Raw genomic sequence first — 56,338 nt, 5'->3', positions numbered from 1 at the left:
GCCGCGCCGCACCCGGTGCCGGCACCGCCGCACGCACCCGCGAGATGCGCCGCTCGCTGTTCGTCACCGTGCCGACCTTTTCGCCCCAGGTCGTTGCCGGCAGCAGCAGGTCGGCATAGGCGCAGGTCGCGGTGGTCGCGAAGGCCTCCTGCACCACCACGAAGTCGCAGCGCGCCAGCGCCTGGCGCACCGTCGCCTGGTCGGGCATCGACTGGGCCGGGTTGGTGCAGGCGATCCACAGTGCGCGGATCTCGCCATCGGCCGCCGCCTGGAACATCTCGATGGCGGTCTTGCCCGGTGTGGCGGGCACGCCGTGTCCTTCGCCCAGCTGCCACAGCGCCGCCACCTCGGCGCGGTGCGCTGGGTTCGCCAGGTCGCGGTGCGCGCCCAGCAGGTTGGCCATGCCGCCGACCTCGCGGCCACCCATCGCATTGGGCTGGCCCGTCAGCGAAAAGGGGCCGGCACCCGGCCGGCCGATCTGTGCCGTCGCCAGGTGCAGGTTGATCAGCGAAGCGTTCTTGGCCGTGCCCGACGACGACTGGTTGAGCCCCTGGCAGTAGAGGCTCAGCGTGGCGGCCGAGGTGGCGAAGAGTCGGGCGGCTTCCAGCAGATCGCCGGTGTCGATGCCGCAGACCTGCGCGACGCGGTCGGGCGTGCAGTCGCGCACCGTGGCCTTCAATGCGTCGAAGCCGGCGGTGTGCGCCGCGATGTAGTCGGGCTTCGTCCAGCCTTCCCACAGCATCAGATGCAGCAGGCCGTGGAACAGCATGACGTCGGTGCCGGGCTGGATGGCGAGGTGCAGGTCGGCGATCTCGCAGGTGTCGGTGCGGCGCGGGTCGACCACCACGATCTTCATCGCCGGGTTGGCCCGCTTCGCATCCTCGATGCGCCGGAACAGGATCGGGTGCGCCCAGGCGGTGTTGCTGCCGACGATGAACAGGCACTGCGCATCGTTGAAGTCGTCGTAGCAGGCCGGTGGCGCATCGGCGCCCAGCGTCTTCTTGTAGCCGGCCACGGCGCTGCTCATGCACAAGCGCGAGTTGGTGTCGATGTTGTTGGTGCCGATCAGGCCCTTGGCCAGCTTGTTGAAGACGTAGTAGTCCTCGGTCAGCAGCTGGCCCGAGATGTAGAAGCCCACCGCATCGGGGCCGTGGTCGCTGATGACCTGCGCGAAGGTGTCCGTCGCCGTGTCGAGCGCCTCGTTCCAGCCGACGGCGACAGGCGCGGCGCCGCGTTCGGCACGTCGCATCGGCTGCAGCAGGCGCGTCTGCATCGTCACCTGCGCCGTGGCGGTGAGGTGCAGCGTCGAGCCCTTGGTGCAGAGCCTGCCGAAGTTGGCCGGGTGGTCGGGGTCGCCGCGCACGCCGGTGATCTGCGGGCCCTCGGATTCGATGATCACGCCGCAGCCGACGCCGCAGTAGGGGCAGGTGGACTTCGTCTCTTGCATCGCGGCCGTTCAGGCGCCGTGGGGTGCCTGGACCCCGAAGCTCTCGTCGCCCAGTGCACCCGCGGTGGCTGCGCCAGGCCCCGCGCGCGGCGCCTCGAGGTCGAGTGCGTGGGTCGCCAGTTCCTGCGCATCCAGCATCACCTGTCCATCTTCGACGCGACAGGCGAAGCGCGGTACGCAGCCTTCGTCGGGGGAGCGGGCGCAGCCGTCGTCCAGGCCGATGGTCCAGTTGTGCAACGGGCAGGCCACGCTGTTGCCGAACACGATGCCCTGCGACAGCGGGCCGCCCTTGTGCGGACAACGGTCGAGCAGGGCGAAGACCTCGTTCTGGCTGCTGCGAAACACCGCGACGGCGACACCGGTGGCGCGCGCGATGCGGCGCGCGCCCAGCACCGGGATGTCTTCGACGCGGCAGATGGGAGTCCAGTCGTTCATCGCATCTCTCCGTTCAGGCCGACTGCGGCAGGGGTGTGATCGGAATCACCTTCGCCTCGGGCGTCAGCGCGGCCACTGGCGTGAACTGCCGCAGGTCGACCGCGGCCTCGACGGAGGCGAACCACGGGTCGGGCTCGCCGTCGAGCGCGAACTGCAGCCGCTCCCACAGCGCCTTGCGACCAGCCTCGTCCTGCAGGATGCGCTTCTTCACATAGTCCAGCCCGACGCGGCCGATGTAATGCACCGTGCGCTCGAGGTACCAGCCCTCGGTGCGGTAGAGCTCGAGGAAGGCGCCGGTGTATTCCAGCACCTCCTGCGCCGTCTTCACCTTCACGAGGAATTGCGCCACCTCGGTCTTGATGCCGCCGTTGCCGCCGACGTACAGCTCCCAGCCGGAGTCGACCCCGATCACGCCGACGTCCTTGATGCCGGCCTCGGCGCAGTTGCGCGGGCAGCCGGAGACGGCCAGCTTCACCTTGTGCGGCGAGTACATCGCCCACAGCGCGCGCTCCAGGTCCTTGCCCATCTGGGTGCTGTCCTGCGTGCCGAAGCGGCACCATTCGCTGCCCACGCAGGTCTTCACCGTGCGCAGCGACTTGCCGTAGGCGAAGCCGCTCGGCATGCCGATGTCCTTCCACACGGCCTGCAGGTCTTCCTTCTTCACGCCGAGCAGATCGATGCGCTGCCCACCCGTCACCTTGACGGTCGGGATCTGGTACTTGTCGACGGCGTCGGCGATGCGGCGCAGTTCGTCCGGCGTCGTGTGGCCGCCCCACATGCGCGGCACCACCGAGTAGGTGCCGTCCTTCTGGATGTTCGCGTGGCTGCGCTCGTTGACGAAGCGGCTCTGCGGATCGTCCTTCGCTTCCTTCGGCCAGGTGCTGATCAGGTAGTAGTTGATGGCGGGACGGCAGGTCGCGCAGCCATTGGGCGTGCGCCAGCCGAGGCCGTGGTAGACGGCGTCGTGCGTCAGGTACTTCTGGGTGCGGATCGCCTCGCGCACATCCTGGTGGTTGGCGTCGGTGCAGCCGCAGATGGCCTTCTTCTTCGGCGTGGCCGAATAGTCGCCGCCGGCGGTGAACATGAGGATCTGCTCGACCAGCCCGGTGCACGAGCCGCAGCTCGCGCTCGCCTTGGTGTGCTTCTTCACCTCGTCCAGCGTGAACAGGCCCTTGTCCTTGATCGCCTTGCAGATGGTGCCCTTGTTCACGCCGTTGCAGCCGCAGACCTCGGCCTCGTCGGGCATGGCCGCAGCGCTGTGGTGGCCCTCGTGGCCGGTGTCGCCGATGTTCGACTCGCCGAACATCAGCTTGTCGCGGATGTCGTGCACGCTGCGGCCGTCGCGCAGCAGCTTGAAGTACCAGCTGCCGTCGACCGTGTCGCCGTAAAGGCAGGCGCCGATCAGCTTGTCGTCCTTGATCACCAGCTTCTTGTAGACGCCGCCGAAGGGGTCGCTCATCACGATCTCCTCGGTGCCTTCGCCGCCCATGAAGTCGCCGGCGCTGAAGAGGTCGATGCCGGTCACCTTCAGCTTGGTCGAGGTGAGCGAGCCGAGGTAGCGGCTGTAGCCCATCTCGGCCAGGTGGTTGGCCGCCACGCGCGCCTGTTCGAACAGCGGCGCCACCAGCCCATAGGCGATGCCGCGGTGGGCCGCGCATTCGCCGACCGCGTAGATGCGTGCGTCGGTCACCGTCTGCAGCGTGTCGGTGACGACGATGCCGCGGTTGCAGTGCAGGCGCATCGATTCGGCCAGCTTGACGTTGGGGCGGATGCCCACGGCCATCACGACCAGGTCGGCAGGCTCTTCGGTGCCGTCCTTGAAGCGGATCGCGCTCACCCGGCCGGCCGCGTTGCCCACCAGTTCCTGCGTGTGCGCGCTCAGACGGAACCTCAGCCCGCGGTCTTCGAGCGACTTGCGCAGCAGGCCGCCGGCCACGTCGTCGAGCTGGCGCTCCATCAGCCAGGCGTTGACGTGCACCACCGTCACCTGCATGCCGCGCAGCATCAGGCCGTTGGCGGCTTCCAGCCCCAGCAGGCCGCCGCCGATCACGACCGCATGCCTGTGCGTCTTGGCGGTGTCGATCATGGCCTGCGTGTCGGCGATGTCCCGGTAGGCGATCACGCCCTCGAGGTCCTTGCCCGGCACCGGCAGCATGAAGGGGTCGGAGCCGGTGCACAGCAGCAGGCGGTCATACGGCGCCTCGGTGCCATCGTCGGCGCGCACGATGCGCTTGACCCGATCGACTTCGACCACCCTGCGGCCAGCGTGCACGGTGATGTGGTTCTCCTCGTACCACGACCAGGGGTTGAGAACGATCTCGTCGATGGTCTGCTCGCCCGCCAGCACCGGCGACAGCAGGATGCGGTTGTAGTTGGGATGAGGCTCGGCACCGAAGACCGTGATGTCGTAGAGGTCCGGGTCGATCTTGATCAGCTCTTCGAGCGTGCGCACACCGGCCATTCCGTTGCCGACGAGCACCAGCTTCTGCTTCTTCGCGCGCATGTCCATGGCGTTCTCCGTGGGGCGGTTGGCGTCAGTCGGCGGCGGCGGGTTGCATGGCGGCGGCGATCATCACCGAGGCCAGCGTGCCGTAGGCGGTTTCCCAGGCCGCGCGGGTGTCGGGCGTGAAGGCGTTGCCGAGCCCCTTGCCCAGCGTGCCGATCAGTGCCGTGCCGACCACGGCGTAGTGCGCCGGCTGCACGCCGTAGCCCACATGCCGTTCGGCGAGTTTCCGGGCCGACGGCACCAGCACGTCGAGCCGGTCGAGCGTGCCCACCACGGTCCGAAGCATCGCCATGAGCTTGCGGCCCTGTTCCACCAGGTCGCCCTTGAACAGGGGGCGCACGCCCGGCGCGAGTTCGAACACGCGCGCATAGAAGAGGGCGGCCGCCTGCTCGGAGATCGGCAGCACCTTCGCAAAGCTGTCCTGGACCAACTGGATCTGGTTGGGGGTCATCGGGGCTCCTCGTGGGTTGTTGAAGATCTTCTTTGCGCTGCTGGTGGCGGTGGGCGCGGCGGCGTCAGGCCGCTTTCTCGACGTGGCCCTGGCGGGTGTAGAGGAAGTCGATGACCGCCTTGCGGTAGTGCACGTAGTCGCGGTCCTCGGCCAGCTCGACCCGGTTGCGCGGGCGCTGAAGCTTGACCGGCAGCACCTCGCCGATGGTGGCCGACGGGCCGTTGGTCATCATCACGATCTTGTCGGACAGCAGCACCGCCTCGTCCACGTCGTGCGTGACCATGACCACCGTGCTGTGCGTCTTCTGCACGATGGCCAGCAGTTCGTCCTGCAGGCGTGCACGGGTGAGGGCATCGAGTGCGCCGAAGGGCTCGTCCATCAGCAGCACCTTGGGCTCCATCGCCAGCGCACGGGCGATGCCCACGCGCTGCTTCATGCCGCCGGAGATTTCGCCGGGCCGCTTCTGCGTGGCGGGCGTGAGGCCGACGAGTGCCAGCGCCGCGTCGGTGCGGGCCTTCAGTTGCGCCTTGCTCTCGGTGGCCGCGAAGACGCGTTCCACGCCGAGGTAGATGTTTTCGTAGCAGGTGAGCCAGGGCAGCAGCGAATGGTTCTGGAACACCACTGCGCGCTCCGGGCCGGGGCCGGCGATTTCCTTGTTGGCGCACAGCAGCGTGCCGTGGGTCGGTTTCGTCAGTCCGGCGATCAGGTTCAGCAGCGTCGACTTGCCGCAGCCCGAGTGGCCGATCAGTGCGACGAATTCGCCCTTGGCCACCGTCAGGTGGATGTCGCGCAGCGCCTGGAAGCTGCCCTTGGGCGTCTTGAAGGTCTGCTCGACGTCGCTGATTTCGATGAATTTGGAATCATCATTCATGACTTCACCTCTTCGAATGTGAACGCAGTGGCGATCTTGATGAGCGCGAATTCGAGCACCAGCCCGACCACGCCGATGACGAAGATCGCGATGATGATGTTGGCGACGTTGAGGTTGTTCCACTCGTCCCAGACCCAGAAACCGATGCCGACGCCGCCGGTCAGCATCTCGGCCGCGACGATCACCAGCCACGCGGTGCCCACGGCCAGCCGCACGCCGGTCAGCATGTAGGGCAGCACGGCGGGGAAGAGGATCTTGGTGAGGATCTTCCATTCGGAAAGGTTCAGCACCTTGGCCACGTTCATGTAGTCGCTCGGCACGCGCTGCACGCCGACGGCGGTGTTGATGACCATCGGCCAGATCGAGCAGATGAAGATGGTCCAGATGGCGGCCGGGTTGGCGCCCTTGAAGACCAGCAGGCCGATCGGCAGCCAGGCCAGCGGCGACACCGGCCGCAGCAGGCTGATGAGCGGGTTGAACATGCGCGCGAGGAATTCGAAGCGGCCGATCGCGAAACCTGCCGGAATGCCGACCAGCGCCGCCAGGCCGAAGCCCATCGCCACCCGCTGGAGCGAGGACAGAACGTTCCAGCCCACGCCCTGGTCGTTCGGTCCCTTGCTGTAGAACGGATCGCTGAAGACCGTCAGCGCCTGCTTGCCCGTGACCAGCGGCGAGGGGAAGCCGGTGGTGCTGTTCATCGCAATCAGCTCCCACACCAGCAGCAGCAGCCCGAAGCCGACCAGCGGCGGCAACACCCGCATCCAGAAGGCGCGCAGGTCGAGCGGCCGACGTGCGGGCGTTCGCACGGGCTGCGCTGCAGCGTCGGCCGCGCTCGCGCTCGCGCCCGGAACCGGGGCGGCCTTGGCCGCGGAAGTCGAAGGTGACAGGGGCACGGTGGCCTCCAGGGGAGAGTGAAAGACGGCGCTGACCATGGTGGGCTCCTCAGGCGTGCAGCTTGAAAGACTCGGCGTACTTCTTCGGGTCCTTGCCGTCCCAGACCACGCCATCCATCAGCTTGCTGGTGCGCATGACGTCCTTCGGAACCGGGGTCTGCGTGGCGGCCGCGGCCTGCTTGTAGATGTCGATGCGGTTGATCTCGGTGGCCACCTTCAGGTAGTCCGGGTGCTCCTTGAGCAGGCCCCAGCGCTTGTGCTGCGTGAGGAACCACATGCCGTCGGACAGGTAAGGGAAGCTGGCCGCGCCGTCGTTGTAGAACTTCATGTGGTTGGGGTCGTCCCAGCTCTTGCCCATGCCGTTGGTGTAACGGCCCAGGATGCGCTGGTTGATGGCGTCGACGCTGGTATTGACGTAGCTCTTGTCGGCGATGGTCTCGGCCATCTTGTTCTTGTTCTGCAGACCGGCGTCGATCCACTTGCCGGCCTCGAGGATGGCGGCGGTCACGGCCCGTGCCGTGTTCGGGTACTTCTTGACGAAGTCGGCGGTGGTGCCCAGCACCTTCTCGGGGTGGTCCTTCCAGATGTCCTGGGTGGTGGTGGCCGTCACCCCGATGCCGTCCATGATGGCGCGCTGGCCCCAGGGTTCGCCCACACAGAAGCCGTCCATGTTGCCGATACGCATGTTGGCCACCATCTGCGGCGGCGGCACCACGATGTTCTTCACGTCCTTGAACGGATCGATGCCGGCCGAGGCGAGCCAGTAGTACAGCCACATGGCGTGCGTGCCGGTCGGGAAGGTCTGCGCGAAGGTGTAGTCGCCCTTTTCCTTGGCGATCAGCTTGGCGAGCGAGGGCGCGTCGACGGCGCCCTTGTCGGCCAGCTTCTTCGACAGCGTGATCGCCTGGCCGTTGTTGTTGAGGGTCATGAGCACGGCCATGTCCTTCTTCGGGCCCGACACGCCGAGATGCACGCCGTAGACCAGGCCATAGAGCACGTGGGCGAAGTCGAGTTCGCCATTGACCAGCTTGTCGCGCACGCCGGCCCAACTGGCTTCCTTGCTGGGCACGATCTTCACGCCGTACTTCTTGTCGATGCCGAGCACCGAGGCCATCACCACGCTGGCGCAGTCGGTCAGCGGGATGAAACCGATCTTCACCTCCGCCTTCTCGGGCTTGTCTGAGCCCTGGGCGTAGGCGAGGGCGCGCAGCGCCGGGTCGATGCCGGCGGCACCGGCGGCGGCAGCCTGCAGCACGCGGCGGCGGCTCAACTTCGTTTTCAGCAGATCGGACATGGGGCGGACTCCGGAAGAGGTGACGGCGAAAGTGGCGAATGGAAAGACGAAAACAAAAAAGGCGTCCGCATCGTGCCGAGGCTGCTGGGAAGCAAGCCTCGGCGGATACGGACGCCTTTGTCCGGTCGGTGGGTGACACCCGCCGTTGGATGCCGCCTGCCTGTAGACCTTCGTCGGTCTATGGCAACTTCACAAGCAAGGGGTGTGCCAGCAGAATCTGAAATAGATTGCTACAAATTAGATAGCAAACCATCAAGCACTGGCAATGCCTTGTCGGCGATCTTGCGCTTCCGGGGCGACGGCACGATTGTTGTGCAACGCACCAATCGCGCTCAGGACTTCCCGTCGGCGGGCAGGTATTCGGCCATCGACAGCACCGATTCGGCGACGTCGATGAGCCGTCGGTTCTGGTTCATCGCGGTCTGCCGCAGCATCTTGTGCGCTTCGGCCTCGCTCAGCCGGCGGTGCGCCATCAGCAGGCCCTTGGCGCGCTCGACCAGCTTGCGCTCGTTGAGCGAGGCGCGCACCGTGTCGAGTTCGTCGCTCATCGCCTGCAGCCGCTGCGACTGGTCCTGCACCATGTCGAGGATGGATCGCTCCAGTTGGCGGCCGTACGTCGGCGCGCCGCTGGCGGCAGGGGCTGTGGCTGGCACGTCCGGCGGGTCGAAGAAGGCGATCGACGCGGCCGGCGGCTGATGCGCCATCTGGACGAGCAGGGCTTCGTGGCTCTGAAGTTCGCTGCGGGCGCGGCTGATCTTGGCGATGCAGAGCTGGCGCAGGTCGGCTGCGAGGCGTTCCTCGACCGTCTGCATGGCATCGATGCGCCGGCTGCAGCAGTCGAACCAGGTCGGGCTCAGTTCGGGGTCGAGCGCCACGCCCGCCGGCGCAGCGCAGGCGATGCGGCGCAGCCGCTCCAGTTCGGCCGTCTGCGCGGGCGGCAGGTGGGCCAGCCACTGTGCTTCGAGCGCCGGGCCGGAAAATTCGGAGAACACCTGGAAGCAGCGCTCCTGCGATTCGATCAGGTGCAGCCACTGCTGCTGGCGTGCCGCATCGTTGCGGCCGGACGCGAAGGCGGCAGCACCGCAGGCGCGTTCCTGGCCGGCCAGTTCCTTGCCCTGCATGAAATTGAACATGGCCACCAGCAGGCGCGAAATCTCCGGGTCGGTGGCGCCATCGGCCGCCTCGAACACCACCGCCAGCAGTCCGGCCACCAGCTTGACGAAGCCGTTCGTGGCCTCGGTCGCGGGCAGCTGCAGGGCGCCGATGCGCTGGCGCAGGGCGGGCAGGGCGTCCAGCCCCGGTACCACCCAGGCGATGCGGCTGAACAGTCGGGCGCTGTTGCCCAGGCGCCGCGGGTCGGCTTCGAGCGCGTCGAAGTGCTCGCGCACCGCCTGCTCCAGCCGCGTGGACTCGGCGATCTGGGCGGTGCGTTCGGCCCCGAAGCGCTGGCCGCCGGAACCCAGCAGCACGTTGGAGATGCCGCGTTCGCGCTGCAGCGCATGCACCAGCCGGCCGATGGTGCCGACCAGTTCGCTGGTGCGCGACAGCTGATCGAGTTCGTCGATCTCGCTGCGCAGCGCGGCGATCAGGAAGCTCAGTCCGGATTTCATCGTGTCGTGGCGGTTCGAGTGGTCGTGGTGAAGGGGCATGCAGCAACATCCATGCCCCGGAAGCGGGCGCATCCTACACTCGTGGCCATGCTTGTATTGGGAATCGAATCGTCGTGCGACGAAACCGGCGTGGCGCTGGTCGAATGGCAGGGCGCGGCCGTGCCGCGGCTGGCGTCGCACGCACTTCACAGCCAGATCGCCATGCACCAGGCGTACGGCGGCGTGGTGCCCGAACTGGCCAGCCGCGACCACATCCGCCGCGTGCTGCCGCTCGCGCAGACGGTCTTCGACGAGGCCGGCAAGCGGCTGGCCGACGTGGACGTCGTGGCCTATACCCGCGGCCCGGGGCTCGCCGGTGCGCTGCTGGTGGGCGCCGGCGTGGCGTGCGCGCTGGGTGCGGCGCTGGGCAAACCGGTGCTCGGCGTGCACCATCTCGAGGGCCACCTGCTGTCGCCCTTCCTGAGCGAAGACCCGCCGGAATTTCCCTTCGTGGCGCTGCTGGTGTCGGGCGGCCATACCCAGCTGATGCGCGTCGACGGCGTCGGCCGCTACGAGATCCTGGGCGAGACCATTGACGACGCGGCCGGTGAAGCCTTCGACAAATCCGCCAAGCTGATGGGCCTGCCCTACCCCGGCGGTCCCTGGCTCGCCAAGCTGGCGGAGCAGGGCGATCCGGCGGCCTTCAAGCTGCCGCGGCCGCTGCTGCACAGCGGTGACCTCGACTTCTCCTTTGCCGGGCTGAAGACGGCGGTGCTCACCCAGGCCAAGAAGCTGGGCGGCGACCTGGAAGCGCGCAAGGCCGACCTGGCGGCGTCGACGCAGGCGGCCATCGTCGAGGTGTTGCTGAAGAAAAGCCTGTCGGCCCTGGCGGACACCGGGCTGAAGCGCCTGGTGGTGGCCGGCGGCGTCGGCGCCAACCGGATGCTGCGCCAGCAGCTGGACGCCGCCTGCGCGCAGCGCGGCGTGCGGGTGCACTACCCGGAACTGCACCTGTGCACCGACAACGGCGCCATGATCGCCATGGCCGCCGCCATGCGCCTGCAGGCCGGCCTGCAGGAAGCGACCGAGGCCTACGCCTTCGACGTCAAGCCGCGCTGGCCGCTGGACAGCCTGGCGCAGACTGCGGCCACCGCCGCCCCGGCAACGTTCACGGGTTAGCGGCCTACCGCGGCCCTGCCGGCGGGTTGCGGCAGCACGTCATACGGCCGACATCCTCCTGTCTCCCAATCTTGTACATTTGGAAACGTTCGTAACTTAACGAATAACAAATGTGGGCGCGTACAGGCAGGCATATCGCCTTCGCCGCTGCGGGCCGATCGGGGGAGAGATCTTGAGGTTTTTTGGCAGGGCCATGGCGGCCGGCGTGCTCACGTTGCACGCCTTCTTTTTACCGACGACAGCACAGGCACAGGGGGCACAGGTCACCTTGGCAGGCTTGGCGTTCTCTGGCGACGCGGTCAGCCTGGACCAGCGCTTTCCGTATTCCCGTGCCTATGAGAAGGGCCTGGAGCAGGCGGGAGACCGTGCGTACGCACGCATCCAGGCGAACATTGCTGCGGCGCCGCCCCGGCATCTGACCATCGCGCCGGGGATGATCGACGAGCTCAAGGGGCGCGACCAGGCGATCGTGACCTCGCTGGTGGTGAACTCGGAGACCGTGTCGGTCGAGCACTTCGGCAGCCTGCGCAAGCTGTTCGTGCTGATCCGTGCGCAGGCCCTGTTCTTCGACTTCAAGAGCATGACCGTCGTCCGGTCGTATCCGCTGAGCTTCGCGTACATCGATGTCTTCGATCGCGAGCCCACGAAGGCCGAAGTTCTCGCGCGAGTGCAGGCCGTGTACGAAGGTGCCGCGAACAAGCCGGGAATCTTCGCGCGCTATGCCAACGTCCTGGCCGGTGCAACCCTTCCGGCGCAGGTGCCGCGTCTGCTCAAGGTTTCCAAGGTCAGCCTCGACCCGAGCGTGATGGCCAGCCTGCCGCCCTACCTCAAGAGCGAACCGGGCATGGCCGAGACGTGGGCCGCGGACATGGTGAGCGAGGCGATCTCGACCCGCGCGGGCGTTCCGCTGATTCCTTATTCGCAGGGCTACGCCGTGGGCAACGTATTCGCCATGCGCGTGTCCGACGGCACCGTCTTCAACTTGAAGCTGCCCGAGCCCGACTACACGATCTCGGTGGACCTCACCGGCATCAAGAAGGTGAAGTTCGGCTCCGTCGCGGCCGGTGACAGCTTCGTCTATGGCACCTACGCCACGATGAAGATCGAGCAGCCCCTGATGGGCACGGCCTACCTCGCCACGGCGTTGAAGAACGGCGAGACCAAGGTCGTCCCCGCCACGCAGACCTACGTGGATGACTTCCCGGCGTACTACGACTCGTGGAACGGCCTGTTCACGCGGCTGGCGACGGCGGTCGCCACCAAAGACATGAGTTGGGTGAAGGCTGCGGCCGCAGCGCCCGACATCGAAGCGCAAATCCTGAAAACCAACCTCCTGATGTCCCAATGCAAATAACTCGCTCACTCATGGCCGTCGTCCTGGCGTGCTTCGCTGTCGCTTCGGTGGCCCAGGTTCAGCAGGCCCGCGGCAAGGCGTCGGTCACCTACCAAGGCCGGTCGGTGTCGGCCGACGACAAGGCCAAGGCCACGCAGGCGGCGCAGCTCAAGGCCATCGAGTTCTACTACGCCGAAGCCGGCGAGTCGGAGAGCGAAAACTTCGACGTCGTGCGGGAGAAGATCCTGGCGAACCCCGACCGGTACATCCTTGAATCGACGGTTCTGGGCGAAGAAGACACGCCCGACAAGCGCCAGTACACGGTCGCTGTTCGCGTCTCGCTGAACGTGGCCAATCTGCGCAATCTGGTGAAGTCGAACTCTGCCGTCGCCAAGGCGGGTGCTGCCGAGAAATCGCAGCTGGTCTTCGTCTTCGTCTCGCGCGAGGTGGCATCGGTCAAGTCCTTCGACGACCGCGTCTACAAGCGCGTCGACCAGAACGTCAGTGTCAACGCACGCGGCGCGACCACCGCCAAGGGCACCGAGGGCGAGTCGATCCGCGGCAACCAGATCAGCACCAACGAGTCGACGTCCGCGACGGCCGACTTCTCCGCCAACCGCAGCCGTAGCATCGAGACGGGTGGCAGCACGGTCACGCGTGCGAGCGAGGCCACCTACCGCCTCTACCCGAGCGCCAACCTGAATGTCGTTTTCACCGGCATGTTCGCGCGTGCCGGCTTCGAGGTCATCGAAGCGGGCATGGCCGAGCCGGCCACCGGTGGCCGCTTCTCGGTGGCCAAGGTCGAAGAGGACTACCAGACCGGAAACGACCTGAAGTCGGCCACCCTGCAGTCCATCGCCGCCGGCATGCGGACGGCGGGCGTGCCCTACGTCGCACTCGGCACGCTGGACATCGCCCCGGCTGGCAAGGACCCGGCCACGGGCCTGGTGCGCGTGGGCGTGACCGTCAATGCGAAGGTCTACAACGTGTCCAAGCTCATCCCGTCGACCCAGGCGGCCGTCGGCCCCATCCAGTACGCCGGCGTGGGCCCCGACGAATCGACCGCGCGCGGCAGTGCGCTCACGCAGGCCGCCAACAACGCGGCGCGCGAGCTCACGAGCCAGCTGACGGCCAAGGGCATCCAGTAAGCCGGCCTGCCCTCCATCTTCCAAAACCAATCGCACACTTCTCGAAAGACACAACAATGAACAAGCTTCAGATCACCATCGCTTCCGCCATCCTCGCTCTCGGTGCCGGCACCGCAGCAAACGCACAGTTCTCCATGCCGTCCGTTTCCGGCGTGAAAGGCCTGGTCGGCGGCGGCGGCGCGTCGGCCGGCGACCTCACTGGCCAGCAGGATTCGCTGGTGCGCGGCTACGTGGCTGCGAACAAGGACGTGCTGAATGCGAACAGCCTGATGGCCGAGGCGCTGGGCCTGAAGACCGCGGCAGCCACCTCTGCCGCAACCTCGGCGTCGCTGACCGAAGGCGCCACCAAGGATTCGCTGGAAGAGTCGAACAAGGCGGTCGCTGCATCGACCAGCGCCGTCGCCGCCGAGATGGCGAAGAAGCCGGTGCTGGATGCGAATTCGAAGGCCTTGTATTCGAAGGGCCTCGTGCTCCTGGGCACCGGCACCACCAAACTGGTTGCCGTGGGCAAGAACGTGTCGACCATGGGTTCGAACCTGAAGAGCGCCTCGCCGCTGCAACTGCCGAAGCTGCAGTCGGCGGTCTATATCGTCTCGAACTTCCCCGGCTCGATGTCCAACGTCGGCGGCGCACTGCAGAACGCGATCGCGTTCGCGCAAAGCCAGGACATTCCGGTGCCGACCGATGCCAACGACGCGCTCAAGGCGCTTTGAACGTCGGCTGACCACTCATGCGTCAACTCCTCTGTATGAGCGCCGTCGCTGCGGCGGTGCTGCTGGCTGCCTGCAACAAGGCCGAGCCTGAAAAAGCGGCGCCCGCGCCGACGCCGATGAGCGTCGCGGCGCCGGCGCCCGATGTCGGCAAGCTCTCGAACGTGCAGACCACGGCACAAGGCTATGGCGCATCGGCCGGCGAGGCGGTGGCCGATGCCATGAAGCTGGCCATTCTTCAGGTGAACGGCGCTGCGGTGCAGTCCGAGAGCGTGAGCGTCAAGTTCGGCCTCGACGTCAGCCTCGGCCAGGACGCCGCCTCGCTGCGCGGCAGCGCGTTTGCCGATGCGGTCACGCAGCGCTCTGGTGGCGTGATCCAGAACTTCAAGCTGGTCGAGATGAAGGAGCCGGGCGTGCTCGGCGGCAAGCAGTACAAGGCCACCATCGAGGCCCAGATCGCGAAGTTCCAGCCCTCGGCAGAGATGCAGAAGGTCAAGCTGGTCATCGGCCAGATCCGGTTCGACAGCGCCAGCCTTCCGATGGGCGACCGCTCGGTGCCATCGGCGGAAGTCGGCGCCACCCTGCGGCAGCGCATCAGCGACGCGCTGGTGCAGACCGGCCGTTTCGCGGTGCTCGATCGGGAATTCAGCCCCGACATCCAGGGCGAACTCGACATGATCTCGTCGGGCCAGGCGCCCAGCGCCGAACTCGCCAAGCTCTCGCAGGCTGCGAGCGCGGACCTGGTCTGGAGCGGCCGGGTGAGCAACCTGGCCTACAACCGGCATGCGCGCCAGCTCAAGACGAGCGACCGCGAGCTGGTGAGCTACTCCGGCGGATGGGCGCTGACCCAGAAGCTGGTGAACGTGGCGACACGGCAGGTGATGGCATCGGACGCGCTGCGCGGCAATGCGCCCTCGACCGAGGCCACCACGCTCGGGCGCGGCGTGGATGGCGGCAAGGTGCTGCAGGACATGAGCACCGACCTGGTCAACCAGGTCGTGACCTCGGTGCTGCGGCGGACCTTCCCGGTGACCGTCGTGTCACGCGACGGGACCAACGTGGTGCTCAGCCAGGGCGGCCAGGCGATGAAAGAGGGCGCGCGCTACGCGATGGTCACGATGGGCACCGAGATGAAGGATCCGCAGACGGGCCAGAGCCTCGGCCGCGTCGAGTCGCCGTGCTGCGAACTGGTGATCGAACGGGTGACACCGAACCTGTCCTATGGCCGGCTGGAGAACGTGCGCTCGAACCTGGAGCAGTTGCCCCTCGGCGGCCTGCAGCTGCGCGATGAACTCAAGGGCGTCGCTGTCGCCAAGGCTCAGCCCGCCGCCGCGCCTGCGGCAGCACAACGACCCGCCCAGGCGCGCCCGGCTGCTGGCCCCTTGGTGACACCCGCCACGCCGTCGAAGAGCGACGACAAGTGGTGAGCTTCGCGGCACGCACAGACCGGGTGCCCGAAGTTCATGCCGCTGGAGAGGGCGGGAATCCCGCCGTCGAGCCTGGCCGCTGGGCCATCTAATCCAGCCGCTGCGCCGTGCAGCACATGCCGGAGACGTTCACCGCCGCGTTCGCCAGTCGGCTCGAAAGCGTCTGCCGCAGGGGCCCTCGGTCGATGTGCTGTTCCGCTCGGCGGCCAAGTGCGCCAGCGCCAACGCACTCGGCGATCTGGCGCGAGATCGGTGCATGGGCGCGGCTACGGCTTCTCTTCGGCGCTGCCGTCGGCGTCGAGCACCATGCCGGGCCGGTACGCCGCCGACTCCTTCTGCAACCGCTGGAACTCGGTTGCATAAGTGCCGGCGAGCTGGGGCCAGCGGCGGAACAGGTTGAAATTCTCGGCGTTCTGCTGGGCGCCGGCGCGCGTGAAATTCATCGAACCGAAGCCGACCGTGTCCTGGTCGATGACCACGAACTTGTGGTGCATGACCGGGTAGCGCGCGTTGATCCACAGCGGCACGCCGTGGTTGTGGAAGTAGGTCGCACTCGAATACCGCAGGCTCACCTGCGAGCGGTCGAGCACCACACGCACGTCGAGCCCGCGTGCATGCGCCTGGTCCAGCGCCTTGGCGATGGTGGAGGAGGTGAAGTAGTAGCCGGCGACCCAGACACGCTGGCGTGCCTGCGCCATGGCCTGGGCGATGGCACGGTCGGTGTCATCGCCTGGTGAGAAGAAGACCTGGGCCTGGGCACCCGCGGAGCTTGCGGGCAGCGGGACCAGGGTACCCGTGGCATGCACATGCGTGGCCGGGACGGCCAGGAGCGCCAAGGCGCAGGCGAGGGTGGTCCCCCGGAGTGGCTTCATGCAATCTTCCCTGAATGAGCAGCGGCAGCGGATGTGCCGAACCGCCCATTGTCGCGGCCGCCGCGTCAGGCCGGCATCGGCATCGCGGCAGGCTGTGTCTTCGGGGTTGCGAACGAAGGCAGGGGCAGCACGTCGAGCAGGCTGCGCCAGAGGCGGGACCATTCCGGCCAGTCATGGCCGCCGTCGGTGGTGAAGACGTGGCCCCTGGGCAGCACCTCGGCCAGCAGCTGGTGGTTCGCGGCGAAGCGGTCGGCCAGGCCGTAACCCAGATACAGCGGAGGGAGTTCGCTGGCGGCCGGCTGGGGGGAGCCGTATTGCTGCAGCCAGGGCCAGAGCTGGCGGTCGATCTCGTTGTCGGTGGGCGTTTCAGGGGCCTTCCAGGCGCGCAGGCCGCCCGCTTTCTGAATTTCCGCCCCGAGCGGGCGGCGCCCCAGGTAGGGCGCCAGCGCGACGATGCCGTCGACCAGGCCGGGTCGGCTCAGTTCATGGGTCAGGGCACCGAAGCCACCGATCGAGATTCCGACCAGCCAGATCGCGCCATAGCCGGAACGCCGGGCCGGCGCGAGGACGTCGTCGCTGAGCCGCTGGACGAAACTCTGGTCGTAGTAGTAGGAGACGTTGGCGTCGACCAGCATGACGTCGGCGGCCAGATCACGCTCGCGCACGGCGGCGACGAAACCTTCCCGTTCGAACTCTTCCGGCTTGAGAAACGCACCCGGCAGGAACACCAGAAGCGTGTCCGAACGCTGGCCTGGCTTGGCTGTCTGGAGATGTGTGTCCAACGGGAAGCCCCCTTCATGCCGAAGTCCCGCTGAGCACCGGTTTTGCAGCGGAACCGCGATCTCGAATTAATAAAAACGTTTTGTAAAACAATCACTTGGCGTGATGTTTTACACACCTTTCACATTGAAGCATAAAAAAAGCCGGTCACAAATGTGGCCGGCTGACATGAGGGCGGAAAAAGTGTAAGCAAAAGCGGCGTGATGCCGCCCCGCTGACTCAGTTGATGGCGAGCGGCTGTACGCGGTTCACCGGTGCGACCTTGCCCAGCTTGAGCGTCAGAACGCCGTTCTCGAGCTTGGCTTCGCTGCCGGCGACGTCGATGTCTTGCGGCAGCTCGTAGGCGGCCTTGAAGGGTCGCTTGGCGTCGGCCTTGGTTTCGATGCGGACGACGGCGCCTTCGATGCCGATGCTGAGGTCATCGCGGGACAGGCCGGGCACGTCCAGGCTGAGCGTCCAGGTCTTGTCGTCCTGTTCGACGTTCAGCGAGCGCTGCGGGCCGCTCGGAAAGGCGTCGTTCACGAAGCGCTCGAAGCTGCGGTCGAAGGCGCGGGGTGCGAAGCGGGCGGTGCGGACGGTGGGTGCGAAAAACATGGCGAGACTCCTGGGGATGAACACAATGGGACAAGAAAGGTGTGTCCCGTACACTGCGCGGCCCTTCCACATGAGTGCCGCTTGCCACCTCATCTAGGCCTGCCGGCACGCGTTTCAAGAGAATGAACCAGAGCTTTATTTGGCGCCGTCGGGCCTTGAAATTCGCGGCCTCGGCGCTATGCGCAGCGGTGGCCGCGCCCGTGGTACAGGCCCAGCCGGCGGGCCCGATCCGCCTGGCCCTGATCGAAAGCATGAGCGGCCCCTTCGCCAACACCGGCGAGGCCGTGTTTCGCAACATCCTGTGGGCCGTGGAGCGCGTCAACGCCCGCGGCGGCGTCAAGCTGCCGGGCGGTGCACGCCTGCTGCAGCTCGATCGCTACGACAGCAAGGGTCAGAACGAAGAAGCGCTGTCGGCACTGCGCGCGGCCATGGACGACGGTGCGCGCATCGTGCTGCAGGGCAATTCGTCGGCGACGGCGGCGGCGCTGGTCGATGCCATCGACAAGAACAACGAACGCGATCCATCGCGCCGGGTGATCTTCCTCAACTACTCCGCGGTCGACCCGGTGCTGACCAACGAGCGCTGCAGCTTCTGGCACTTCCGCTTCGATGCCCATGCCGACATGCGCGTGACTGCGCTGATGGACGTGGTGAAGGACGACGCATCGCTCAAGCGTGTCTACCTGATCGGGCAGGACTACAGCTTTGGCCAAGCCGTGCTGCGCGAGTCGAAGCGGCAACTCGCGGCGTTGCGGCCCGATGTGCAGGTGGTGGGTGACGAGCTGCATCCCATGGGGCGGGTCAAGGACTTCTCACCCTATGCGACGAAGATCATGGCCAGTGGTGCGCAGGCGGTGATGACCGGTAACTGGGGCAACGACCTCACGTTGCTGGTCAAGGCGGCGCGCGAGGCCGGGTTCAACGGCAGCTTCTACACCTTCTACGGCAACGCGCTGGGGGCGCCGGCGGCCATCGGCGACGCCGGCATCGGCCGCGTGATCGCGGTGGCCGATTGGCTGCCGAACGTGCAGACGGCACCGTCCGAAGCTTTCTACCAGTCGTTTCGCGCGCGCTTCCCGAAGGCGTCCGAAGACTATGTGCACATGCGCATGCAGTTGCTGGTCGAGTCGCTGGCGCAGTCGATCGAGCGGGCCGGCAGCACCGACACGGTGGCAGTCGCGCGCGCCCTGGAGCGCGCCGACGTCACGCTGGCCGGCCAACGCGGCCGCATGCGCGCGGCAGACCACCAGTTTCAGCAACAGCTGGTCGTCGGCATGATGGACAGGCAGGGCGCGCCCGGGGTGAAGTTCGACGTCGAAGGCTCGGGCTACGGCTTTCGCGTGGTGAAAACCGTCGCCGCCGAGCGTGCCGAAATGCCCACCACCTGCAAGATGCAACGCCCCTGAGTCGGGCCGGAGAAACAGACATGCGCCAAGCCATCCTCGACCTCGAGGCCTCCAAGATCCGTGAAGTCGCCAACGCCGGCATCGGCCGCGACGACGTGCTCGCCTTCTGGTTCGGCGAGAGCGACGAAGTCACGCCCGAGGTCGTGCGGCAAGCCGCGATCGATTCGCTGCAGCGCGGTGAGACCTTCTACGCCCACAACCTGGGGCTGCCCGAATTGCGCGAGGCCATTGCCGGCTACGCCAGCAGCTTGCACCCGCGGATCGACGCGTCCCGCATCGCCGTCACTTCCGGCGGCGTGAATGCGCTGATGCTGGCGGTGCAGGCGCTGGTCGATGCGGGCGACGAGGTCGTGGCCGTGACGCCAGTGTGGCCCAACCTGGTGGCACAGCCGGCCATCATGGGCGCCACGGTCCGCACCGTCGCGCTGAAGCCGTTGAGCGGGGAGTGGACGCTCGACCTCGACGCGCTGCGCGCGGCGATCACGCCGCGCACCAAGCTGCTGATCGTCAACGCGCCCAACAATCCGACCGGCTGGACACTGACCGGCGACGAGCAGCGCGCCATCCTCGACCATTGCCGCAAGACGGGCACCTGGATCCTGGCCGATGAGGTCTACGAGCGGTTGTACTTCGAGCCGACGCCGAATGGTTGCGCGCCGAGCTTTCTGGATGTGGCGACGCCGGACGATAGGCTGGTGGTGGCCCACAGCTTCTCCAAGAGCTTCCTGATGACCGGCTGGCGGCTAGGCTGGCTGGTGCTGCCGCCGGCGCTGATGGATGGCATGGGCAAGTTGATCGAGTTCAACACCTCCTGCGCCAGCGTGTTCACCCAGCGCGCCGGCATCGCCGCCATCGAACACGGCGCGGACATCACGCCGCGCGTCGTTGCGCACCTGAAGACCTGTCGCGACGTGCTGGTGCCGCTGCTGGCCGCCGTGCCGGGCGTGCAGGTGGCCCCCGCCAAGGGTGGCATGTATGCCTTCTTCAAGCTCGACGGCTTCGACGATTCCCTGGACGTTGCCAAACGGCTGGTCACCGAGGCCGGCCTGGGGTTGGCGCCGGGCAACGCGTTCGCCCCCGAGGCGCAAGGCTGGCTGCGCTGGTGTTTTGCGTCGAAAGACCCGCAGCGACTGGTGCAGGGCGTCGAGCGCCTGAAGGATTGGCTCGCCAGGAACCGCCGGTAGGCGAGGGCGGGGTGCGCGCTCCGCGCTTCTGGCTATAATGTTTGGCTCTACGCCGCAAGGCACACGGTGCGTGCAGTTCCAGCGCACACCGCAAGTCAAACTATTTGGAACGAAGGAAATCATCATGATCGCAGCCTCCATCAAGGCCGAAGTCGTCAAGGACAACGCCCGCGCCGCCAACGACACGGGCAGCCCGGAAGTGCAAGTCGCACTGCTGACCGCTCGCATCAACGAACTCACCCCCCACTTCAAGACCCACGCCAAGGACCACCACGGCCGTCGCGGTCTGCTGCGCATGGTGAGCCGTCGTCGCAAGCTCCTCGACTACCTCAAGTCCAAGGATGCCGACCGTTACACCGCGCTGATCGCCAAGCTGGGCCTGCGCAAGTAATTCGAATCGCATGCAAAAAACGCCTGGGTTAGTCCGCTAGCTCAGGCGTTTTTTACTTCGCGAACAACAAGTTTCGGAGCGTCAAAACAGAGCGAAGCTGTGTCATTCCATTGAAGTTCGGACCGAGCTTCACTGGAATGGCATCGTGTTCTGGGAAGCGCTCCACCCCTGCGGGTACTGCCGGTCCGGCGGTTCGCCGCTCTCAAAACAGGAGCAAAGCATGAGCCTCTTCAACAAAGTCACCAAGTCCTTCCAATGGGGCGACAAGACCGTCGTCATGGAAACCGGTGAAATCGCTCGCCAAGCCAGCGGCGCCGTCAAGGTCGACATCGACGGCACCGTGGTGCTCGCCACCGTCGTCGCTTCCAAGTCCGCCAAGCCCGGCCAGGACTTCTTCCCGCTGACCGTCGACTACATCGAGAAGACCTACGCCGCGGGCAAGATCCCCGGCAGCTTCTTCAAGCGCGAAGCCAAGCCCAGCGAACACGAAACGCTGACCAGCCGCCTGATCGACCGCCCGATCCGCCCGCTGTTCCCCGAAGGCTTCCTGAACGAAGTGCATGTGGTCATCCACACACTGTCGCTCAACCCTGAAGTCGATGCCGACATCGCCGCCATGATCGGCGTCTCTGCCGCGCTGTCGGTTTCCGGCATTCCGTTCAGCGGCCCGATCGGCGCGGCCCGCGTGGGCTACATCAACGGCCAGTACGTGCTGAATCCGGGCCAGACCGCCCGCAAGGATTCGCAGATGGACCTGATCGTCGCCGGTACCGAAGCGGCCGTGCTGATGGTGGAATCGGAAGCCCTGCAACTGTCGGAAGAGATCATGCTGGGTGGCGTGGTGTTCGGCCACGAGCAGGCCACTATCGCGATCAGCGCGATCCACGAACTGGTCCGTGACGCCGGCAAGCCGGTGTGGGATTGGTCGGCACCGGCCGAAGACGAAGCCTTCGTTGCCAAGGTCACCGGCCTGGCCGAAGAAAAGCTGCGCGCGGTCTACCAGATCCGCAGCAAGCAGGCCCGTACGCAAGCCCTGCGCGAAGCCAATGCCAGCGTGATGGCTGCGCTGAAGGAAAGCGGAGAGCCTTTCGATTCGGGCAAGGTCAACGACCTGCTGTTCGCGATCGAATCGAAGATCGTCCGCAGCCAGATCCTCGAAGGCGAGCCCCGCATCGACGGTCGCGACACGCGCACCGTGCGCCCGATCGAGATCAGCAATTCCGTGCTGCCGCGCACCCACGGCTCGGCCCTGTTCACCCGCGGTGAAACGCAGGCGCTGGTCATCACCACGCTCGGCACCGAACGCGACGCCCAACGCATCGACGCGCTGGCCGGCGAATACGAAGACCGCTTCCTGTTCCACTACAACATGCCTCCCTTCGCCACCGGTGAAGTCGGCCGCATGGGCTCGACCAAGCGCCGCGAAATCGGCCACGGCCGCCTGGCCAAGCGCGCGCTCGTCGCCGTGCTGCCGTCGAAGGAAGAATTCCCGTACACGGTTCGCGTGGTCTCGGAAATCACCGAGTCGAACGGCTCGTCGTCGATGGCTTCGGTCTGCGGCGGTTGCCTGTCGATGATGGACGCCGGTGTGCCGATGAAAGCGCATGTGGCCGGCATCGCCATGGGCCTGATCAAGGAAGGCAACCGCTTCGCGGTGCTGACCGACATCCTGGGTGACGAAGATCACCTGGGCGACATGGACTTCAAGGTGGCCGGAACGACCAACGGCATCACCGCACTGCAGATGGACATCAAGATCCAGGGCATCACGAAGGAAATCATGCAGGTCGCCCTGGCCCAGGCCAAGGAAGCGCGCATGCACATCCTCGGCAAGATGCAGGAAGCGATGGGCGAAGCCAAGACCGAAGTGTCGAACTTCGCGCCCCGCATGACCACGCTGAAGATCAACCCCGAGAAGATCCGCGACGTGATCGGCAAGGGCGGCGCGGTCATCCGCGGCCTGCAGGAAGAAACCGGCACGACGATCAATATCGACGAAGACGGCACCATCACGATCGCATCGGTCGATCCGGAAAAGGCCGAGCTGGCCAAGAAGCGCATCGAGCAGATCACGGCGGAAGTCGAGATCGGCAAGGTGTACGAAGGCCCGGTCACGAAGATCCTGGACTTCGGCGCGCTGATCAACCTGCTGCCCGGCAAGGACGGCCTGCTGCACATCAGCCAGATCTCCCATGAACGCGTCGAGCGCGTGCAGGACTATCTGAGCGAAGGCCAGATCGTGAAGGTCAAGGTTCTCGAGACGGACGAAAAGGGTCGCGTCAAGCTGTCGATGAAGGCCTTGACCGAGCGTCCGGCCGGCATGGAATTCCAGGAACGTGCACCGCGCGAAGACCGCGGCGACCGTCCGCCGCGCAGCGACCGTGGCCCGCGTGAAGACCGTGGCGATCGTGCACCGCGCGAGGACCGTGGCGACCGCGCGCCGCGCGGTGATCGTCCTCCGCGCTTCGAAGAGCGTGCCAACGGCGGCGAGCAAGCACCCGAGCAGGGCGCCGCACAGCCGACGCCGGACGCGAACCGCGGCGGCGACCAGCAAGGCTGAGAAAGGAGCCGGTAGGTGGCGCAGGCCGCCTCCGTCTTTCCCATCATGAAAGCCATTGAAATCACTTCGTTCGGTCCGCCGGACGTGCTGCGTGTCGTCGATCGGCCGGACCCGGTGGCGGGCGAGGGCGAACTGCTGATCCGTGTCGCGGCCAGCGGCGTGAACCGCCCGGACGTGTTGCAGCGCACTGGCAATTACCCGGTGCCGCCGGGCGCGTCCGACCTGCCGGGCCTCGAGGTGGCCGGCGAGATCGTCGCGGGCGATGCCAAGGCCATGGCCGAAGCCGGCTTGGGCGTCGGCGACCGCGTCTGCGCGTTGGTGGCGGGCGGCGGCTATGCCGAACTCTGCGTGGCGCCTGTCGCGCAGTGCCTGCGGGTGCCCAAGGGCTGGAGCGACCTCGATGCGGCTTCGTTGCCCGAGACCTTCTTCACCGTCTGGAGCAACGTGTTCGAGCGCGGTCGCCTCCAGAAGGGCGAGACGCTGCTGATCCAGGGCGGCTCGAGCGGCATCGGCGTGACCGCCATCCAGCTCGGCAAGGCCATGGGCGCGACGGTGATCGTCACGGCCGGCAGCGACGACAAGTGCGAGGCCTGCCTGACACTGGGCGCCGACCACGCGATCAATTACAAGTCGAGCGACTTCGTTGCCGAAGTCAAGCGCATCACGGACGGCAAGGGCGTCGACGTGGTGCTGGACATGGTCGCGGGTGCGTACGTCGCACGCGAAATCGACTGCCTGGCCGAAGACGGCCGGCTGGTGATCATCGCGGTGCAGGGCGGCATCAAGGCCGAGTTCAACGCCGGACTGGTGCTGCGTCGCCGCCTGACGGTCACCGGTTCGACGCTGCGGCCGCGCTCGATCGCCTTCAAGGGCGCTATCGCCCAGGCGCTGCACGACAAGGTGTGGCCGCTGCTGGAAAGCGGCGCGATCAAACCGGTCGTGCACAGCACGTTTGCCGCCGTCGGCGACCCGAGCGGCGCAGCCCAGGCCCATGTCCTGATGGAATCGAACCAGCACATCGGCAAGATCGTGCTGACCTGGTGAACAACGGAACGAGACGACCAATGACTCCACGCAAGCTGATTGCCGGCAACTGGAAGATGAACGGCAACCTGTCGGCCAACGACGCCTTGCTGAAGGCGCTGCTGCTGGGCGTCGGCACACCGGGCTGCGATGTCGCGGTATGCGTGCCGGCGCCGTACTTCGCGCAGGTGCAGTCGATGGTGGCGGGCTCGCCCGTCGCGCTGGGCGCGCAGGACCTCTCGGCGCAGCCGCAGGGCGCCTTCACCGGCGAGCAGTCGGCGGCGATGCTGAAGGACTTCGGTGTGCGCTATGCCATCGTCGGCCATTCGGAGCGGCGCCAGTACCACGGTGAGACCGACGACGTCGTGGCGGCCAAGACGGCGGCTGCGCTCGCCAACGGCATCACGCCGATCGTCTGCGTGGGCGAGACGCTCGCGGAGCGCGAAGCCGGCCGCACGGAAGAGGTAGTGAAGCGCCAGCTCGCCGCGGTCATCCATGTCAACGGCCACTGCATCAGCGAGATCGTGGTGGCGTACGAGCCGGTCTGGGCCATTGGCACGGGCAAGACGGCCACGCCCGAGCAGGCGCAGGGCGTGCACGCGGTGCTGCGTGCGCAACTGCACCACGCCGCCAGCGAACACGCTGCCGGAATCCGGATCCTCTACGGCGGCAGCATGAACGCGGCGAACGCGTCCGAACTGCTGGCTCAACCCGACATCGACGGCGGACTGATCGGCGGCGCGTCGCTCAAGGCCCCCGACTTTCTGCAGATCATTGCCGCCGCGCGCTGAGCGCGGCCGTCCCCCTTAGGAGTAAACAAGAAATGAACATGGTCCTCAACATCCTCGTCGGCGTGCAGATGCTCACCGCGTTGGCGATGATTGGCCTCATCCTGGTGCAGCACGGCAAGGGTGCCGACATGGGCGCGGCCTTCGGCAGCGGCAGTGCCGGCAGCCTGTTCGGTGCCAGCGGCAGTGCGAACTTCCTGTCGCGTACCACGGCCGTGCTGGCGGCGGTCTTCTTTGTCTCGACGCTGCTGCTGGCCTATTTCAGCCATGCGCGTCCCGCGTCGGGCGGCAACAGCCTGCTCGAGCGCGCGGCCGCGGGTGCACCCGCGCCGGCTGCTTCGGGCGCTGCAGCGCAGATTCCGGCCCCCGGCACGCCTGCGGCGCCGAGTGCTGGCGCACCCGCTTCGGCACCGGCCGCGCCTGCTTCCGGGGCGGGGCAGATTCCGACCAAGTGATCGGCGTGAATCTGTGTGCATTCATTGCACCAGCGCCTGAAAACAACTGTATTTCAGGGTAAACTCTAAAGCTGTCCGGAAAGCCAAAAACCTCTTGGGTTCCTCATGCCATTCGGACAGTCAAAAACCGCGGTCGTGGTGAAATTGGTAGACACGCTATCTTGAGGGGGTAGTGGCGAAAGCTGTGCGAGTTCGAGTCTCGCCGACCGCACCAAATCTCACTGGCAGGGGCAACGATGCAGTCGTGGCTCCTGTCGGTGGCAAGCGGTGATAGAACCCCTCGATGAACCTCGATTCCTACCTGCCCGTCCTGTTGTTCATCTTGGTCGGCATCGGGGTCGGCATCGCGCCTCAGATCCTGGGCTACATCCTTGGCCCGAACCGGCCTGATGCGGCCAAAAACTCCCCCTACGAGTGCGGTTTCGAAGCCTTCGAAAACGCCCGCATGCAATTCGATGTCCGCTATTACCTGGTGGCCATCCTCTTCATCCTGTTCGATCTGGAAATCGCCTTCCTCTTCCCGTGGGCTGTCGCGCTCAAGGAAGTCGGTCCGGCGGGCTTCTGGGCGGTCGTGATCTTCCTGGCGATCCTCGTCGTGGGCTTCGCCTACGAATGGAAAAAGGGTGCGCTTGACTGGGAATAGCCGGAACTCGGCAACAAGGTACAGCCATGGCCATTGAAGGCGTTTTCAAAGAAGGCTTCGTCACCACCTCGTACGACTCGGTGGTGAACTGGGCCAAGACCGGCTCGTTGTGGCCCATGACCTTCGGTCTGGCCTGCTGCGCGGTCGAGATGATGCATGCGGCCGCTGCCCGTTACGACATCGGGCGATTCGGTGCCGAGGTGTTTCGCGCCAGCCCGCGCCAGTCCGATCTGATGATTGTGGCTGGCACGCTGTGCAACAAGATGGCGCCGGCGCTGCGCAAGGTGTACGACCAGATGGCCGAGCCGCGCTGGGTGCTGTCGATGGGCTCGTGCGCCAACGGCGGCGGCTATTACCACTACAGCTATTCGGTGGTGCGCGGCTGCGACCGTATCGTGCCCGTCGACGTGTATGTGCCCGGCTGCCCGCCGACGGCAGAAGCCTTGATCTACGGGATCATCCAGTTGCAGCAGAAGGTGCGCCGCACCAACACCATCGCCCGCGCCTGACCGGGACCGCCATGACAGTTTTCGCGATCGATCCCGATGTCCTGAAGGACACCCTGGCCACGACCCTCGGCGACAAGGTGAAGAGCATCACCGTCGCTCTGGGCGAGGTGACGCTGGTGGTGAATGCAGCCGACTACCTGGCCGCCATGCAGACGTTGCGCGACGCGCCCGGCTGCAAGTTCGAGCAGCTGGTGGACCTCTGCGGCGTGGACTACTCCGCCTACCGCGACACCGAGTGGGAAGGCCTGCGCTATTGCGCGGTCTCGCACCTGCTGTCGGTGAGCCTGAACCAGCGCGTGCGCGTGAAGGCGTTCTGCGCCGACGACGACTTCCCGGTGCTGCCCTCGGTGATGCACCTGTGGGCTTCCGCCAACTGGTTCGAACGCGAAGCCTTCGACCTCTACGGCATCGTCTTCGAAGGCCACGAGGATCTGCGTCGCATCCTGACCGACTACGGCTTCATCGGCCATCCGTTCCGCAAAGACTTCCCGCTGACGGGCCACGTCGAGATGCGCTACGACGAGGAGCTCAAGCGCGTGGTCTACCAGCCGGTGACGATCGAACCCCGTGAAGTCACGCCGCGCGTGATCCGCGAAGACAACTACGGAGGCCTGCACTGAGGGCCCCCGGCCCCCGGTGATCGATCATGGCTGAAATCAAAAACTACACGCTCAATTTCGGACCCCAGCACCCAGCCGCGCACGGTGTGCTGCGCCTGGTGCTCGAACTGGACGGCGAAGTCGTCCAGCGCGCCGACCCGCATATCGGGCTGCTGCATCGCGCGACCGAGAAGCTCGCCGAGCACAAGACCTTCATCCAGTCGCTGCCCTACATGGACCGCCTCGACTACGTGTCGATGATGTCCAACGAGCACGCCTATTGCCTGGCGATCGAGAAGCTGATGGGCATCGATGTGCCGATCCGCGCGCAGTACATCCGCGTGATGTTCGCCGAGATCACCCGGCTGCTGAACCACCTGATGTGGCTCGGCTCGCACGGCAACGACTGCGGCAGCTCGACCATCCTGATCTACGCCTTCCGCGAGCGCGAAGACCTGTTCGACATCTACGAAGCGGTTTCCGGTGCGCGCATGCACGCGGCGTACTTCCGGCCGGGCGGCGTGTACCGCGACCTGCCCGATGCGATGCCGCAGTACAAGATCAGCAAGATCAAGAACGCCAAGGCCCTCGAGCGCATGAACGAGAACCGCCAGGGTTCGATGCTCGACTTCATCGACGACTTCACGAAGCGCTTCGTGAAGCACATGGAGGAGTACCACACGCTGCTGACCGACAACCGCATCTGGAAGCAGCGGACGGTCGGCATCGGCGTGATGACGCCGGAGCGCGCCCTGAACCTGGGCCTGACCGGCCCGATGCTGCGCGGCTCCGGCATCGCCTGGGACCTGCGCAAGAAGCAGCCGTACGATGTGTACGACCGCATGGATTTCGATATTCCGGTCGGCAAGACCGGCGACTGCTACGACCGCTACCTGGTCCGCATGGAAGAAATGGTGCAGTCCAACCGGATCATCAAGCAGTGCGTCGACTGGCTGCGCGTGAACCCCGGCCCCGTCATCACCGACAACCACAAGGTCGCTGCGCCGGCCCGTGAGTCGATGAAGGGCAACATGGAAGAGCTGATTCACCACTTCAAGCTCTTCTCCGAAGGCTTCCACGTGCCCGAAGGCGAGGCCTATGCCGCCGTCGAGCACCCGAAGGGCGAGTTCGGCATCTACCTGGTGAGTGACGGCGCCAACAAACCGTACCGGCTGAAGATCCGTCCGCCCGGATTCGCGCACCTTGCCGCGCTCGACGAGATGACGCGCGGCCACATGATCGCGGACACCGTGGCCGTGATCGGCACCCTGGACATCGTGTTCGGAGAAATCGATCGATGAGCAACCCCAGCATCCCCGCGGCTGCGAAGCCGCTGTCGGCCGCCGCCCTCGAACGCTTCGCCCGCGAAGTGGCCAAGTACCCCGCCGACCAGGCGCAGTCGGCCGTCATGGCCTGCCTGTCGATCGTGCAGCGGGAACAGGGCTACGTGAGCCTCGAGAGCGAGAAGGTCGTCGCCGATTTCCTCGGCATGCCACCGATCGCGGTGCACGAGGTCACGACTTTCTACAACATGTACAACCAGCAGCCGACCGGCCGCTTCAAGCTCAACGTCTGCACGAATCTGCCGTGCCAGTTGCGCGACGGCGTCACGGCGCTGACGCACCTGGAGAAGAAGCTCGGTGTCACCATGGGTGGCACCACGTCCGACGGCCTGTTCACGCTGCAGCAGAGCGAATGCCTCGGTGCCTGCGCTGATTCGCCGGTGATGCTGGTCAACGACCGCACCATGTGCAGCTTCATGAGCAACGAGAAGCTCGACCAGCTCATCGACGGCCTGCGCGCTTCGTCGAAGGGAGATGCCGCATGACGCCCGAACAGGTCCTCTCGCAGTTCCAGGCCACCGGTGTCCAGACCTGCTTCCACGATCGCCACCTCGGCGCGCAGATCTACGCCGGCCTCGACGGCACCAACTGGCGCCTGGCCGACTACGAAGCACGCGGTGGCTACCAGGCGCTGCGCAAGATTCTGACCGAGGGCCTGACGCCCGACCAAGTGATCGCCGAAGTGAAGGCCTCCGGCCTGCGCGGCCGTGGCGGCGCGGGCTTTCCGACCGGCCTGAAGTGGAGCTTCATGCCCCGCCAGTTCCCGGGCCAGAAGTACCTCGTCTGCAATTCGGACGAAGGCGAGCCGGGCACCTGCAAAGACCGCGACATCCTGCAGTTCAACCCGCACATCGTGATCGAAGGCATGGCCATCGCGGCGTACGCGATGGGCATCAGCGTCGGCTACAACTACATCCACGGCGAGATCTTCCAGTCCTACGAGCGCTTCGAGGAAGCACTCGAAGAGGCGAGGGCGGCCGGCTACCTCGGCGACGCCATCATGGGCAGCACGTACAACTTCCAGTTGCATGCGGCCCACGGCTTCGGTGCCTACATCTGCGGCGAGGAAACGGCACTGCTCGAATCGCTCGAAGGCAAGAAGGGCCAGCCGCGCTTCAAGCCGCCGTTTCCGGCGAGCTTCGGCCTGTACGGCAAGCCGACGACCATCAACAACACCGAGACCTTCGCAGCGGTGCCCTGGATCATCCGCAACGGCGGCCAGGCGTATCTCGAGTGCGGCAAGCCGAACAACGGCGGCACCAAGATCTACTCGGTGAGCGGTGACGTCGAGCTCCCTGGCAACTACGAAGTGCCGATGGGCACGCCGTTCTCCAAGCTGCTCGAACTCGCCGGCGGCGTGCGCAAGGGCCGTCAGCTCAAGGCGGTGATCCCGGGTGGATCGTCGTCGCCGGTGTTGCCGGCCGACATCATGATGGCCTGCACGATGGACTACGACTCCATTGCCAAGGCCGGCTCGATGCTGGGCTCGGGTGCGGTCATCGTCATGGACGACAGCCGCTCGATGGTCGAGTCGCTCAAGCGCCTCTCGTACTTCTACATGCACGAATCCTGCGGCCAATGCACGCCGTGCCGCGAAGGCACGGGTTGGCTCTGGCGCGTGGTGGACCGCATCCACAATGGCCACGGCAAGCCCACCGACATGGACCTGCTGAATTCGGTGGCCGACAACATCCAGGGCCGCACGATCTGTGCGCTCGGCGACGCGGCAGCGATGCCGGTGCGCGCCATGATCAAGCATTTCCGCCACGAGTTCGAGGCGTTGATTCCGGGCTACGTTCCCAAAGCGCCTGCCCAGGCCTGATTGGGACGGGAACACACATATGGTTGAAATCGAACTGGACGGCAAGAAGGTCGACATCGTCGAAGGCAGCATGATCATGCATGCCGCCGACAAGGCGGGCACGTACATCCCGCACTTCTGCTATCACAAGAAACTCAGCATCGCGGCGAACTGCCGCATGTGCCTCGTCGACGTGGAGAAGGCGCCCAAGCCGATGCCGGCCTGCGCCACGCCCGTGACCCAGGGCATGATTGTCCGCACCAAGAGCGAAAAGGCCATCAAGGCCCAGCAGTCGGTGATGGAGTTCCTGCTCATCAATCACCCCCTCGACTGCCCGATCTGCGACCAGGGCGGCGAATGCCAGCTGCAAGACCTGGCCGTGGGCTACGGCGGCTCCTCCTCGCGCTACGAAGAAGAGAAGCGCGTCGTCTTCCACAAGGACGTCGGCCCGCTGATCAGCATGGAAGAGATGAGCCGCTGCATCCATTGCACGCGCTGCGTCCGCTTCGGCCAGGAAGTGGCCGGCGTGATGGAGCTCGGCATGATCCACCGCGGCGAGCATTCGGAAATCACGACCGTGATGGGCGAGACGGTCGACTCCGAGCTGTCGGGCAACATGATCGACCTGTGTCCGGTCGGCGCGCTCACCAGCAAGCCCTTCCGCTACAGCGCCCGCACCTGGGAGCTGTCGCGCCGCAAGTCGGTGAGCCCGCACGACTCGACCGGTGCCAACCTCATCGTCCAGGTCAAGAATCACCAGGTGATGCGCGTCGTTCCGCTCGAGAACGAAGACGTCAACGAATGCTGGATCGCCGACCGCGACCGCTTCTCGTACGAAGCGCTCAACAGCGACGAGCGCCTGACTCAGCCCATGCTGAAGCAAGGCGGGCAATGGCAGGCCGTCGACTGGCAGACCGCGCTCGAATACGTGGCCAATGGCCTGCGTCAGATCAAGACCGACCATGGCGCTTCCGCCATCGGTGCGCTGGTCAGCCCGCACAGCACGGTCGAAGAACTGGCCCTGGCCGGCGCCTTGGTGCGCGGCCTGGGCAGCGAGAACGTCGACTACCGGCTGCGCAATGCCGACTTCACCCCGGCGGGCGGCATCCGCTGGCTCGGCACCTCGATCGCGTCGCTGTCGAACCTGCAGCGCGTGCTGGTCGTGGGCTCGAACCTGCGCAAGGACCATCCGCTGTTCGCGCAGCGCATCCGTCAGGCGGCCCGCAAGGGCGCTGCGGTGAGCGTGATCGCCTCGTCGAACGAACTGGCCTCGCGCGACGCATGGGCCATGTCATTGGCGAGTGTGGCCACCGTGGCTGCGAACGGCTGGGTGCAGTCCCTGGCCGACATCGCGACCGCCATCGGGGCAGAGAAGGGTGTTTCGGCGCCCGCTCAAGGTAACGCCGGCGATGAGGCCAAGGCCTTCGCGCAGTCGCTGCTGGGCGGCGAACGCAAGGCGATCCTGCTCGGCAATGCCGCAGCACACCACGCGGACGCATCGCGCCTGCTGGCGATTGCGCAGTGGATCGGCGAGCAGACCGGCGCCAGCGTCGGCTACCTCACCGAAGCCGCCAACACGGTCGGCGCCCAGTGGGCGAACGCGCTGCCCGGCGCGAAGGGTTTGAACGCCGGCCAGATGCTGTCGGGCGGCCTGAAGGCCGTGCTGCTGCTCAACAACGAACCCGAATTCGACTCGGCCGCCGGCGCCCGTGCGGCCGCCGGCCTCGAGCATGCCCAGATGGTCGTGACCCTGAGCCCCTTCAAGGCCAACCTGGCCATCAGCGACGTGCTGCTGCCGATCGCACCGTTCAGCGAAACGCCCGGCACCTTCGTCAATGCCGAAGGCCGCATCCAGAGCTTCCACGCCGTGGTCAAGCCACGCGGTGAAGCCCGCCCGGCGTGGAAGGTGCTGCGCGTGCTGGGCAACATGCTCGGCCTGCCGAACTTCGATTTCGAAACGGCCCAGGACGTGCTGGCGTCGGTGCGTGGTGCCGATGCAGGCGCGACGCACATCGCCGCCGACCGGCTGGTCAACGCCGCACCCGCGGGCGTCGACCTGTCGAAGGCGGCGACCGATGCTGAGGCGCCGGTCACAGCGTCGATCTATCAGCTGGATGGCCTCACGCGCCGCGCCACATCGCTGCAACTCACGGCCGACGCGCGCGGTGCGGCCCATGCGGCCACGGGTGTGTGGCCTGGCCCGCATCCGGTGCTCGACGAGGTGACGGCATGATCGATTCCATCTACGGTTTCGGCCAGGGCCTCATCGGCGCGCACTGGTGGACCGCCGGCGGCTGGCCGGTGCTCTGGGCGCTGATCAAGATCCTCTGCGTACTGCTGCCGCTGCTCGGCGCCGTGGCCTATGCAACGCTGTGGGAGCGCAAGTTCCTGGGCTGGATCCAGGTCCGCCACGGCCCCAACCGCGTGGGCCCCTTCGGCCTGCTGCAGCCCATTGCCGACGCGCTGAAGCTGCTGACCAAGGAACTGATCAACCCGACCGCGGCCAGCCCGGGGCTGTTCCGCCTCGGCCCGATCATGGCCATCATGCCGGCGCTCGCCGCCTGGGTCGCGATCCCCTTCGGCCCCGAAGCGATCCTCGCGAACGTCAACGCCGGCCTGCTGCTGATCATGGCGATCACCTCGATCGAGGTGTACGGCGTGATCATCGCCGGCTGGGCCTCGAACTCGAAGTACGCCTTCCTGGGGGCGCTGCGCGCGTCGGCCCAGATGGTGAGCTACGAAATCGCCATGGGCTTCTGCCTGGTCGTCGTCATCATGGTGACGGGCAGCCTGCACCTGGGCGACGTGGTGGCTTCGCAGGGCAAGGGCATGGGCGTCAACATGGGGCTGGGCTTCCTGTCCTGGAACTGGCTGCCGCTGCTGCCGATCTTCGTGGTCTACGTGATCTCCGGCGTGGCCGAGACCAACCGCCACCCCTTCGACGTGGTCGAAGGCGAAGCCGAAATCGTGGCCGGCCACATGGTCGAGTACTCGGGCATGGGCTTCGCGATCTTCTTCCTGGCCGAGTACGCCAGCATGTGGCTCGTGTCGATCCTGGCTGCACTGATGTTCCTCGGCGGCTGGCTGTCGCCGATCGGCTTCCTCGATTTCATCCCGGGCTGGATCTGGCTGGGCCTGAAGACCTTCTTCGTGCTCACGCTCTTCATCTGGATCCGCGGCACCTTCCCGCGCTTCCGCTATGACCAGATCATGCGTCTGGGCTGGAAGATCTTCATTCCTGTCACCCTGGTGTGGCTGCTGGTGGTCGGGGGCTGGATGCAGACGCCCTGGAACATCTGGAACTAGGCGGAGAACCCACGATGTCTTCAGCTGTTGCTGCTTCTACCTTCTCGGTGAAGGATTTCCTCAAGAGCTTCATGCTCACGGAACTCCTCAAGGGCATGGTCCTGACGGGACGCTACGCGTTCCGCCGCAAGATCACGGTCCAGTTCCCGGAAGAGAAAACCCCGCTGTCGCCGCGCTTCCGCGGCCTGCACGCCCTGCGCCGCTACGAAAACGGCGAAGAGCGCTGCATTGCCTGCAAGCTGTGCGAGGCCGTGTGCCCCGCGGTGGCGATCACCATCGAATCCGACGTGCGTGACGACGGCTCGCGCCGCACCACGCGCTACGACATCGACCTGACCAAATGCATCTTCTGCGGCTTCTGCGAAGAAAGCTGCCCGGTCGATTCGATCGTCGAGACGCACATCCTCGAGTACCACGGCGAGAAGCGGGGCGACCTGTACTTCACCAAGGAAATGCTCCTGGCCGTGGGCGACCGCTACGAACCCGAGATCGCCGCCAACAAGGCGGCCGACGCGAAATACCGTTAACGGCAGACGCCCGCAAAGAAAAACTCCATGGACGTCAAGACTGGCTTCTTCTATCTGTTCTCGCTGGTGCTGCTGTTCGCGGCCTTCCGAGTCATCACGGCGCGCAACCCCGTGCACGCCGTGCTCTACCTGATGCTCGCGTTTTCGCAGGCATCGGCCGTGTGGCTGCTGCTGCAGGCCGAGTTCCTGGCCATCGTGCTGGTGCTTGTCTACCTGGGCGCGGTGATGGTGCTTTTCCTCTTCGTCGTGATGATGCTCGACCTGAATGTCGACAACCTGCGGCAGGGCTTCTGGAAGCACTTCCCGCTGGCTGCGCTGGTCGGCGTGGTGATCGCGCTCGAAATGGCCTATGTGCTGATGGGCGGCTTCCGCCAGTTTCCGGCTGCGGCGCAGGCGGCGATGACGCATGGGGGCTCCAACACGAAGGCGCTGGGCATCCTGCTTTACACCGAGTACCTGTACCCGGTGCAGATCGCGGCCGTCATCCTGGTGGTGGCCATGATCGCGGCAATCGCGCTCACGCTGCGCCATCGCAAGGACACCAAGTTCATCGACGTGGGCGACCAGATCCATGTGAAGGCACGCGACCGGATGCAGGTCGTGAAGGTCGACGTCACCCGTCCGGCGCCGCCCCCGCCGCCGGCCGAGCCGGCACCCGCCGCCGCTGCCGCACCGGAGAAGAAGGCATGACTCTCACGCTCCCTCATTACCTGTCGCTCGGTGCGATGCTGTTCGCCATGTCGGTCATCGGCATCTTCCTGAACCGCAAGAATCTGATCGTGCTGCTGATGTGCATCGAACTGATGCTGCTGGCGGTCAACATGAACTTCGTGGCCTTCTCGCACTACCTGGGCGATATGCACGGTCAGATCTTCGTGTTCTTCATCCTGACGGTCGCCGCGGCCGAGTCGGCCATCGGCCTGGCCCTGCTGGTACTGCTGTTCCGCAACAAGTCGAGCATCAATGTCGACGAGCTCAACACGCTCAAGGGATAAGGCTTTCTCATGAGCGCAACTCTTTCCGCATCCACGCTGCTGGCGGTTCCGATGGCACCGCTGGTCGGCGCCGTGCTGGCCGGCCTGTTCGGCACGCAGTTCGGCGGCAACCACATCGGCCGCAAGGTCACGCATTCGCTGACCATCCTGGGCGTGCTGGTGGCCTTCCTGATTTCGGCCATGACGCTCAAGAGCGTGGTCGTCGACGGCGCGCGCTTCAACGCGACGCTGTACGAATGGATGGTCGTCGGCGGCCTGAAGATGGAAGTCGGCTTCCTGGTCGACGGCCTCACCGCCATGATGATGTGCGTCGTGACCTTCGTGTCGCTGATGGTCCACATCTACACCATCGGCTACATGGAAGAAGACGAGGGCTACAACCGCTTCTTCTCGTACATCTCGCTGTTCACCTTCTCGATGTTGATGCTCGTCATGAGCAACAACATGCTCCAGCTGTTCTTCGGCTGGGAGGCGGTGGGCCTGGTGTCGTACCTGCTGATTGGTTTCTGGTTCAACAAGCCGACCGCGATCTTCGCGAACATGAAGGCCTTCCTGGTCAACCGTGTGGGTGACTTCGGCTTCATCCTTGGCATCGGCCTGATCGCGGCCTACGCCGGCACGCTGAACTACGGCGAAGCCTTCGCCAAGGCCGACGACCTGGCCAAGCTGAGCTTCCCGGGCACCGAGTGGATGCTGGTCACCGTGATCTGCATCTGCCTGTTCATCGGCGCGATGGGCAAGAGCGCGCAGTTCCCGCTGCACGTGTGGCTGCCCGACTCGATGGAAGGCCCGACCCCCATCTCGGCGCTGATCCACGCGGCGACCATGGTGACCGCCGGCATCTTCATGGTGGCGCGCATGTCGCCGCTGTTCGAGCTGAGCGACACGGCCCTGAGCTTCATCCTCGTGATCGGCTCGATCACCGCGCTGTTCATGGGCTTCCTGGGCATCATCCAGAACGACATCAAGCGCGTGGTCGCGTATTCGACGCTGTCGCAACTGGGCTACATGACGGTGGCGCTGGGCGCGTCGGCCTACTCGGTCGCGGTGTTCCACCTGATGACGCACGCCTTCTTCAAGGCGCTGCTGTTTCTCGGTGCCGGTTCGGTGATCATCGGCATGCACCACAACCAGGACATCCGCTGGATGGGCGGCGTGCGCAAGTACATGCCGATCACCTGGATCACCTCGCTGCTGGGCTCGCTGGCGCTGATCGGAACGCCGCTGTTCTCGGGCTTCTACTCGAAGGACAGCATCATCGAAGCGGTGCACGAGAGCCATCTGTGGGGCGCCGGCTTTGCGAACTTCGCGGTGCTGGCGGGGGTGTTCGTCACGGCCTTCTATTCGTTCCGCATGTACTTCCTGGTGTTCCACGGCAAGGAGCGCTACGACCAGAATCCGGACGCGCACCACGATGAGCACCATGCGCACGACGATCATGGCCATGGCCACGACGCCCACAAGCCGCACGAGTCGCCCTGGGTCGTCTGGCTGCCGCTGGTGCTGCTGGCGATTCCGTCGGTGGTGATCGGCTTCATGACGATCCAGCCGATGCTCTACGGCGACTTCTTCAAGGACGCGATCTTCTTCAATCTGGAGAAGCATCCGGCGATGGAGGAGATGAAGGAAGCCTTCCACGGCCCGCTGGCGATGGCGATCCACGGCCTGACCACGGCACCGTTCTGGCTCGCGTTGGCCGGCGTGGCGCTGTCGTACTACATGTACATGGTCAACCCGGCGCTGCCGGCGGCGATCAAGCGCGCCTTCGGCCCGGTCTATCGCCTGCTGGAGAACAAGTACTACCTCGACTGGATCAACGAGAACATCATGGCGCGCGGCGCCCGTGCGCTCGGCACCGCCTTCTGGAAGGGCGGCGACCAGGCGCTGATCGACGGCGCCGTGGTGAACGGCTCCTGGAAGCTGATCGGTCGCATCTCGGGCGTGGTTCGCTGGATGCAGTCGGGCTACATCTACCACTACGCATTCGCGATGTTGCTGGGCATCTTCGTGCTCATGACGTACTTCGTCTGGTTCAACAAGTAAGCGTGCGCGCTGGAGAAAAAGAAAAATGGGTTTGTTGAGCCTTGCCATCTGGGTGCCGATCGCCTTCGGCGTCCTGCTCCTGGCCATCGGCCGTGACGACCGTGCCAATATGGTCCGCTGGATCGCGCTGGTCGGCTCCATCGTGAGCTTCCTGGTCACGATCCCGCTGTACACGCGCTTCCAGCTCGGCACCGCTGCGATGCAGTTCGTCGAGAAGTTCAGCTGGATCCAGCGCTTCAACGTCAGCTACCACGTCGGCGTCGACGGCCTGTCGCTGTGGATGGTGCTGCTGACCGCCTTCATCACCGTGGTCGTCGTGATCTCGGCCTGGGAGGTGATCACCGAGCGCGTGAGCCAGTACTTCGGCGCGTTCCTGATCCTGTCGGGCCTGATGATCGGCGTGTTCTTGGCGCTCGACGGCATCCTGTTCTACGTCTTCTTCGAAGCCACGCTGATCCCGATGTACCTCATCATCGGCATCTGGGGCGGCCCGAACAAGATCTACGCAGCCTTCAAGTTCTTCCTGTACACGCTGCTCGGCTCGCTCTTGATGCTGGTCGCGCTGATCTACCTGTACAACAAGTCGGGCGGCAGCTTCGACATCCTGACCTGGCATACGCTGCCGCTGGCGAGCGGCGCGCAGAGCTTCCTGTTCTTCGCCTTCTTCGCGGCCTTCGCGGTGAAGGTGCCGATGTTCCCGTTCCACACCTGGCTGCCCGACGTGCACGTCGAGGCGCCGACCGGCGGCTCCGCCGTGCTGGCCGCCATCATGCTGAAGCTGGGCGCCTACGGCTTTCTGCGCTTCTCGATGCCGATCGCGCCCGACGCCTCGCGCGAATGGGCCTGGCTGATGATCGGCCTGTCGCTCATCGCCGTGATCTACGTCGGCCTGGTCGCGCTGGTGCAGCAGGACATGAAGAAGCTGGTGGCGTACTCGTCGGTCGCCCACATGGGCTTCGTCACGCTCGGCTTCTTCATCTTCAACGACCTCGGCGTGTCCGGCGGCATCGTGCAGATGATCGCGCACGGCTTCGTCTCGGGTGCCATGTTCCTGGGCATCGGCGTGCTGTACGACCGCGTGCACTCGCGCCAGATCGCCGACTACGGCGGCGTGGTCAACACCATGCCCAAGTTCGCCGCCTTCGCGCTACTGTTCGCCATGGCCAACTGCGGCCTGCCGGGCACCGCCGGCTTCGTGGGCGAGTGGATGGTCATCCTCGGCGCCGTCAAGGCCAACTTCTGGATCGGCTTCGCAGCCGCCACCGCGCTGATCTTCGGCGCCGCCTACACGCTGTGGATGTACAAGCGCGTCTACCTGGGCCCGATCGGCAACGACCACGTCAAGGAACTGAAGGACATCAATGCCCGCGAATTCCTGATGCTGTCGCTGCTGGCCATCGCGGTGCTGTGGATGGGCCTGGCGCCCAAGCCTTTCACGGACGTGATGGATGCTTCCGTGAGCAATCTGCTGCAGCATGTCGCCAAGCCGAAGCTGCCCTGAGTCCACGCTGAACAAGAGAACGAGATGATTGACAAACTCAGCTGGATGGCGATCTACCCCGAAGTGGTGCTGCTGGTCATGACCTGCATCATTGCGCTGGTGGATCTGTCGACGACCGGTGCACGCCGCACCCGCACCTACATCCTGACGCTGCTCACGCTGGCCGTGGTCGCCGTCCTTACCGGCATCAACGCCGCCAACGGCAAGACCATCTACGGCTTCGGCGGCATGGTGGTGAGCGACCCGATGGGCAACTGGCTCAAGTGCTTCTCGACCCTGGCGCTGATGGTGACACTGGTCTACGGCCGACCCTATGCGGCCGACCGCGGCATGCTGCGCGGCGGCGAGATGTTCACGCTCAGCATGTTCTCGCTGCTGGGCGGCTTCGTGATGATGTCGGGCAGCAACTTCCTGATGATCTACCTTGGCCTGGAACTGCTGACGCTGTCGAGCTACGCCCTGGTGGCGCTGCGCCGCGACAACGCGACCGCCAGCGAGGCGGCCATGAAGTACTTCGTGCTCGGCGCCATGGCCAGCGGCTTCCTGCTGTACGGCCTGTCGATGATGTACGGCGCGACCGGTTCGCTCGACATCAACGAAGTGTTCAAGGCCATCGCCAGCCGCAAGGTGAACCACCAGGTGCTGGTGTTCGGCCTGGTCTTCGTGGTCGCCGGTCTGGCCTTCAAGGTCGGCGCTGCGCCCTTCCACATGTGGGTGCCCGACGTCTACCAGGGCGCACCGACCGCGATCACGCTGCTGATCGGTGCCGCACCGGAGCTGGCCGCCTTCGCCATCATCATCCGCCTGCTGGTGGAAGGCCTGCTGCCGCTGGCCATCGACTGGCAGCAGATGCTGGCGGTGCTGGCCATCGCATCGCTCCTGGTCGGCAACCTGGCCGCCATTGCGCAGACCAACCTCAAGCGCATGCTGGCCTATTCGACGATCTCGCAGATGGGCTTCATGCTGCTGGGCCTGGTGGCGGGCGTGGTCAACGGCAGTACCTACAACGCGCAGTTCGCGTACAGCGCGTCGATGTTCTACATCGTGACCTACGTGCTGACCACGCTGGCGAGCTTCGGCATCATCCTGCTGCTGGCGCGCGAGGGCTTCGAGAGCGAAGAGATCACCGACCTGGCCGGACTCAACCAGCGCAGCCCGCTGTATGCCGGCGTGATGGCGATTGCCATGTTCTCGCTGGCCGGCCTGCCGCCGCTGGTCGGCTTCTACGCCAAGCTGGCCGTGCTGCAGGCGCTGATCGCGTCGGGGCAGGCCATCTACATCGGCTTGGCCGTGTTCGCGGTGGTGATGTCGCTGATCGGCGCGTTCTACTACCTTCGCATCGTGAAGGTCATGTACTTCGACGCCCCGGTCACGGCCACCACCGTCTCCGCACCGGCCGACGTGCGGGCGGTGCTGACGTTCAATGGCGCCTTGATCCTGATCCTCGGCATCGTGCCGGGCGGGCTGATGACGCTCTGCGCGCAGGCAATCATCGCCACCCTGGCGAACTGACCGCGGCGTGTCGCAGAGCGCCTCGGTCTGGCTGGTGCTGCTGCTGGCGGTGCTGGCGGCCAACCTGCCATTCATGAACGAGCGCATCCTCGGGCTGGTGCCGGTCGGCACCCCCGGCACGCGTGGGGCAGGGAAGTCGCTGGCACTTCGCCTGGCCGAACTCGTCCTGCTCTATTTCATCGTCGGGGGCATCGGGCTGCTGTTCGAACGCCGGCTCGGGCAGATCGCGCCGCAAGGCTGGGAGTTCTACGCCATCACCGGCGCGCTCTTCATCGTGCTCGCGTTCCCCGGCTTCACCTGGCGCTATCTGCTCAAACATCGGAACTGAACCATGGACGAAAAGCATCTGAGGGAAGAGCGCATCTCCGGCGAGTCGCTGTTCGAGGGCAAGCTCCTGCACGCCAAGCGCGACACCGTGCGCCTGCCGGACGGCCAGACGGCCACCCGCGAGTACGTGCTCCATCCCGGCGCGGTGGTGGTGGTGCCTTTGCTGGACGACGGCCGCCTCGTGCTCGAGCGTCAGTACCGCTATCCGGTGGGGCTGGTCATGACGGAATTCCCTGCCGGCAAACTCGACGCCGGTGAAGACCCGCTGGTCTGCGGCCAGCGCGAACTGCTGGAAGAAACCGGCTACACCGCGCGCGAGTGGGCCTATGCGGGCCTGATGCATCTCGCGGTCGGCTACTCGACCGAGATCATCCACATCTACTTTGCGCGCGGGCTCACCCTGGGCGAGCGCAACCTCGACCACGGCGAGTTCGTCGACGTGTTCACCGCCACGCCCCAGGAACTGTTCGACGGCTGCCGCGACGGCCGGGTGACCGATGCAAAGACCCACAGCTGTGTCATGTGGCTGCAGAACGTCCTGGCCGGCACATGGACACTCGACTGGCAGGCTGTGCCGGCGGCCGACCGCGGCTGATAATCGGGGCCATGAAGGTCCTCGATCTCCAATGCACGCATGGCCACGGCTTCGAGGGCTGGTTCGCCTCGAACGACGCCTTCGACGAGCAATTGGCGGCCGGGCTGGTCGAATGCCCGGTGTGCGCCGACACCGCCATCGTCAAGCGCCTGTCCGCGCCGCGCCTGAACCTCAGCGGCGCCAGAGCGCCCGAGTCGGTTGCCGCGCCCGTTGCGGCGGCGGCTGCGGCCGATTCACCCCAGGCGCGCTGGATGCGTGCCATGCGCGACGTCATCGCCAAGACCGAGGACGTCGGCGATCGCTTCGCTGACGAGGCACGCCGCATGCACTACGGCGAGACCGCCGAGCGCGGCATCCGCGGCCAGGCCACGCGCGAGGAAGCGGTGGCACTCATCGAGGAGGGCGTGCCGGTGCTGCCGCTCCCGATGCCTGCGGCGCTGAAAGAAACCCTGCAGTAGTCCGCCGAGGCGAATGCCGCGAAGGCAACCGGCGCACGGGCAGGGCGTCAGGCCACGAACTGCAGCGCCGCCAGGCGCGCGTAGGCGCCGCCTTGCGCCACCAGCGACGCGTGCGTCCCCTGTTCGACGATGGCGCCGTGGTCCAGTACGACGATGCGGTCGGCTTTCTGCACGGTCGCCAACCGGTGCGCGATCACCAGTGTCGTGCGGCCCGTCATGGCGGACTCCAGCGCCGCCTGCACCATCCGTTCGCTCTCGGCGTCGAGCGCGCTGGTGGCCTCGTCGAGCAGCAGCAGCGGTGGGTTCTTCAGGATGGCTCGCGCGATCGCGATGCGCTGGCGCTGGCCGCCCGACAGCCGCACGCCGCGCTCGCCGAGGAAGGTGTCGTAGCCCTCGGGCAGCGCCTTGAGGAAGTCGTCGGCGAAGGCGGCGCGGGCGGCGGCGTACACCTCGTCCGGACTGGCTTCGGGGCGGCCATAGCGGATGTTCTCGAAGGCACTGGCCGAGAAGATCACCGCGTCCTGCGGCACCAGGCCGATGCGGCCGCGCAGGTCGTCCAGCGTCAGTGCGTCGAGCGGTGCACCGTCCAGCGCGATGCGGCCGGTCTGCGGATCGTAGTAGCGCAGCAGCAGTTGGAAGACCGTGCTCTTGCCGGCGCCGCTGGCACCCACCAGCGCCACCGTTTCGCCCGGCGCCACCTGCAGGCTGAAGTCGCGCAGCGCGGGCGTGAGCGGTCGCGAGGGGTAGTGGAATGTCAGGGCGTCGAAGCCGACGCGGCTGCCGGCCGGCGGCACCGGGGCGGCGACCGGTTGCCCCGGCGACGCGATGGCGGAGCGGGCGTGCAGCAGTTCCATCAGCCGCTCGGTGGCCCCGGCGGCGCGCAGCAGATCACCGTAGACCTCGCCCAGCACCGCCGCCGCCCCGGCCAGGATGATCACGTACACCACGGTCTGCCCCAGGTGTCCGGCGCTGATGCTGCCCTGCAGCACCGCCTGCGTGCCCTGGTACAGCCCCCACAGCAAGGCGGCCGAGGTGGCGATGATGATGAACGCCACCAGCACCGAGCGGGCCTTGGCACGCCGTACGGCGACGCGGAAAGCGCTGTCGGTCGAGGCGTCGAAGCGGGCGGCTTCGCGCGCTTCGGCGGTGTAGCTCTGCACCACCGGGATGGCATTGAGCACCTCGGCGGCGATGGCGCTCGAATCGGCCACCCGGTCCTGGCTGGCACGCGAGAGCTTGCGCACGCGCCGGCCGAACCACATGCTCGGCAGCACCACCAGCACCAGAGCGCCGAGCACCTGGCCCATCACGTACGGATTGGTCCACACCAGCATCGTCAGCGCACCGAGGCCCATCACCGCGTTGCGCAGGCCCATGCTCAGCGAGGAGCCGACGACGGTCTGCACGAGCGTGGTGTCGGCCGTCAGGCGCGACAGCACCTCGCCGGTCTGCGTGGTCTCGAAGAAGAGCGGGCTTTGCCGCAGCACATGGGCGTAAACCGCATTGCGCAGGTTGGCGGTGATGCGTTCGCCCAGCCAGCTGACGGTGTAGAAGCGCGCGGCCGAGAACAGCCCCAGCGCCACCGCCACGCCAAACAGCGCGAAGAAGTGGTCCCGCAGCGCCATGGTCTGGGCCCCGCGGTCGGCCGTGACCAGCCCGCCGTCGATCAGGCTGCGCAGCGCAAGCGGAAAGATCAGGGTGGCGACCGCCGCCGCCACCAGAAACACCCCCGCGAGGGCGATTTGCCAGCGGTAGGGGCGAAGAAAGGGAAGGAGGCCGGACAGGGACTTGGGCGAGCCTTTTGCCGGGGTGCGAGAGAGGGGGGCAGCCATGCGGCGATTCTACTGACCGGTTGCCCTTGCAAAGGTCGCCTTGACAGTAATTGCCTAAGCAAATAATATGGCCGACCCATGAACGAACCTACGCCCACCCACGGCGACGAGCGCACGCCGCTCGATGTGCCGCAGTTCTATTCGGCGCAAACCTACCGCGCGGAGGAAAGCGTCGGCTACCTGATGCGGCGCATCATGACGGCGGTGGCACAGGCGGTCGACTCCCAGATGCCCGAGCCCGGCGGCCCGACCTACCCGCAGTGGATTCCGCTGCACAAGCTGCACATGGGCACCGCCACCACCGTGGCCGAACTGGCGCGCGAATGCCTGCTCGACGCCGGTGCCATGACGCGGTTGCTCGACCGCCTGGAAGCCAAGGGCCTGTGCCGTCGCGTGCGTTCGGTGGCCGACCGGCGCGTCGTCAACATCGAGCTGACCGACAAGGGGCGCGCGGCCGCGCAGCAGGTCCCCACGATCCTGAGCAAGGTGCAGAACGAGCATCTCGCCGGCTTCAGCGCCGCCGAGTGGGAGCAGCTCAAGAGCTATTTGCGCCGCATCCTCGACAACGCACAGGCCCTGGCGGCCCGTGGAGAAAAGAAATGATCCGTCCCCTTTCCATGTTCCGTCGGGGCGCTGCGCTCCCGGTCGCCTCGGCCATTCTGGTGCTGCTCGCCGGTTGCGCCGACATGTCCGGCATCGCATCGCAGGCCAAGCTGCGCGACGCCGGATCGCTCGGTCTGAAGGCCGCCTCGTTCAGCACCGGCGCGAGCGAGGTCGACCGCCGCTGGTGGCTCGGCTTCGGCGACGCGCAGCTCGATGCGTTGATCGACGAGGCACTGGCCGGCAACCCGAACATCGCCGTGGCGCGGGCGCGCCTGGTGCGGGCCCAGGCGGCGATCGCCACCGCGGAAGCGGCCGACCGCCCACAACTCAACGGTGCGCTGGACGCCACACGCCAGAAGTTCAGCAGCAACTACATCTACCCCGCGCCGCTGGGCGGATCGGTGCAGAGCATGGGCACCCTGCAGCTCAACGGCAGCTGGGAGATCGACTTCTTCGGCAAGAACCGCGCAGCGCTCGACAGCGCCCTGGGCAGTTCGAACGCCGCGGCGGCCGAGGTGGATGCGGCGCGCATTCTGCTGGCCAGCAATGTGGCGCGCGGCTACATCCAATGGGCCCGGCTGAATGATCAGTTGACGGTGGCCAGGCGCACGCTGGCCCAGCGCGACGAAACGCTGCAGCTGGTGCGCGACCGCGTGTCCGCGGGCCTCGACACGCGCCTCGAGCTGCGTCAGAGCGAGGGCGGCCTGCCCGAGGCGCGCCAGCAGATCGAAGCTCTGAGCGAACAGATCGCCGTCGCGCAGCACGCGCTCGACGCGCTGGTGGCGCGCCCCGACGCAACCCAGAGCTTGAGCGCGCCCAGCCTCGCGTCGCTGCGCGATGTGGCGTTGCAGCCAAACCTCCCGGCCGACCTGCTGGGCCGTCGCGCCGACATCGCCGCCGCGCGCTGGCGCGTCGAGGCCGCCACGGGCGACGTGGCCGGTGCCAAGACCTTGTTCTATCCCAACGTCAACCTGACAGCCTTCGTCGGCGTGCAGAGCCTGGGGTTCGACAACCTGCTGAAATCCGACAGCGCCCAGTGGGGCGTCGGCCCCGCCATCCGGCTGCCGATCTTCGAAGGCGGACGGCTGCGCGCCAACCTGCGCGGCAAGGCGGCCGACCTCGATGCCGCCATCGAAAGCTACAACGCCAGCGTGATCGACGCGGTGCGCGATGCCGCCGACCAGGTCAGCAGCGCACAGTCGGTGGCGCGCCAGCAGGCACAGCAGCGCGAAGCGCAGACCGCCGCCGAAGGCGCCTACGAGATCGCGGTGCAGCGCTATCGCGCCGGCCTCGGCAACTACCTCAATGTGCTGACCGCCGAATCCACCGTGCTGGCACAGCGCCGCCAGGCCGTCGACCTCGCGGCGCGCGCGCTCGAGGCGCAGGTCGGCCTGGCACGCGCGCTGGGCGGTGGCTGGCAGCCGCCCGTCGCCGTGAGCGGCGACAGCAACGGCATGGCCGTGGCCGCCGACCGCACCCGAGCCGCCGCCGCGCACCCCTGAAGAACATCTCGCCCGAATTGGAAGGACACTGAACATGGACAACAACAACGCAGTCGCCGCTCCCGCCCCCGCCCCGTCGGCGGCCAAGGCCGGCAATCCAAAGCGCCGCCGCGCACTGACCGCACTGGCGGCCGCGGTGATCGTCGTCGGCGGGGGCTGGGGCGTCTACGAATGGCTGGTGGCCAGCCATTACGAGGACACCGACAACGCTTACGTGCAGGGCAATGTGATCCAGATCACGCCGCAGATCGCCGGCACCGTCATGGCCATCATGGCCGACGACACCGACTTCGTGAAGTCCGGCCAGCCGCTGGTGCAGCTCGACCCGGCCGATGCCAAGGTGGCGCTCGCGCAGTCCGAAGCCGCACTGGGCCAGGCGGTGCGCCAGGTGCGCACGCTCTACGTCAACAACGGCTCGCTCGCCGCGCAGGTCGCGCTCAAGCAGGCCGACATCGCGAAGGCGCAGAGCGACATCGCACGCGCGCAGGACGACCTCAAGCGCCGCCAGGCCCTCACCGGCAACGGCGCGGTGTCGAAGGAAGAACTCAACCATTCCGAAACCACGCTGGCCAACGCCAAGAGCGCGCTGGCCGCGGCCCAGGCCGGCGTGACCGCCGCGCGCGAGCAACTGGTCAGCAACCAGTCGCTCACCGAAGGCACCAGCGTCGAACGGCACCCGAGCGTGCTGGCGGCTGCCGCCAAGGTGCGCGAGTCGTGGCTGGCGGTGCAGCGCGTGTCGATGCCGGCGCCGGTCGACGGTTATGTCGCCAAGCGCACCGTGCAACTCGGCCAGCGGGTCGCTGCGGGCACGCCGATGATGTCCATCGTGCCGCTCAACCAGCTGTGGGTCGACGCCAACTTCAAGGAGGTGCAGCTGCGCAACATCCGCATCGGCCAGCCGGTGAAGCTCACGGCCGATCTCTACGGCAAGAAGGTGAGCTACGAGGGCAAGGTGGCGGGCCTCGGCGTGGGCACCGGGGCGGCCTTCGCGTTGCTGCCGGCGCAGAACGCGACCGGCAACTGGATCAAGGTGGTGCAGCGCGTGCCGGTGCGCATCGCGCTCGACGCCGAGCAGCTCAAGGCCAACCCGCTGCGCGTCGGCCTGTCGATGGACGCCGAAGTCGACGTGACCGACAAGGGCGGCAAGGCCCTGGCCGACGCGCCGCGCAGCACCGCCTTCGCACAGACGCAGGTCTATGCCGCCGCCGATACCGAGGCCGATGCCGAGGTCGCTCGCATCATTGCCGCGAACCTGGGCCGCCCGGCGCAGGCGCAGGGCGATGCGTCACCGTCGCCGAACCTGCATCCGGCGGCGCAGAACGGGCGTGGCGCCAAGCTGGCCCTGCGTCAGACGACCCGCGGCTGAGCGGGCGCGCCCCATGGCCACGACCGCCGCACCCGCCGCCCATCCGCCGCTGGAGGGCTCCGCGCGCATCCTCGGGACGATCGCGCTGTCTGCCGCGACCTTCATGAACGTGCTCGATACCTCGATCGCGAACGTGTCGCTGCCCGCGATTTCCGGCGACCTCGGGGTCAGCCCGACGCAGGGCACCTGGGTCATCACCAGCTTCGCCGTCGCCAACGCGATCGCCGTGCCGCTGACCGGCTGGCTCACGCAGCGCTTCGGCCAGGTGCGCCTCTTCATGCTCAGCATCCTGCTGTTCGTGATCAGCTCCTGGCTCTGCGGGCTGGCACCGAACATGACCACACTGATCCTGTTCCGCGCCGTGCAGGGCTTCGTCGCGGGGCCGATGATTCCGCTGTCGCAGACGCTGCTGCTGGCGAGCTATCCGCGTGCCATGGCCGGGCTGGCGATGGCGATGTGGGCCATGACGACGCTGGTCGCGCCGGTGATGGGCCCGTTGCTGGGCGGCTGGATCACCGACAACGTCTCGTGGCCGTGGATCTTCTACATCAACATTCCGGTGGGCATCCTGGCGGCGAGCATCATCTGGTCGCTCTACCGCAAGCGCGACAGCGAGACCAAGAGCGTGCCCATCGACACCATCGGCCTCACGCTGCTGGTGCTGTGGGTCGGCGCCATGCAGCTGATGCTCGACAAGGGCAAGGAACTCGACTGGTTCCATTCGCCGGAGATCGTCGCGATGGCGGTGGTGGCTGTCGTGGGTTTCGCTTTCTTCATCATCTGGGAGCTGACCGAAGAGCATCCGGTGGTCGACCTGTCGCTCTTCAAGCGCCGCAACTTCTGGACCGGAGCGGTCGCCACCGCGGTGGCCTACGGCGTCTTCTTCGGCAACCTGGTGCTGCTGCCGCTGTGGCTGCAGCAGTACATGGGCTACACCGCCACGCAGGCGGGCATGGTGCTGGCGCCGGTCGGTGCGTTCGCCATCGTGCTGTCGCCGCTCGTGGGCATGACGGTGGCGAAGGTCGACCCGCGCCGCTACGCGACCTTCTCCTTCCTGGTGTTCGCGCTGGTGCTCTGGATGCGCTCGAACTTCAACACGCAGGCCGACATGGGCACCATCATGGTGCCGACGATCGTGCAGGGCGTGGCGATGGCCTTCTTCTTCATTCCGTTGGTCACGCTCACGCTCTCCGGTCTCACGCCGGATCGCATCCCGGCGGCTTCGGGCCTGTCGAACTTCCTGCGCATCACTGCCGGCGCCATCGGTACGTCGGTGGTGACGACCGTGTGGGACAACCGCGCGACCGTGCACCACGCGCAGCTGGCCGAATCGATCAACCCCGGCAACGCGACGGCGATGGCGACCATCGGAAATCTGAGCAGCAGCGGCTTCAGCGCCGACCAGGTGCTCGGGCAGCTCAACCGGCTGGTCGACCAGCAGGCCTTCATGCTGGCGTCCAATGACGTGTTCTACGCATCGGCGGTGCTGTTCATTTTCCTGATCCCGCTGGTCTGGCTTGCGCGCCCGCAGATGGGTGGCGCCAGCTCCGACGCGGCGGCCGGTGCGCACTGAGGCGCCTGCGTTCGACGCTGACGCTGCGCTGACCGGCGGAACGCCTCAACGCGCTCAGGTTGCAGTGCAGCATAGGCATTTGCCCCAGTAGGCACGGGGGAGGGGGTCGCCAACAATGCGGTCGCGCTCATGGTGGGCGTGAACAGACGCACTGCATGAACGACCTTTCTTTTCCGCCCCCGGGCGCTTGCGCGAGATGAGCGACATCATTCTCGAGACGCGCCAGCTCACCAAGGAATTCAAGGGCTTCACCGCGGTCAGCAAGGTCGACCTCAATGTGGTGCGCGGGTCGATCCACGCGCTCATCGGCCCCAATGGCGCCGGGAAGACGACCTGCTTCAACCTGCTGACGAAGTTCCTGGAGCCCACCTCCGGCACCATCCTCTTCAACGGCCACGACATCACCGGCGAGCGGCCGGCGCAGATCGCGCGGCGCGGCATCATCCGCTCGTTCCAGATCTCGGCGGTGTTCCCGCATCTGACGTTGCTGCAGAACGTGCGCCTGGGGCTGCAGCGCGCGCTCGGCACCTCCTACCACTTCTGGAAGAGCGAGAAGTCGCTCAGGCCACTCGATGCGCGTGCACGCACGCTGCTGGCCGAGGTCGGGCTCGAAGACCTCGCCGACGAACTCACGGTGAATCTGCCCTACGGCCGCAAGCGCGCGCTCGAGATCGCGACCACGCTCGCGATGGAGCCCGAGCTGATGCTGCTGGACGAGCCCACGCAGGGCATGGGCCACGAAGACGTGCACCGCGTGGCCGAACTCATCAAGCGCGTTTCGGTCGGGCGCACCATCCTCATGGTCGAACACAACATGAGCGTGGTGTCGACCATCGCCGACACCATCACGGTGCTGCAACGCGGTGCGGTGCTGGCCGAGGGGCCGTACGAGCAGGTGTCGAACAACCCGCTGGTCATGGAGGCCTACATGGGCACCACCGACGGGCAACTGCAGGGAGCACATTGATGGCCGTCCCCGCACTCGAAATCAAAGACTTGCACGCCTGGTACGGCGAGTCGCACGTGCTGCATGGCGTCGACATGGTCGTGCAGCCGGGCGAAGTCGTCACGCTGCTGGGCCGAAACGGGGCAGGGCGCACCACCACGATGCGGGCGGTGCTCGGCCTCACCGGCAGCCGCAAGGGCAGCATCAAGGTGCACGGCACCGAAACCGTCGGCATGGCGACGCACCGCATCGCGCACCTCGGCATCGGTTACTGCCCCGAAGAACGCGGCATTTTTGCGAGCTTGTCAGCCGAAGAAAACCTGATGCTGCCGCCCGCACTCAAGGGCCCCGACAAGGGCATGTCGGTGGACGAGATCTACGCCATGTTTCCCAACCTGGCCGAGCGCCGCAACAGCCAGGGCACCCGGCTGTCGGGCGGCGAACAACAGATGCTGGCGGTCGCGCGCATCCTGCGCACCGGCGCCAAGCTGCTGCTGCTCGACGAGATCTCCGAAGGGCTGGCACCGGTCATCGTGCAGGCGCTGGCGCGGATGATCCACATGCTGCGCAGCAAGGGCTACACGGTCGTCATGGTTGAACAGAACTTCCGCTTCGCCGCGCCGCTGGCCGATCGCTTCTACGTGATGGAGCACGGGCGCATCGTCGAGACCTTCGGCGCGTCGGAGCTCGACGCCAAGATGCCGGTGCTCAACGAGCTGCTCGGCGTGTGAGCTTCCGCTTTTCTTCACGACAACAGTACGGAGACAAACCAATGAAAACAAGATTGAGTGCAATCGGCCTGGCAACTGCATCACTGCTTCTGGGGGGTACGGCGGTGTACGCCCAGGAGAAGGTCAAGATCGGCTTCGTCACCGACTTGTCCAGCCTCTATGCCGACCTGGAAGGCAAGGGCGGCATCACCGCCATCCAGATGGCGATCGACGACTTCGGCGGCAAGGCCCTCGGACAGCCCATCGAGCTGCTCACGGCCGACCACCAGAACAAGGCCGACGTGGCGGCCTCGAAGGCGCGCGAGTGGATCGACACCGCCGGCGTGACGATGGTCTTCGGCGGGACCAACTCCGGCACCGCGCTGGCCACTGCCAAGGTGGCTCAGGAGAAGAAGCGCGTCTACTTCAACAACGGCGCGGGCACCTCGGCGCTGACCAACGAGCAGTGCAGCCCCTACACGGTGCACTACGCCTACGACACCGTGGCGCTGGCCAAGGGCACGGGCAGCGCGGTGGTCGACAAGGGCGGCAAGAGCTGGTTCTTCCTCACCGCCGACTACGCCTTCGGCCATGCGCTGGAGGCCGACACCTCGACGGTGGTCAAGGCCAAGGGCGGCACGGTCGTCGGCACCGTGCGGCATCCGCTCAACGCCTCGGACTTCTCGTCCTTCCTGCTGCAGGCGCAGAACTCCAAGGCGCAGATCCTCGGCCTGGCCAACGCCGGCGGCGACTTCATCAACGCCGTGAAGGCGTCGAAGGAGTTCGGCATCAACAAGACGATGAAGACGGCCGGCCTGCTGGTGTTCCTGAGCGACATCCACAGCCTGGGCCTGAAGAACACCGAGGGCTTGCTGCACACCACCAGCTGGTACTGGGACCTGAACGACGACACGCGCAAGTTCGCCGCGCGCTTCTTCGAGAAGACCAAGCGCATGCCCACCGACATCCAGGCTGCCGACTACTCGGCAACGACGACCTACCTGAAGGCCGTGGCCGCGGCCAAGACCACCGATTCGGACAAGGTGATGGCGCAGCTCAAGAGCATGAAGATCGACGACTTCTACGGCAAGGGCCAGATCCGCGCCGACGGCAGCTTCATCCACGAGATGTACCTGGTCGAGGCCAAGTCGCCCGCCGAGTCGAAGAAGCCCTGGGACTACCTGAAGGTGATTGCCAAGCTGCCTGGCGAGCAAGTCTTCACGACCAAGGCCGAAACCAAGTGCGCGCTCTGGAAATGACCCGCCCGCCACGGCGCCTCCACCCCCGCATCGACCGCCCCCCCTTCATCCAGGAGACACCATGAAACGCAGCCTCATCGCCACCGTCTGTTCACTCGCCGTCGGCCTCATCGGTGCCACTGCGGCGCAGGCCCAGGCCACCGACAAGGTCAAGATCGGCTTCATCACCGACATGTCGAGCCTGTACGCCGACGTCGAGGGCAAGAACGGCGCGCTGGCCATCCAGATGGCCATCGACGACTTCGGCGGCAAGGTCAACGGCATGCCGATCGAGTTGCTGACGGCCGACCACCAGAACAAGGCGGACATCGCGGCCTCGAAGGCGCGCGAGTGGATCGACACGCAGGGCCTGACGATGCTCTTCGGCGGCACCAGCTCCGGCACCGGCCTGGCGATGGCCAAGGTGGCGCAAGAGAAGAAGCGTGTCTTCATGGTCAACGGTGCCGGCAGCTCGGCGCTGACCAACGAGCAGTGCACCCCCTACACGGTGCACTACGCCTACGACACCGTGGCGCTCGCCAAGGGCACCGGCAGCGCGGTGATTGCGCGCGGCGACAAGAACTGGTTCTTCCTGACGGCCGACTATGCCTTCGGGCACGCGCTCGAAGCCGACGCGACCAAGGTGGTGAAGGAGAAGGGCGGCACGGTGCTGGGCTCGGTCAAGACGCCGCTCAACACCTCGGACTTCTCGTCATTCCTGTTGCAGGCGCAGAACTCGAAGGCGCAGGTGCTGGCCCTGGCCAATGCGGGCGGCGACACCATCAATTCGATCAAGTCGGCGCGCGAGTTCGGCATCACCAAGTCGATGAAGATGGTCGGCCTGCTGGTGTTCGTCACCGACATCCACAGCCTGGGCCTGAAGAACACCGAAGGCCTGCTGCTCACCACCAGCTGGGACTGGAATCTCGACGACAAGACGCGCGCCTTCGGCAAGAAGTTCTTCGAGAAGACCAAGCGCATGCCGACCGACATCCAGGCGGCCGACTACTCGGCCACGATGACCTACCTGAAGGCATTGCAGGCCACCAAGACGACCGACGCCGACAAGGTGATGGAGTACCTCAAGAAGACGCCGATCGACGACTTCTATGCCAAGGGCTACGTGCGCCAGGACGGGCGCTTCGTGCATGACATGTACCTGATGCAGGTCAAGTCGCCCGCCGAGTCGAAGGAGCCGTGGGACTACTACAAGGTGGTGACCAAGCTCAAGGGCGAGGACGTCTTCACGACCAAGGCCGAGTCGCGCTGCTCGCTCTGGAAGTAGGTTTCTCCCCCCGGTCTGCGTGCACCGCATGTCGCTCCGCCAACCTCCTTGCGGTGGGCGGGGCCGGCCGGCCCCCGAATCGGAAACTCGATCGTTGTTGTTGAAACGTCTTCCATGAATATCTCCATGCCGGCCTTGTTGAGCCAGCTCCTTCTGGGGCTGGTCAACGGCTCGTTCTACGCGATCCTGAGCCTGGGGCTGGCCGTGATCTTCGGCCTGCTCAACGTGATCAACTTCGCCCACGGGGCGCTGTTCATGCTGGGGGCGGTGCTCAGCTGGATGGCGATGGAGTACTTCGGCATCAACTACTGGGTGATGCTGCTGGCCGCGCCGATCATCGTCGGCCTGTTCGGCGTGTTGATCGAGCGACTGCTGCTGCGCTGGATCTACAAACTCGACCATCTCTACGGCCTGCTGCTCACGCTCGGCCTGACGCTGCTGATCGAAGGCGTGTTCCGCTCGATCTACGGTGTTTCCGGTCTGTCCTACGACGCGCCCGATGCACTGTCGAGCGCGACCGACTTGGGCTTCATGGTGCTGCCCAACTACCGCGCCTGGGTGGTGGTCGCATCGCTGGTGATCTGCTTCGCCACCTGGTACGTCATCGAGAAGACCCGGCTGGGCGCCTACCTGCGCGCCGGCACCGAGAACCCACGGCTGGTCGAGGCCTTCGGCGTCAACGTGCCGCTGATGATCACGCTGACCTATGCCTTCGGCTGCGCGCTGGCCGCCTTTGCCGGTGTGCTCGCCGCGCCGGTCATCCAGGTGTCGCCGCTGATGGGGCAGAACCTCATCATCGTGGTGTTCGCGGTGGTGGTGATCGGCGGCATGGGTTCGATCATGGGCGCCATCCTCACCGGCCTCGGTCTCGGTGTGATCGAGGGGCTGACCAAGGTGTTCTATCCGGAGGCATCCTCCACCGTCGTGTTCGTGATCATGGTGATCGTGTTGCTGATTCGCCCGGCCGGCCTGTTCGGCAAAGAGAAATAAAAGTCGCGGTATGAAGAAGCTCTCCACCATCGTCTACCTGCTGCTGCTGGCCGCGCTGCTGGTGGCGCCGTTCTTCGGCGCCTATCCGGTCTTCGTGATGAAGCTCATGTGCTTCGCATTGTTCGCCTCGGCCTTCAACCTGCTGTTGGGCTACACCGGCCTGCTGTCCTTCGGCCATGCGGCCTTCCTCGGCGGCTCGGCCTATGTGGCCGGCCATGCGATCAAGGTCTGGGGCCTGACGCCGGAACTGGGCCTGATCGCGGGCACGCTCGCCGGTGCCGCCATGGGCTGGCTCTTCGGCGTGCTGGCAATTCGTCGCCAGGGCATCTACTTCGCAATGATCACGCTGGCATTGGCGCAGATGATGTTCTTCGTCGCGCTGCAGGCCAAGTTCACCGGCGGCGAGGACGGCCTGCAGGGCGTGCCGCGCGGCAAGCTCTTCGGCGTGATCGACCTGTCGAACGACCTCACCATGTACTACGTGGCGCTGGCCGTCGTCGTCGCGGCCTTCCTGCTGATCGTGCGCACCATTCATTCGCCCTTCGGCCAGGTGCTCAAGGGCATCAAGGAAAACGAGCCGCGTGCGCTCTCGCTGGGCTACGACGTGGCGCGCTTCAAGCTGCTGGCCTTCGTGATCTCGGCGGCGCTGTCGGGTCTGGCGGGTTCGCTCAAGACGCTGGTGCTGGGTTTCGCGACGCTGTCGGACGTGCACTGGACCGCCTCGGGGCAGGTCATTCTGATGACGCTGGTGGGTGGGCTCGGCACGCTGTCCGGGCCGATCGTCGGATCGGCGGTGGTGGTGCTGCTCGAGAACAAGATCGGCGAACTCGGCAACTTCCTGGCACGCGTCACCACCATCGACTGGTTCAACACGCTGGGCGAATCGGTGACCATGGTCACCGGCCTGATCTTCGTGGTCTGCGTGCTGGCCTTCCGCAAGGGCATCATGGGCGAGATCATCGCCTTCATCGAACGGCGGCGCGGCAAGCGCTGAAGCTGCGCTACAGCCGAAGGCGCGCCGCGTAGCCCGTCATTTCCAGGTAGCCACGCCCAACGCGTTGGCCGTGGTCGTCGAGCAGCTCGCTCAGGCCTTCCCAATACACCGCGCCGGTCGAGCCGCGGCTGTCGAGTTCCTGGTCGTCGAGCAGCGCACGCACGGTGAAGCGGCCGGCCGGCGTGTCGATGCGCCATTGCACCGGATACGACGCCTGGGTGCGCGGGCTGGTCCAGCGGCGCTCGGGCGCGAAGTGCACCTCCGTGGCCTCGAAGCTGCGTACCTCGCCACCGCGCGGCCGCCAGGAACCGCCGCTCCAGAGCGCGCCGCCGTTGGCCCGCCGCAGATGGAAGGCGGTGAGTGCGCTGCCGTCGTCGAGGTTCATGCCGATCCAGTCCCAGCCAACCGCTTCCGGGTGCATCAGCGCTTCGCTCCATTCGTGGTCGAGCCAGGCGGTGCCGGAGGACAGTTCGAAGGCCTGGCCTTGCAGCGTGATGCGGCCCTCGGCCGCGAGCTGCGGTTCGCTGTAGTAGTAGCTCGCCTGGTCGGGCTGCGGCCCCTTGCGCGACAGCCCGGCACGGCCTTGCAGCAGCACCGGCTGGGTCGGGGTGAAGGCGAGTGCCAGCGTGAAGTCGCCGGCCGGCAGGTGCGCCCGGTAGCGGCCATCGGTGCTGCGCTGCAGCGTCCAGTCGCGCAGGCGCACCTCGGTATCGGCCTCGGCCGCGTCTGCGATGCCGAAGCCGGCCCGTGCGATGCGCTGGTCGTGCAGCAGCCGGCCGCCCTGCAGATCGGTCACGGCCGCATGGGCGAACACCAACTGCTTCGCCGCGAAGGCCGAGCGCATGCCCTGCGTGGCGTCGACCCGCGAGCGGAAGAAGGTCAGCTGGAAGCCGAACTCACGCGCGCCGGAGCGCGCATGGCCGGTGATGTACCACCACTCGGTGCGCAGTTCGGGATGGCTGCCGAAGTCGCGCGGGAACTGCAGCGCGCGCGGCGGCAGCGCCCACGCGGCGGGTGCCGACAGCAGGGCCAGCAGCAGGGCGCGGCGGCGCATGGGGAGCATCCGGTTCCGTGGCATCTCACCAGTCCTCCTTCACGGCAAGAACGGCGTCGTGCCCCGCGGCCGCCCGGCCGGCCAGCCAGGCCGTGAGCGTGCCGGCCGCCACCACCGCGACGCAGAGTGCGGCGAGCCGCCCCCACGGTGCGCGCAGGTCCATGGTCCAGTGGAAGCTCTGCGGGTTGACCACGTGCACCAGCACGACCGCCACCGCCAGGCCGAGCGCCAGCCCGGCCAGCGCGCCGATCGCGGTCCAGGCCGCGCCTTCGCCGGCCACCACCGCGAGCACCTGCCGCCGGGTGAAGCCCAGGTGCACCATCAGGCCGAACTCCTTGCGCCGGGCCAGCACCTGTGCGCTGAAGCTGGCCGCGATGCCGAACAGGCCGATGGCGATTGCCACCCCCTGCAGCCAGTAGGTGACGGCGAAGCTGCGGTCGAAGATGCGCAGCGAGGTGGCGCGGATCTGCCCCACCGGGGCGAGCTCGAGCGCATCGCCCAGGCCCGGCTCGGCGGCAGCGAGCCGGCGCACCGCCGCCTGCACCTCGCCCTCGGCAGCGCCCGGCGCGAGCCACAGCGACACGTCGCTGGCACTGCGGTCGCCGGTGAGGCGCTCGAAGTCGCGGGCATCCATCGTGATCGCACCGAACTGCCGCACATAGTCGCGCCAGACGCCGGCCACGAAGAAGGCCGGCGTCGCACCGCGGCCGCCGAGTGCTTGTGCCAGCGGCGCGAACACCGTGCCCGGCC

General features: G+C 66.4%; 53 protein-coding genes and 1 tRNA gene (2 of these 54 cut by a window edge). 40 read left to right on the top strand and 14 right to left on the bottom strand.

Annotated elements, in window-relative coordinates; translation table 11 throughout:
- From ACSFBE_RS05160 to ACSFBE_RS05125, 8 genes are all read right to left on the bottom strand, one after another.
- Positions 1-1,447, bottom strand: the 5' portion of a protein-coding gene (locus ACSFBE_RS05160; RefSeq protein ID WP_435489300.1) for a nitrate reductase. It extends 1,436 nt beyond the left edge of the window; 1,447 of the gene's 2,883 nt are visible here — the first part of the coding sequence; the start codon lies at positions 1,445-1,447; the stop codon falls past the left edge of the window.
- Positions 1,448-1,456: 9 nt separating this feature from the next.
- Positions 1,457-1,882 carry a nitrite reductase small subunit NirD gene (gene nirD / locus ACSFBE_RS05155; RefSeq protein ID WP_435489299.1) on the bottom strand — a complete coding sequence of 142 codons (426 nt, stop codon included), beginning with the start codon at positions 1,880-1,882 and terminating at the stop codon, positions 1,457-1,459.
- Positions 1,883-1,895: 13 nt separating this feature from the next.
- Positions 1,896-4,391, bottom strand: a complete 2,496-nt coding sequence (gene nirB / locus ACSFBE_RS05150) for a nitrite reductase large subunit NirB (RefSeq protein WP_435489298.1) — start codon at positions 4,389-4,391, stop codon at positions 1,896-1,898.
- A gap of 25 nt (positions 4,392-4,416) precedes the next feature.
- Positions 4,417-4,839, bottom strand: coding sequence for a globin family protein (locus ACSFBE_RS05145; protein ID WP_435489297.1), 423 nt, complete (start codon positions 4,837-4,839; stop codon positions 4,417-4,419).
- A 64-nt stretch (positions 4,840-4,903) separates the two neighbouring features.
- Entirely contained in the window at positions 4,904-5,710 is an 807-nt protein-coding gene (locus tag ACSFBE_RS05140; RefSeq protein WP_435489296.1) for an ABC transporter ATP-binding protein, read from the bottom strand.
- On the bottom strand, positions 5,707-6,642 hold the full coding sequence (gene ntrB, locus ACSFBE_RS05135; RefSeq protein ID WP_435489295.1) for a nitrate ABC transporter permease: 936 nt from the start codon (positions 6,640-6,642) through the stop codon (positions 5,707-5,709). The genes ACSFBE_RS05140 and ntrB overlap by 4 nt, the downstream gene beginning before the upstream one ends.
- Before the next feature lie 10 nt (positions 6,643-6,652).
- Positions 6,653-7,897 (bottom strand): CmpA/NrtA family ABC transporter substrate-binding protein, encoded by a 1,245-nt coding sequence (locus ACSFBE_RS05130; protein WP_435489294.1) that lies wholly within the window; start codon positions 7,895-7,897, stop codon positions 6,653-6,655.
- Positions 7,898-8,229: 332 nt separating this feature from the next.
- A complete protein-coding gene (locus ACSFBE_RS05125) occupies positions 8,230-9,507 on the bottom strand; it encodes a nitrate- and nitrite sensing domain-containing protein (RefSeq protein WP_435489462.1) in 1,278 nt (425 codons plus the stop codon).
- An 87-nt stretch (positions 9,508-9,594) separates the two neighbouring features.
- Here ACSFBE_RS05125 and tsaD point away from each other — a divergent pair, with 87 nt between their 5' ends.
- The 5 genes from tsaD to ACSFBE_RS05100 all read left to right on the top strand — a co-directional run bounded on the left by tsaD (position 9,595) and on the right by ACSFBE_RS05100 (position 15,283).
- Complete coding sequence (gene tsaD, locus ACSFBE_RS05120) at positions 9,595-10,665, top strand: tRNA (adenosine(37)-N6)-threonylcarbamoyltransferase complex transferase subunit TsaD (protein WP_435489293.1); 1,071 nt, start codon at positions 9,595-9,597, stop codon at positions 10,663-10,665.
- Positions 10,666-10,870: 205 nt separating this feature from the next.
- Positions 10,871-12,019: a hypothetical protein gene (locus ACSFBE_RS05115; RefSeq protein WP_435489292.1), complete on the top strand. Its 1,149-nt coding sequence runs from the start codon at positions 10,871-10,873 to the stop codon at positions 12,017-12,019.
- An 11-nt stretch (positions 12,020-12,030) separates the two neighbouring features.
- Positions 12,031-13,146: a hypothetical protein gene (locus ACSFBE_RS05110; RefSeq protein WP_435489291.1), complete on the top strand. Its 1,116-nt coding sequence runs from the start codon at positions 12,031-12,033 to the stop codon at positions 13,144-13,146.
- Between the two features lie 56 nt (positions 13,147-13,202).
- The gene (locus ACSFBE_RS05105) at positions 13,203-13,859 is read left to right on the top strand and encodes a hypothetical protein (protein WP_435489290.1); all 657 of its coding nucleotides are present in this window, start codon (positions 13,203-13,205) and stop codon (positions 13,857-13,859) included.
- Between the two features lie 35 nt (positions 13,860-13,894).
- A complete protein-coding gene (locus ACSFBE_RS05100) occupies positions 13,895-15,283 on the top strand; it encodes a CsgG/HfaB family protein (protein WP_435489289.1) in 1,389 nt (462 codons plus the stop codon).
- Between the two features lie 266 nt (positions 15,284-15,549).
- Here ACSFBE_RS05100 and ACSFBE_RS05095 read toward each other — a convergent pair whose 3' ends face one another.
- The 3 genes from ACSFBE_RS05095 to ACSFBE_RS05085 all read right to left on the bottom strand — a co-directional run bounded on the left by ACSFBE_RS05095 (position 15,550) and on the right by ACSFBE_RS05085 (position 17,529).
- The gene (locus ACSFBE_RS05095) at positions 15,550-16,155 is read right to left on the bottom strand and encodes a phospholipase D family nuclease (RefSeq protein ID WP_435489288.1); all 606 of its coding nucleotides are present in this window, start codon (positions 16,153-16,155) and stop codon (positions 15,550-15,552) included.
- A gap of 65 nt (positions 16,156-16,220) precedes the next feature.
- A complete protein-coding gene (locus ACSFBE_RS05090; protein WP_435489287.1) occupies positions 16,221-16,937 on the bottom strand; it encodes an alpha/beta hydrolase-fold protein in 717 nt (238 codons plus the stop codon).
- Positions 16,938-17,154: 217 nt separating this feature from the next.
- Complete coding sequence (locus ACSFBE_RS05085) at positions 17,155-17,529, bottom strand: Hsp20/alpha crystallin family protein (protein ID WP_435489286.1); 375 nt, start codon at positions 17,527-17,529, stop codon at positions 17,155-17,157.
- 122 nt (positions 17,530-17,651) lie between these two features.
- On the opposite strand from ACSFBE_RS05085, the gene ACSFBE_RS05080 reads away from it, so the two are divergent.
- The 25 genes from ACSFBE_RS05080 (at position 17,652) to ACSFBE_RS04960 (ending at position 41,495) form a co-directional block, all read left to right on the top strand.
- A complete protein-coding gene (locus ACSFBE_RS05080; protein ID WP_435489285.1) occupies positions 17,652-18,935 on the top strand; it encodes a branched-chain amino acid ABC transporter substrate-binding protein in 1,284 nt (427 codons plus the stop codon).
- Between the two features lie 20 nt (positions 18,936-18,955).
- Complete coding sequence (locus ACSFBE_RS05075) at positions 18,956-20,119, top strand: pyridoxal phosphate-dependent aminotransferase (protein WP_435489284.1); 1,164 nt, start codon at positions 18,956-18,958, stop codon at positions 20,117-20,119.
- Between the two features lie 124 nt (positions 20,120-20,243).
- The gene (gene rpsO, locus ACSFBE_RS05070) at positions 20,244-20,510 is read left to right on the top strand and encodes a 30S ribosomal protein S15 (protein WP_007837783.1); all 267 of its coding nucleotides are present in this window, start codon (positions 20,244-20,246) and stop codon (positions 20,508-20,510) included.
- A gap of 220 nt (positions 20,511-20,730) precedes the next feature.
- Entirely contained in the window at positions 20,731-23,070 is a 2,340-nt protein-coding gene (gene pnp, locus ACSFBE_RS05065; protein WP_435489283.1) for a polyribonucleotide nucleotidyltransferase, read from the top strand.
- Between the two features lie 45 nt (positions 23,071-23,115).
- Entirely contained in the window at positions 23,116-24,114 is a 999-nt protein-coding gene (locus ACSFBE_RS05060; RefSeq protein WP_435489282.1) for an NAD(P)H-quinone oxidoreductase, read from the top strand.
- 20 nt (positions 24,115-24,134) lie between these two features.
- Positions 24,135-24,884 carry a triose-phosphate isomerase gene (gene tpiA / locus ACSFBE_RS05055; RefSeq protein WP_435489281.1) on the top strand — a complete coding sequence of 250 codons (750 nt, stop codon included), beginning with the start codon at positions 24,135-24,137 and terminating at the stop codon, positions 24,882-24,884.
- 32 nt (positions 24,885-24,916) lie between these two features.
- Positions 24,917-25,336 carry a preprotein translocase subunit SecG gene (gene secG / locus ACSFBE_RS05050; RefSeq protein WP_435489280.1) on the top strand — a complete coding sequence of 140 codons (420 nt, stop codon included), beginning with the start codon at positions 24,917-24,919 and terminating at the stop codon, positions 25,334-25,336.
- Between the two features lie 129 nt (positions 25,337-25,465).
- Positions 25,466-25,550: transfer RNA gene (locus ACSFBE_RS05045), tRNA-Leu, on the top strand.
- Positions 25,551-25,619: 69 nt separating this feature from the next.
- On the top strand, positions 25,620-25,979 hold the full coding sequence (locus ACSFBE_RS05040) for an NADH-quinone oxidoreductase subunit A (RefSeq protein ID WP_435489279.1): 360 nt from the start codon (positions 25,620-25,622) through the stop codon (positions 25,977-25,979).
- 26 nt (positions 25,980-26,005) lie between these two features.
- Positions 26,006-26,488: a NuoB/complex I 20 kDa subunit family protein gene (locus tag ACSFBE_RS05035; RefSeq protein WP_140839331.1), complete on the top strand. Its 483-nt coding sequence runs from the start codon at positions 26,006-26,008 to the stop codon at positions 26,486-26,488.
- An 11-nt stretch (positions 26,489-26,499) separates the two neighbouring features.
- The gene (locus tag ACSFBE_RS05030; RefSeq protein WP_435489278.1) at positions 26,500-27,108 is read left to right on the top strand and encodes an NADH-quinone oxidoreductase subunit C; all 609 of its coding nucleotides are present in this window, start codon (positions 26,500-26,502) and stop codon (positions 27,106-27,108) included.
- Between the two features lie 26 nt (positions 27,109-27,134).
- Positions 27,135-28,388, top strand: a complete 1,254-nt coding sequence (locus ACSFBE_RS05025) for an NADH-quinone oxidoreductase subunit D (protein WP_435489277.1) — start codon at positions 27,135-27,137, stop codon at positions 28,386-28,388.
- Complete coding sequence (gene nuoE / locus ACSFBE_RS05020; RefSeq protein WP_435489276.1) at positions 28,385-28,915, top strand: NADH-quinone oxidoreductase subunit NuoE; 531 nt, start codon at positions 28,385-28,387, stop codon at positions 28,913-28,915. Before ACSFBE_RS05025 ends, nuoE begins: the two co-directional genes overlap by 4 nt.
- On the top strand, positions 28,912-30,252 hold the full coding sequence (gene nuoF, locus ACSFBE_RS05015; protein WP_435489275.1) for an NADH-quinone oxidoreductase subunit NuoF: 1,341 nt from the start codon (positions 28,912-28,914) through the stop codon (positions 30,250-30,252). The genes nuoE and nuoF overlap by 4 nt, the downstream gene beginning before the upstream one ends.
- Before the next feature lie 19 nt (positions 30,253-30,271).
- Positions 30,272-32,464 (top strand): NADH-quinone oxidoreductase subunit NuoG, encoded by a 2,193-nt coding sequence (gene nuoG / locus ACSFBE_RS05010; protein ID WP_435489274.1) that lies wholly within the window; start codon positions 30,272-30,274, stop codon positions 32,462-32,464.
- The gene (gene nuoH / locus ACSFBE_RS05005; RefSeq protein WP_435489273.1) at positions 32,461-33,537 is read left to right on the top strand and encodes an NADH-quinone oxidoreductase subunit NuoH; all 1,077 of its coding nucleotides are present in this window, start codon (positions 32,461-32,463) and stop codon (positions 33,535-33,537) included. The genes nuoG and nuoH overlap by 4 nt, the downstream gene beginning before the upstream one ends.
- A gap of 14 nt (positions 33,538-33,551) precedes the next feature.
- A complete protein-coding gene (gene nuoI / locus ACSFBE_RS05000) occupies positions 33,552-34,064 on the top strand; it encodes an NADH-quinone oxidoreductase subunit NuoI (RefSeq protein WP_435489272.1) in 513 nt (170 codons plus the stop codon).
- A gap of 27 nt (positions 34,065-34,091) precedes the next feature.
- Complete coding sequence (locus ACSFBE_RS04995; protein WP_435489271.1) at positions 34,092-34,754, top strand: NADH-quinone oxidoreductase subunit J; 663 nt, start codon at positions 34,092-34,094, stop codon at positions 34,752-34,754.
- Positions 34,751-35,059 carry an NADH-quinone oxidoreductase subunit NuoK gene (nuoK, locus tag ACSFBE_RS04990; protein WP_435450707.1) on the top strand — a complete coding sequence of 103 codons (309 nt, stop codon included), beginning with the start codon at positions 34,751-34,753 and terminating at the stop codon, positions 35,057-35,059. The genes ACSFBE_RS04995 and nuoK overlap by 4 nt, the downstream gene beginning before the upstream one ends.
- A gap of 9 nt (positions 35,060-35,068) precedes the next feature.
- Positions 35,069-37,102, top strand: a complete 2,034-nt coding sequence (gene nuoL / locus ACSFBE_RS04985; RefSeq protein WP_435489270.1) for an NADH-quinone oxidoreductase subunit L — start codon at positions 35,069-35,071, stop codon at positions 37,100-37,102.
- Positions 37,103-37,127: 25 nt separating this feature from the next.
- Positions 37,128-38,603 carry an NADH-quinone oxidoreductase subunit M gene (locus ACSFBE_RS04980; RefSeq protein WP_435489269.1) on the top strand — a complete coding sequence of 492 codons (1,476 nt, stop codon included), beginning with the start codon at positions 37,128-37,130 and terminating at the stop codon, positions 38,601-38,603.
- 24 nt (positions 38,604-38,627) lie between these two features.
- A complete protein-coding gene (nuoN, locus tag ACSFBE_RS04975) occupies positions 38,628-40,115 on the top strand; it encodes an NADH-quinone oxidoreductase subunit NuoN (protein WP_435489268.1) in 1,488 nt (495 codons plus the stop codon).
- Positions 40,116-40,122: 7 nt separating this feature from the next.
- On the top strand, positions 40,123-40,443 hold the full coding sequence (locus ACSFBE_RS04970) for a DUF2818 family protein (RefSeq protein WP_435489267.1): 321 nt from the start codon (positions 40,123-40,125) through the stop codon (positions 40,441-40,443).
- Positions 40,444-40,446: 3 nt separating this feature from the next.
- A complete protein-coding gene (locus ACSFBE_RS04965) occupies positions 40,447-41,037 on the top strand; it encodes an NUDIX domain-containing protein (RefSeq protein WP_435489266.1) in 591 nt (196 codons plus the stop codon).
- Positions 41,038-41,048: 11 nt separating this feature from the next.
- Positions 41,049-41,495: a DUF1178 family protein gene (locus tag ACSFBE_RS04960; protein ID WP_435489265.1), complete on the top strand. Its 447-nt coding sequence runs from the start codon at positions 41,049-41,051 to the stop codon at positions 41,493-41,495.
- Positions 41,496-41,542: 47 nt separating this feature from the next.
- Here the strand turns inward: ACSFBE_RS04960 and ACSFBE_RS04955 are convergent, their stop codons facing one another.
- On the bottom strand, positions 41,543-43,327 hold the full coding sequence (locus ACSFBE_RS04955) for an ABC transporter transmembrane domain-containing protein (protein WP_435489264.1): 1,785 nt from the start codon (positions 43,325-43,327) through the stop codon (positions 41,543-41,545).
- Positions 43,328-43,405: 78 nt separating this feature from the next.
- Between ACSFBE_RS04955 and ACSFBE_RS04950 the strand changes: the two genes are divergently transcribed.
- The 10 genes from ACSFBE_RS04950 to ACSFBE_RS04905 all read left to right on the top strand — a co-directional run bounded on the left by ACSFBE_RS04950 (position 43,406) and on the right by ACSFBE_RS04905 (position 54,534).
- A complete protein-coding gene (locus tag ACSFBE_RS04950; protein ID WP_435489263.1) occupies positions 43,406-43,930 on the top strand; it encodes a MarR family winged helix-turn-helix transcriptional regulator in 525 nt (174 codons plus the stop codon).
- Positions 43,927-45,432, top strand: a complete 1,506-nt coding sequence (locus ACSFBE_RS04945) for an efflux transporter outer membrane subunit (RefSeq protein WP_435489262.1) — start codon at positions 43,927-43,929, stop codon at positions 45,430-45,432. The genes ACSFBE_RS04950 and ACSFBE_RS04945 overlap by 4 nt, the downstream gene beginning before the upstream one ends.
- A gap of 34 nt (positions 45,433-45,466) precedes the next feature.
- Complete coding sequence (locus tag ACSFBE_RS04940) at positions 45,467-46,798, top strand: HlyD family secretion protein (RefSeq protein WP_435489261.1); 1,332 nt, start codon at positions 45,467-45,469, stop codon at positions 46,796-46,798.
- A 13-nt stretch (positions 46,799-46,811) separates the two neighbouring features.
- A complete protein-coding gene (locus tag ACSFBE_RS04935; RefSeq protein ID WP_435489260.1) occupies positions 46,812-48,371 on the top strand; it encodes a DHA2 family efflux MFS transporter permease subunit in 1,560 nt (519 codons plus the stop codon).
- 196 nt (positions 48,372-48,567) lie between these two features.
- Complete coding sequence (locus ACSFBE_RS04930) at positions 48,568-49,338, top strand: ABC transporter ATP-binding protein (RefSeq protein WP_435489259.1); 771 nt, start codon at positions 48,568-48,570, stop codon at positions 49,336-49,338.
- Positions 49,338-50,048, top strand: coding sequence for an ABC transporter ATP-binding protein (locus ACSFBE_RS04925; protein WP_435489258.1), 711 nt, complete (start codon positions 49,338-49,340; stop codon positions 50,046-50,048). Before ACSFBE_RS04930 ends, ACSFBE_RS04925 begins: the two co-directional genes overlap by 1 nt.
- Positions 50,049-50,089: 41 nt before the next feature.
- Positions 50,090-51,286 (top strand): ABC transporter substrate-binding protein, encoded by a 1,197-nt coding sequence (locus ACSFBE_RS04920; RefSeq protein WP_435489257.1) that lies wholly within the window; start codon positions 50,090-50,092, stop codon positions 51,284-51,286.
- A gap of 61 nt (positions 51,287-51,347) precedes the next feature.
- Positions 51,348-52,550 carry an ABC transporter substrate-binding protein gene (locus ACSFBE_RS04915; RefSeq protein ID WP_435489256.1) on the top strand — a complete coding sequence of 401 codons (1,203 nt, stop codon included), beginning with the start codon at positions 51,348-51,350 and terminating at the stop codon, positions 52,548-52,550.
- A gap of 114 nt (positions 52,551-52,664) precedes the next feature.
- Positions 52,665-53,540, top strand: coding sequence for a branched-chain amino acid ABC transporter permease (locus ACSFBE_RS04910; RefSeq protein ID WP_286645462.1), 876 nt, complete (start codon positions 52,665-52,667; stop codon positions 53,538-53,540).
- A gap of 10 nt (positions 53,541-53,550) precedes the next feature.
- Positions 53,551-54,534 (top strand): branched-chain amino acid ABC transporter permease, encoded by a 984-nt coding sequence (locus tag ACSFBE_RS04905; protein ID WP_435489255.1) that lies wholly within the window; start codon positions 53,551-53,553, stop codon positions 54,532-54,534.
- A gap of 7 nt (positions 54,535-54,541) precedes the next feature.
- On the opposite strand, the gene ACSFBE_RS04900 is transcribed toward ACSFBE_RS04905, so the two are convergent.
- Positions 54,542-55,588, bottom strand: a complete 1,047-nt coding sequence (locus tag ACSFBE_RS04900) for a lipocalin-like domain-containing protein (RefSeq protein ID WP_435489254.1) — start codon at positions 55,586-55,588, stop codon at positions 54,542-54,544.
- A 25-nt stretch (positions 55,589-55,613) separates the two neighbouring features.
- Positions 55,614-56,338, bottom strand: the 3' end of a protein-coding gene (locus tag ACSFBE_RS04895; protein WP_435489253.1) for an FtsX-like permease family protein. Its footprint extends 1,819 nt past the window's final position; 725 of the gene's 2,544 nt are visible here — the last part of the coding sequence; the start codon falls outside the window, past its right edge; its stop codon occupies positions 55,614-55,616.

Source organism: Variovorax sucrosi, assembly GCF_051216635.1.
GTDB lineage: Bacteria > Pseudomonadota > Gammaproteobacteria > Burkholderiales > Burkholderiaceae_C > Variovorax.
This window is presented reverse-complemented; position numbering and strand designations above follow the sequence as displayed.

Excerpts from the sequence above, each read along its gene's own strand:
- nirD (WP_435489299.1), bottom strand. The coding sequence starts at position 1,882 with ATGAACGACTGGACTCCCATCTGCCGCGTCGAAGACATCCCGGTGCTG.
- nirB (WP_435489298.1), bottom strand. The coding sequence starts at position 4,391 with ATGGACATGCGCGCGAAGAAGCAGAAGCTGGTGCTCGTCGGCAACGGA.
- ACSFBE_RS05145 (WP_435489297.1), bottom strand. The coding sequence starts at position 4,839 with ATGACCCCCAACCAGATCCAGTTGGTCCAGGACAGCTTTGCGAAGGTG.
- ACSFBE_RS05140 (WP_435489296.1), bottom strand. The coding sequence starts at position 5,710 with ATGAATGATGATTCCAAATTCATCGAAATCAGCGACGTCGAGCAGACC.
- ntrB (WP_435489295.1), bottom strand. The coding sequence starts at position 6,642 with ATGGTCAGCGCCGTCTTTCACTCTCCCCTGGAGGCCACCGTGCCCCTG.
- ACSFBE_RS05130 (WP_435489294.1), bottom strand. The coding sequence starts at position 7,897 with ATGTCCGATCTGCTGAAAACGAAGTTGAGCCGCCGCCGCGTGCTGCAG.
- ACSFBE_RS05125 (WP_435489462.1), bottom strand. The coding sequence starts at position 9,507 with ATGAAATCCGGACTGAGCTTCCTGATCGCCGCGCTGCGCAGCGAGATC.
- tsaD (WP_435489293.1), top strand. The coding sequence starts at position 9,595 with ATGCTTGTATTGGGAATCGAATCGTCGTGCGACGAAACCGGCGTGGCG.
- ACSFBE_RS05110 (WP_435489291.1), top strand. The coding sequence starts at position 12,031 with ATGGCCGTCGTCCTGGCGTGCTTCGCTGTCGCTTCGGTGGCCCAGGTT.
- ACSFBE_RS05105 (WP_435489290.1), top strand. The coding sequence starts at position 13,203 with ATGAACAAGCTTCAGATCACCATCGCTTCCGCCATCCTCGCTCTCGGT.
- ACSFBE_RS05100 (WP_435489289.1), top strand. The coding sequence starts at position 13,895 with ATGAGCGCCGTCGCTGCGGCGGTGCTGCTGGCTGCCTGCAACAAGGCC.
- ACSFBE_RS05095 (WP_435489288.1), bottom strand. The coding sequence starts at position 16,155 with ATGAAGCCACTCCGGGGGACCACCCTCGCCTGCGCCTTGGCGCTCCTG.
- ACSFBE_RS05085 (WP_435489286.1), bottom strand. The coding sequence starts at position 17,529 with ATGTTTTTCGCACCCACCGTCCGCACCGCCCGCTTCGCACCCCGCGCC.
- ACSFBE_RS05080 (WP_435489285.1), top strand. The coding sequence starts at position 17,652 with ATGAACCAGAGCTTTATTTGGCGCCGTCGGGCCTTGAAATTCGCGGCC.
- ACSFBE_RS05075 (WP_435489284.1), top strand. The coding sequence starts at position 18,956 with ATGCGCCAAGCCATCCTCGACCTCGAGGCCTCCAAGATCCGTGAAGTC.
- rpsO (WP_007837783.1), top strand. The coding sequence starts at position 20,244 with ATGATCGCAGCCTCCATCAAGGCCGAAGTCGTCAAGGACAACGCCCGC.
- pnp (WP_435489283.1), top strand. The coding sequence starts at position 20,731 with ATGAGCCTCTTCAACAAAGTCACCAAGTCCTTCCAATGGGGCGACAAG.
- ACSFBE_RS05060 (WP_435489282.1), top strand. The coding sequence starts at position 23,116 with ATGAAAGCCATTGAAATCACTTCGTTCGGTCCGCCGGACGTGCTGCGT.
- tpiA (WP_435489281.1), top strand. The coding sequence starts at position 24,135 with ATGACTCCACGCAAGCTGATTGCCGGCAACTGGAAGATGAACGGCAAC.
- secG (WP_435489280.1), top strand. The coding sequence starts at position 24,917 with ATGAACATGGTCCTCAACATCCTCGTCGGCGTGCAGATGCTCACCGCG.
- ACSFBE_RS05040 (WP_435489279.1), top strand. The coding sequence starts at position 25,620 with ATGAACCTCGATTCCTACCTGCCCGTCCTGTTGTTCATCTTGGTCGGC.
- ACSFBE_RS05035 (WP_140839331.1), top strand. The coding sequence starts at position 26,006 with ATGGCCATTGAAGGCGTTTTCAAAGAAGGCTTCGTCACCACCTCGTAC.
- ACSFBE_RS05030 (WP_435489278.1), top strand. The coding sequence starts at position 26,500 with ATGACAGTTTTCGCGATCGATCCCGATGTCCTGAAGGACACCCTGGCC.
- ACSFBE_RS05025 (WP_435489277.1), top strand. The coding sequence starts at position 27,135 with ATGGCTGAAATCAAAAACTACACGCTCAATTTCGGACCCCAGCACCCA.
- nuoE (WP_435489276.1), top strand. The coding sequence starts at position 28,385 with ATGAGCAACCCCAGCATCCCCGCGGCTGCGAAGCCGCTGTCGGCCGCC.
- nuoF (WP_435489275.1), top strand. The coding sequence starts at position 28,912 with ATGACGCCCGAACAGGTCCTCTCGCAGTTCCAGGCCACCGGTGTCCAG.
- nuoG (WP_435489274.1), top strand. The coding sequence starts at position 30,272 with ATGGTTGAAATCGAACTGGACGGCAAGAAGGTCGACATCGTCGAAGGC.
- nuoH (WP_435489273.1), top strand. The coding sequence starts at position 32,461 with ATGATCGATTCCATCTACGGTTTCGGCCAGGGCCTCATCGGCGCGCAC.
- nuoI (WP_435489272.1), top strand. The coding sequence starts at position 33,552 with ATGTCTTCAGCTGTTGCTGCTTCTACCTTCTCGGTGAAGGATTTCCTC.
- ACSFBE_RS04995 (WP_435489271.1), top strand. The coding sequence starts at position 34,092 with ATGGACGTCAAGACTGGCTTCTTCTATCTGTTCTCGCTGGTGCTGCTG.
- nuoK (WP_435450707.1), top strand. The coding sequence starts at position 34,751 with ATGACTCTCACGCTCCCTCATTACCTGTCGCTCGGTGCGATGCTGTTC.
- nuoL (WP_435489270.1), top strand. The coding sequence starts at position 35,069 with ATGAGCGCAACTCTTTCCGCATCCACGCTGCTGGCGGTTCCGATGGCA.
- ACSFBE_RS04980 (WP_435489269.1), top strand. The coding sequence starts at position 37,128 with ATGGGTTTGTTGAGCCTTGCCATCTGGGTGCCGATCGCCTTCGGCGTC.
- nuoN (WP_435489268.1), top strand. The coding sequence starts at position 38,628 with ATGATTGACAAACTCAGCTGGATGGCGATCTACCCCGAAGTGGTGCTG.
- ACSFBE_RS04965 (WP_435489266.1), top strand. The coding sequence starts at position 40,447 with ATGGACGAAAAGCATCTGAGGGAAGAGCGCATCTCCGGCGAGTCGCTG.
- ACSFBE_RS04960 (WP_435489265.1), top strand. The coding sequence starts at position 41,049 with ATGAAGGTCCTCGATCTCCAATGCACGCATGGCCACGGCTTCGAGGGC.
- ACSFBE_RS04955 (WP_435489264.1), bottom strand. The coding sequence starts at position 43,327 with ATGGCTGCCCCCCTCTCTCGCACCCCGGCAAAAGGCTCGCCCAAGTCC.
- ACSFBE_RS04950 (WP_435489263.1), top strand. The coding sequence starts at position 43,406 with ATGAACGAACCTACGCCCACCCACGGCGACGAGCGCACGCCGCTCGAT.
- ACSFBE_RS04945 (WP_435489262.1), top strand. The coding sequence starts at position 43,927 with ATGATCCGTCCCCTTTCCATGTTCCGTCGGGGCGCTGCGCTCCCGGTC.
- ACSFBE_RS04940 (WP_435489261.1), top strand. The coding sequence starts at position 45,467 with ATGGACAACAACAACGCAGTCGCCGCTCCCGCCCCCGCCCCGTCGGCG.
- ACSFBE_RS04935 (WP_435489260.1), top strand. The coding sequence starts at position 46,812 with ATGGCCACGACCGCCGCACCCGCCGCCCATCCGCCGCTGGAGGGCTCC.
- ACSFBE_RS04930 (WP_435489259.1), top strand. The coding sequence starts at position 48,568 with ATGAGCGACATCATTCTCGAGACGCGCCAGCTCACCAAGGAATTCAAG.
- ACSFBE_RS04925 (WP_435489258.1), top strand. The coding sequence starts at position 49,338 with ATGGCCGTCCCCGCACTCGAAATCAAAGACTTGCACGCCTGGTACGGC.
- ACSFBE_RS04920 (WP_435489257.1), top strand. The coding sequence starts at position 50,090 with ATGAAAACAAGATTGAGTGCAATCGGCCTGGCAACTGCATCACTGCTT.
- ACSFBE_RS04915 (WP_435489256.1), top strand. The coding sequence starts at position 51,348 with ATGAAACGCAGCCTCATCGCCACCGTCTGTTCACTCGCCGTCGGCCTC.
- ACSFBE_RS04910 (WP_286645462.1), top strand. The coding sequence starts at position 52,665 with ATGAATATCTCCATGCCGGCCTTGTTGAGCCAGCTCCTTCTGGGGCTG.
- ACSFBE_RS04905 (WP_435489255.1), top strand. The coding sequence starts at position 53,551 with ATGAAGAAGCTCTCCACCATCGTCTACCTGCTGCTGCTGGCCGCGCTG.
- ACSFBE_RS04900 (WP_435489254.1), bottom strand. The coding sequence starts at position 55,588 with ATGCGCCGCCGCGCCCTGCTGCTGGCCCTGCTGTCGGCACCCGCCGCG.